The following is a 55772-nucleotide window of genomic DNA, read 5'->3' as shown; positions in this document are numbered from 1 at the left end:
AGCCGCTCACCGACGTGGAGCCGGCGGTGCTGTGGCCGGCGTGGGCGTCGCCCGTCCCGGTGGCGCCGGCCGAGGCGTTGACTTCACCGTTCGGCAGGTTGGTGGCTCCGGCGTTGGAGCCCGTGGGCCGGGTCATGTCCACCGACGGCAGGCCGGTTGAGGACGCCGTGTTCGGCGCCTGGGTCGACTGGTTGGGGGTCACGCCGGCGTTCGGGGTGGCGGTGTTGCCCAGCTGGGCCTGGGCGGCGCCGGCGGCCAGCGCCGAGGCCGCGCAGGCGGCGAGGATGTACCTGATCTTCATCGTTTCGCTCCTGATCTGACGGTTCTGTCTGACGTCACGCTTGAAAGCCGCGTTCGGCGACGAATGTTCCGGTCCAGCCGGCTCGGACGTTCCAGCCGAAGCGGGCGCCGCACGGAGGCGACGCCCGCCGCCGCCTGGGTCAGGCGGCTGGAACGACAGCGGGATCCTAGTTGCCGCGCGCGGCCGTGCGCTTTCCGGCGCGAGACATCGGCTGGCCGTACTTGGCGCGGTTCTCGGCCGTGTCCGGCACCGGGCCGTTGGTGACCAGGGTGGTGGTCACGCTCGCACCCGTGGCGTAGCTGCCGGCCGCCGGGGTCGTGCTCGTCGAAGCGGTGGCCGAGGTGTCGGCCGGCATCGGCGCGCTGGTGGTGGCCGACGAGCTGGTGGTCACCGACGTGGTGGTCGTCGACGGCTGCACGCGCTCGCTGGCCGGCGAGCCGTCGGTCGGCGCGTGCGCCCCGTTCCAGTCCCCGGTGCGCGAGCCCGGCTGCGGGGCGTCGGTCCCCGGCTGGGCGCCTGTCTGGGCGTACGCCGCCCCGCCGATCAGCGCGCAGGCCGCCGCGGCGGTGAGCAGGTGGTTGAGCTTCATGTCTTCACTCCTCGTGTGACGGTGTGTGAAAGCCCCTCCCCGCGGTGAAGGTTCCTATTGTTTCGGCGTCGCGCTGGCGGTGGCGCTGGCCGACGCCGCGCCGCCGGTCTGGGCGGCCGCGCTTTCCGCGCCGCCGGCTCCGGGCATGAGGACCTTGTCGACCACGTGCAGGATGCCGTTGGTGGCGCGCACGTCGGCCTGGACGATCGTCGCCCCGTCAGCCTTGAGGACGCCGGCCTCGCTGCCGTCCAGCAGCACGTTGTCCTGGGCGACGGAGGGCACCGGGCCCTTGGCGCCGGCGATCTTCGCCGAGTCCACCGGCGCGTTGATGATGTGGTGGGTGATCAGCTTCTGCAGGGCGGCCTTGTCGCCCATCAGCTTGTCCAGCTGGCCCGGCGGCAGGGCCGCGAAAGCGGCGTCGGTAGGCGCGAAGACCGTCAGGTTGCGGTTCGACTTCAGGACGGCCGTCAGGTTGGTGGCGTCCACGGCCTTGAGGAAGGTGGTGAACTGGCCCGAGGCCTTGGCGGTCTCCACGAGGTCGCCGGCGGGCGCCACCCGCGCCCCGGCCGAGGCCTGGGTCGTGGGCGCCGCGCCCTGCGCCGCGGCGACCGGCGCGGCGCCCTGCTGCACCGCCTTCGCCGTGCCCTGAGGCTGGGCGGCGGCCGGCTTGTCCGTCGAGGCCTTGCCGGTGACGGCCTTGGCCTGGGCCTCCGTCTTGGCGGTGGCGGCTGTCTGGGCGCCGGCCGGCGCTGACAAGGCGGCGGTGAGGGCGAGGGCGGCGGTGGCGGTCAGCAGGCGATGCATGTCGTCAGGTCCTCAAGGTCTTGCGGTCAGCCCCACGGGAACGCGCCCGCCGAAGCGGGTGGTCGATGCGCCTTACGCACGGCGCAGCTGACGGTTGCCCGGCTCACGCGCTCGTGATCAGCCCCGCCACCGCCCTCCCGCCGACCGCGCCCGGCGCCGATTTCGCCCGTTTCTTGGGCGCCGCCGGTCGCCGCCGCCCAGGTTTTACGCGGCCGCCGCCTTCCTGCGCCGCAGCGAGGCCGCGGCGGCGCGGCGGCGCGCTCCGCATGACTAGCGTCGCCCAACCGCCGTGCTTGGGGATGGGGACGTCCGCGGCGGTCACGGAACAACGGGATGTCAGGACGGGCCCAGCCCAGGGGCCCGCCCGGGAGCGAGCGGATGAAACTGATCATGGCGATCGTCAAACCCTTCAAGCTGGACGACGTGCGCGAAGCGCTGGTCGCCGCCGGCGTCGAGGGGCTGACGGTCTCGGAAGTCAAAGGCTACGGCCGGCAGAAGGGGCAGACCGAGATCTACCGGGGCGCGGAGTACCAGGTGAACTTCCTGCCCAAGGTGAAGCTGGAGGCCGTGGTCGACGACGCAGTCGCGCCCAAGGCCGTGGAGGCCATCAGGGCCGCCGCCGCCACCGGCAAGATCGGCGACGGGAAGATCTTCGTGCTCGACGTCCTCGACGCCGTCCGGATCCGGACCGGCGAGACCGGCGCCGCGGCGATCTGAGCGCACAAGAAGACAGAGGGGATCGATGACCATGAAGCTCGCAACCCAGGCGCTCGCGGGGCTCGCCCTCGCCGGCGCCTTGATCGGGGGACCGCTGGCCGCACCGGCGTTTGCGCAGGAGGCGCCCGCCCAAGCTGCGGCCGACGTCGCCGCCCCGGCGCCGGGCGGTGTCGCCGCCGCAGCGCCGGCCGAGGCCGCACCGGCCGCCACCGCACCCGCCGAGGCGCCTGCGCCGACGCCGGACAAGGGCGACACCACCTGGATGCTCATCTCCACCGTGCTGGTGCTGCTGATGATCGTCCCTGGCCTGGCGCTGTTCTACGGCGGCCTGGTGCGCCAGAAGAACATGCTGTCCATGCTCATGCAGGTTTCGACCGTCACGGTCGTGGGCATGATGGCCTGGGTGCTGTGGGGCTACAGCCTCGCCTTCACGGACGGTGGCGGACTCGACAAGATCGTGGGCGGCTTCGGGCGGCTGTTCCTCAGGGACGTGACGCCGGCCTCCAACGTGGCCACCTTCTCGACGGGCGTAGTGATCCCGGAACTGGCGTTCATCGCCTTCCAGATGACCTTCGCCTGCATCACCGCCGCCCTGGTCCTGGGCGGCGTCGCCGAGCGGATGAAGTTCGCCGCGGTTCTGATGTTCGCGATCCTGTGGCCGATCCTCTCCTACTACCCCCTGGCCCACATGGTCTGGTGGTGGGCGGGGCCTGACGCCGTCGCGGCGGCGCCGAGCGATCCCATCCAGTCGGGCCTGATCTGGGGCTTCGGGGCTATCGACTTCGCCGGCGGAACGGTGGTGCACATCAACGCCGGGGTCGCCGCCCTGGTCGGCGCCCTCATCCTCGGCGCCCGGAAGGGCTACCGCTCCGAGCCCATGCCGCCGCACTCCCTGACCCTGACCCTGGTGGGCGCAGGCCTGCTGTGGGTGGGCTGGTTCGGCTTCAACGCCGGCTCCAACCTCGAGGCGAACGGCTACGCCGCCCTGGCCATGGTCAACACCTTCATCGCGACCGCCGCGGCGGGCTTCTCCTGGACCCTCACCGAGTGGATCACCCGGAAGAAGGCCTCCATGCTCGGCATGGCCTCGGGCCTGGTCGCCGGCCTCGTGGCCGTCACCCCGGCCGCCGGCTTCGCCGGTCCGGTGGGCGCCCTGGTGCTCGGGCTGATCGTCTCGCCGATCTGCGTTGTCTTCTGCTCGGCCGTGAAGAACGCGCTGAAGTACGACGACAGCCTGGACGCCTTCGGCATCCACGGGATCGGCGGCATCGTCGGCGCCATCGCCACGGGCATCCTGGTGGCTCCGGCCCTCGGCGGGGCCGGCATCGTCGACTACACCACCTGCGCCGCGGACGGCGACATCTCCACCTGCGACGCGGCGACCTACGCCATGGCCACCCAGGTGATCGCCCAGCTGAAGGGCGTGCTGGTGTCCATCGTCTGGTCGGCGGTGGCCAGCGCGATCGTCTTCTTCCTCATCAAGTTCACCGTCGGCCTGCGGGTCAACGAGGACACCGAGGAAGAAGGCCTCGACATCGTCGAGCACGGGGAACGCGCCTACCACAGCTGAACGGGGGGAGCCTTCGGCTGAGTGGGAACGGGGGTCCTTCGGGGCCCCCGTTTTCGTTTCGGGGCCTCAGTCCCAGGGACCGCCCAGCCGCACCCGCCTCACCCACCAGTCGGGGGCGATGGCCTCGATGCGCTCGGCCAGGCCCTCGGCCTCGATGTCGCCGGCGCAGAGCGCGAAACAGGTGCCCCCCGAGCCAGAGACCCGGGCGAGCAGCGTCTCGGGCTCGCCGGCCAGGGTTTCCAGCACCGCGCCGACCGTGGGCTCGACGTCGATGGCGGCCGCCTCCAGGTCGTTGCGCTGGATCGACAACCACGCCGCCAGCTCGACGGCGCTCTCGAACGCCTCCGGGGCCGGCGGCGGGGTCACCTCCCCGAAGCGGGCCAGCTCGTCGAACCGGCGATAGACGGCAGGCGTCGAGACGGGCGCGCGGGGGTTCACCAGCACCGCGTCCACCACGGGCAAGCCTGGCGCGGGCGACAGTCGATCCCCGCGCCCCTCCGCCAGGACCGGCCGCGCCCAGAGGCAGGCCGCGCCGTCGGCGCCGAGGCCGGCCGCCACCGCCTGGAGCGCCGCATCGTCCATCGGCAGCTTCAGCTCCTCGCGCAGCAGGCGCAGCGCCGCGCCCGCATCGCTCGACCCGCCGCCGAGTCCCGCCGCGATGGGCAACTGCTTGTCCAGCGCCAGCCCGAAGGGGGCCACCGGGCGACGGGCGGCCGCCAGCAGGGCGTTCGCCGCCCGAGCGACCAGGTTGTCGGCTCCGGCGTCCAGGCCCGCTCCGAAGGGCCCGGTGACCTTCAGCTCCGGCGCATCGGCCGCATGCAGGGTGAGCCGATCACCGAAGTCGGCGAAGGCCATCAGGCTGCACAGAGGATGGTAGCCGTCGTCCCCCAGCGCGCCGACGTGCAGGAAGAGGTTGACCTTGGCCGGGGCGAGCGCCGTCCGCGCCATGCCCTACTGACCCGCCACCTGCCGCTTCGGCCCCAGCCCCGAGGCGAGCTTGGCCTCCGCGTCCGCCTTGATCTTCGGGTCGGGATCGAGGGTCAGCACCCGGCGCCACTGGAACACCGCCTCGTCCTTGCGCCCGATCATCCAGTAGGCGTCCCCGAGGTGGTTGTTGATCTCGGGATCGCCGGCCTCGAGCTCGACGGCCTGCTCCAGCTTCTCGACGGCCTTCTTGTAGTCGCCGAGCCGGTAGTGCGCCCAGCCGAGCGAATCCACCATGGCGCCCGATCGTGGATTGGCCGCGACGGCCTTCTCCACCATGGCCAGGGCTTCCGGCAGTCGCTCGCCGCGGTCGATCCAGGTGTAACCCAGGTAGTTCAGCAGCTCCGGCTCGTCGGGACGGGCCTTCAGCGCCTCCAGCATGTCGACCTCGGCCTCCTTCCAGCGGCCGAGCCGCTCGAGGGACACGCCGCGGGCGTAGTAGAGTCGCCAGTCGGGCGTCTTCTGCTCCTTGATAAGGCCGCCCAGCACGTCCACGGCCTCGGCGTACTGCTCGTTGGCGCGCAGCAGGTCGGCCAACGTCAGCCGCGCGTCGGCGTCGCCGGACGCCGCCGCCGTCCGGGCCAGCCTCAGCGCCGTCTGGGTGTCCTTGGCGCTCTGGTATGTCCAGGCGAGCTTGGCCTGCGCCGCGGCGTACTCCGGGGATGAGGGCTTCGGCTTGCCATAGGCTGCGCGCGCGGCCTCGCTGTCGCCCGAGGCCTGCATGATGTCCCCCACCATGACCCAGGCCTCGTCCCGCTGCGGGTCCAGCCGCAGCACCAGCCGCAGGTAGGCCAGGGCCAGCTGGGTCTGCTTGGCCTGCAGCATGGTGGCCGCCGGGGCGAGCATGGCTTGCGCCGCGCCTTCGCGGATCGAGACCACCCCGGGCGGGGTCTTGCCGGTCGCGGCCCGGGCGCGCGCGGCCTTGACCGCGATGCTGGAGGGCTCCTGCGCCAGCAGGGTGTCGTAGAGCGCGACCGCGTCGGCCTTGCGGCCGCGCCGCTCGAGGAAGCCGCCGTAGGCCAGGATGGCCATCTCGCTGCCGGCCGCGGCGGTCACCGCCTTGAAGTCGGTCTCGGCCTCGTCATAGCGCTTGGCTCGCTCGAACAGGCTGGCCCTGCCGAGCTGGCCGAAATAGTCCACCACACGGTCGCCGCGCACCTGCGGCCGGATGAGCGAGGCCTCCACGTCGCCGGCCTGGGCCGCGGCCCAGGGCGCCAGCAGGGCCGCCACGCCACGGTGCGGGAAGCCGATCCCCTCCCCGCCCAGCAGTTCCCGGGCCACTTTCGACCGCCCGTCGGCGATCGCCTCCACGGCCTGGGTGAGCTTCGCCAGCCGAAGCGTCGCTTCGGAGACCTCCGGGCCGCTGGGCGCCAGGTTCACGGCCTTTTCGATGTCGCCCGCCAGCACCGCGGCGGTGAACGCCCGCTCGGCCACCTCTGAGCCGGAGCCGTCGCGCGCCTTGGCCTGCTCGAAGAAGCGCGCCGCCTCGCTGCTGCGGCCGTCGTTCAGCGCCGCCTGCCCCGCCAGGAACATGCCGTAGGGGGAAAGTCCGAACGCCTCCGCGCCTTGGGAGGACTTGCCACCCCCGGCGCTCGCGCAGGCGCTGAGCAGGACGAGCGGGGCGGCGGCGGCGAGGAGGAAGCGGCGCATGGCGGGAACTTCGGCGTTAATCGGCCCCGCCGCAAGGCGCAGCAGCGGCGGGATCGCGGCCGGCCAACGAAAACGGGCCGCCGAAGCGGCCCGTCCCGGTCACATGTTCGGGTAGTTGGGCCCGTCGCCGCCCTGGGGCGTGGTCCAGTCGATGTTCTGCGACGGATCCTTGATGTCGCAGGTCTTGCAGTGGACGCAGTTCTGGAAGTTGATCTGGAACTTCGGGTTGTTCCCCTGCTCGTCGTAGAGCACCTCGTAGACGCCCGCCGGGCAGTAGAGGCGCGCGGGCTCCCCGTACTTCGGCAGGTTCGTCCCGATCGGCACGCTCGGATCGCGCAGGCGCAGGTGCGCCGGCTGGCTCTCGTCGTGGTTCGTGGCCGACAGGAAGACGCTCGACAGCTTGTCGAAGCTCAGCACGCCGTCCGGCTTCGGATAGACGATCGGCTTGTGGTCCTTGGCGAGGCCGGTGGATTCGGCGTCGCTCTTACCGTGCTTCATGGTGCCGAACGGCGACCAACCGCCCAGCGCCGCGGCGATGTGGACGTCCAGGACGCCCAGGACCCCGCCGGGAATGGTGCCGAACTTCGACCACAGCGGCTTGAAGTTGCGGACCGTCTTCAGCTCCTTGTGGAGCCAGGAGCTCTTGAACGCGGTCTCATACTCGACGAGCTCGTCGCCTGCGCGGCCGCTGGACAGGGCGGCGGCGGCGGCCTCGGCGGCCAGCATGCCGCTCTTCATGGCGTTGTGGCTGCCCTTGATCCGCGGCACGTTCAGGAGGCCGGCGCTGTCGCCCAGCAGCACCCCGCCGGGGAAGTAGGTCTTCGGCACCGACTGGAGCCCGCCTTCGCTGATCGCGCGGGCGCCGTAGGCGATGCGCTTGCCGCCTTCGAGGAACGGCGCAACATCGGGGTGGTGCTTGAAGCGCTGGAACTCGTCGAACGGCGACAGCCACGGGTTCTTGTAGTTCAGGTGCACCACGAAGCCGATGGCCACGTAGTTGTCGCCGAAGTGGTACATGAAGCTGCCGCCCCCGGTGGCGTTGTCCAGCGGCCAGCCCAGGGTGTGCACGGCGAGGCCCTTCTTGAAGGCCGCGTCCGGCACCTGCCACAGCTCCTTGATGCCGATGCCGTACTTTTCCGGCTCGGAGTTCTTGCTCAGGCCGTACTTGTGCTTCAGCACCTTGGCGAGCGACCCGCGCACGCCCTCGCCGATAAACACGTACTTGCCCCGCAGCTCCATGCCCGGCTCGTAGTTCGGGCCCGGCGTGCCGTCCTTGTTCAGGCCGAACTCGCCCACCACGACGCCGGCCAGGCGCTCGCCGTCGAACACCGGGGCCGAGGCCGCCATGCCGGGATAGATCTCCACGCCCAGGCCTTCCGCCTGGCCGGCCAGCCAGCGGCAGATGTTCCCCAGGCTGGCGATGTAGTTGCCGTGGTTGTTCATCATCCGCGGCATGCCCCACATGGGGGCCGAGATGGACCCCTGCGGGCCGAGCATCATGAACCGGTCCTCGGTGACCGGCGTGTCGAGCGGCGCGCCGAGCTCCTTCCAGTTCGGGAACAGCTCGTTCATGGCGATCGGGTCGATCACCGCGCCGGAGAGGATGTGCGCGCCGACCTCGGCGCCCTTCTCGATCACCGCGACCGTGATCTCCGGGTTGATCTGCTTCAGCCGGATCGCCGCGGAAAGGCCGGACGGGCCCGCGCCGACGATCACGACGTCGTACTCCATGGCCTCGCGTTCGACGGCTTCGCTCATCTTCGGTCCCGCTCCCTCGCGCGAGGTGATCCCCGCACAGCGTTGATACGTCGGGGGTCTTATCGGGATGTCACTGGCAGCCGGTCAAGCCGGAAGCGCCTGTGGAAGTGATCAACCGGTCACCTGTGGCGGCCGGATCGCAGGCTTAGCCCACGAACAGCCAGTCGCCGCCCAGCGTCGCGGAGTCCACGCCGACGAGGACCACCCGTCCCCCGCCGCCCAGCACGACGACGGTGTCGGCGCCCTGTTGCTCCACCCGCCAGGTGGTCCCGGGATCGAGTTGGACGCGATCGCCCTCCCAGCGGGCGAAGTCCACGATGCGGTCGACGCCGGCGTCCCCGAAGCTGTGGAAGATGTCGGCCCCCGAGCCGCCCGTCAGCGTGTCATCGCCGCGGTCGCCCGACAGCCAATCGTTTCCGGACCAGCCGTAGAGGACGTCATTCCCCTGGCCGCCGCGGACCAGGTCGGCGCCCACGCCGCCGTCGCAGACGTCGTCGCCCAGGTTGCCGTAGACGATGTCGTCCCCGGCGTCGCCATACAGCCAGTCGTTGTCCTTGCCGCCCACGACCCAGTCGTTGCCGACGCCGCCGGAGGCCGTGTCGTCACCCTCGTTGCCGTGCACGTCGTCGAAGGCGTCGCCGCCGGCGATCACGTCGCGCCCGGCTCCGCCGCGCAGGTAGTCCAGGCCCGCGCCGCCCGAGATGCTCTCGTCGCCGCCGCCGCCCATCAGGGTGTCGTTCGCGCCGCTGCCGGCCAGCGTCGCGCCGCCTCCGCGCCACATGGACAGCAGCCGGAAATACTCGGCGCCGATCATCCGGTAGCCTTCGGGTGCGTAGTGCAAGGTGTCGCCCTGCATCGGCAGGCCCACCGTGTCGAAGCTGAGCGCGTTGCCGTCGATGTCGTCCACGTACTGCTCGCCGCGGCGGACGTCGGCGGCGAAGGGCGGCGTGGAGCCGATCTGGAAGAAGCCGATCTTGCCGTTGGCGTCGCCCATCCACTCGGCGCGGATGGCGGAGAACAGCTGCTGCAGGTTCTGGCCGTAGTTGCTGGCCCAGCCCGCCTGGTTGGCGTCCTCCTCGCCTTGGCCCCAGAACACCGCGTCGGGCTTCTGCCCGCCTGCCGCGTTCGTGGCGTCGCGCACCACGTCGCGGGCGCGGTCGAACAGCTCGTTGTCGCTGGCCGGGGACCAATCGTAGGCCCACTGCGCCGGGTCGACACGCAGGCCGGTGCCGCCCTCGGCCACCTTGACGATGCGTAGCGGCTCGTTCGGGAAGGCCTGCCGGAACGCGAGCGCGAACTGGGTCTCCGGCCCCCAGGTATTGGGAAAGCCCGGGTAGCCCGTGTTCACGCCCGGCTGCATCGTGACCCAGGTCTTCTGCCCGGCGTCCCAGATCTGGATCTTCGGGTCCGGGGTCCAGGCCGGCGGCGAGGCCGGGTAGCTCTGGTATCCACCCGTGTTCGATTGGCCGGCAAAGACGACAAAGGCCATGCGCGCGCTCTCCCCCCGGCGGCACGCCGGCTAAGCTCTCGGCGTCATAGACTCCCAAGCTGGGCTGATTGTTCCGGCAACCCGGCGGTTTCCCCCAACCACACCTCACCGCGTGGTTGACCTGGCCGCCCAGCGTCGCCACGTGCGATCCCACCACGCCTTCTGGAGACCTGATGCCGCACGACGACAGCCTGATCCTCACGCTCGTGGCGGGCTTCGTGCTCGCCTTCGCCCTGGGCATGCTGGCCCTGAGGTTTCGGCTGTCGCCCCTGGTGGGCTACCTGCTGGCCGGGGTGGTCGTCGGTCCCTTCACCCCGGGCTGGACGGCCGACTCGAGCCTCGCCAGCCAGCTCGCCGAGGTGGGCGTGATCCTGCTGATGTTCGGCGTCGGCCTCCACTTCTCGCTTCCCGACCTGATGAGGGTGCGCAAGGTCGCCCTGCCCGGCGCAGTCGTGCAGATCGCCGCCGCCACGGCGCTGGGCTGGGGCGTCGGGCGACTGATGGGCTTGGGCGACGCCGAGGCGGCGCTCATGGGCTTCTGCCTCTCGGTGGCCTCGACCGTGGTGCTCCTGCGCGCCCTGGAGGAGCGCAAGGCGGTGAAGTCGCAGACCGGCGCCGTGGCCGTGGGCTGGCTGGTGGTGGAGGACGTGGTCATGGTGGTGGCGCTCGTCCTGGTGCCGCTGCTGGCGGCCGCCGGGACGTCGCCCGACGTCGGCCAGATCGGCCTGCGGATCGCCGGGGCTCTGCTCGGCGTGGCGGTGTTCGTCGGCCTGATGCTGGTGGTCGGCGCCCGCGTGCTGCCCTGGCTGCTCACCAGGATCGCCCACACCCGCTCGCGCGAGCTGTTCACCCTGGGCGTGCTGGCGATCGCGCTGGGCATCGCCTACCTGGCCTATGCGGTGTTCGGCGCCTCCTTTGCGCTGGGCGCGTTCATCGCCGGCGTGGTGCTGAACGGCACGCCGCTGGGCCACAACGCCGCCGAGCGCTCGCTGCCGCTGCGCGACGCCTTCGCCGTGCTGTTCTTCGTCTCGGTGGGCATGCTGTTCGACCCGCGCGTGCTGGTGGAGCAGCCCGGGCCGGTGCTCGCCGTGCTGGCCATCATCATCGTCGGCAAGTCGGCGGCCGCCCTCGCCATCACCACGGCCTTCCGGCTCGAGCGGCGCGCCAGCCTGACCATCGCCGCCAGCCTCGCCCAGATCGGCGAATTCTCGTTCATCCTGGCCGGCGTCGGGCTGAAGCTGAAGATCCTGTCGGGGCAGACCCACGACCTGATCCTGGCCGCGGCCCTGCTGTCCATCGTGCTGAACCCCTTCGTCTTCCGCCTGGCCGACCGGCTGGCGGGCCCCCCGCGACCGGCAGCCCCTAGCCAAACGCCGCGCCCGGCCGCATGAACGGAGCCATGCCGCCCGTGGCCGACCCGTCGCCCCGCCTGCTCGCCGAAAGCCTGCTCGCCTTCTGGGCCGAGGCCGGCGTCGACGCCATGCTGCTGGACGAGCCCCTCGACCGCATCGAGGCGGGCAAGTTCGTGCCGCCGCCGCCCCCGGGCCGCGCGGGCCAGCCCAGCGCCAGCGTCTCGCCGATCCGGCCCGCCGCCGCCGGCCAGCCCGACGTCTCCGCCGCCATCGCCGAGGCGCAGGCGCTCGCCGCCCAGGCCAAGACCCTCGAGGAGCTGGCCGAACGGATCGCCGGCTTCGAGGGCTGCGCCCTGCGCCACGAGGGCGCCGCCACCCGCGCGGTCTTCGCCCGCGGCCGCCCCGACGCCCCGCTGATGGTGATCGGCGAAGGCCCCGGCGCAGACGAGGACCGGCAGGGCGAGCCCTTCGTCGGCCGCGCCGGCCAGCTCCTCGACCGCATGCTGGCCGCCGCCGGCCTGACGGAGCGGGCGTTCATCACCAACACCGTGTTCTGGCGCCCGCCGGGCAACCGCACGCCCACCCCGGCCGAGCAGGCGGTCTGCGCCCCCTTCCTCGAGCGCGCCATCGCCCTCGTCGAGCCGAAGATGCTGCTGCTGGTGGGCGGGGCCTCGGCCAAGGCCATGCTGAAGCGCGAGGAGGGCATCCTGTCCCTGCGCGGTCGCTGGTTCGAGTGGCGCTCGGCAGACGGCGCCCTCGAGCTCCCCGCCCTGCCGACCCTCCATCCGGCCTTCCTGCTGCGCCAACCGGCCGCCAAGAAGCGCGCCTGGGCCGATCTTCTCACCCTCGCCGAACGCCTGGACCGCCCCCACCGGCCGGAGTGAGTCGGCGGGCTTCCGCCTCTGCGCGCACGGTCGGGGAACCACGGAAGACACGGACCACACGGAAGGCGATGTCGCTGACCGCGTCCCCAGACCAGCCCACATCACCCGCAATCGCCCGCCTCCGGCGGGCCTTCTCGTCCGGGCTCAGCGCCTAAACGCTTCGCGCCGGTTAGCGCGGCCTCCGTCCGTGTCCTCCGTGTATTTCGTGGTCCGATCCTCCACCCGTTCGTGTGGTTCGTGTGGTTCGTGGACAATCCAAAACCGCGAAGCTTTACCGTAGCTTGCGGCTGCGGCCGACCGCCGCGCCCGCTCACGCGTCCGTGACCGGCGCCACGCCTTGATCCGGCGCAAGCGCGTCCGTAACACTGCGACTCTGTTCGAGAATAAGGGTAGCCGCGTAACCTCCTGTTAGAGAGGCCCGCGGCAGTAAGGAACGCATGACGCTCTTCCAGCGCCTGTGCGTCGGGGCCTCCGCCCTCGCGTGCGCCGTATCCCTGGCCGGCACCGCCGCGGCCGCACGCTTCCAGCCGCTGAGCCAGGAGGACGCGCGCGCCTATGCGCTCGCCTTCGAGGCGGCCGACCGCGGCGACTTCATCGACGCCCAGATGAAGGCCCTGGAGGTCAAGGACCAGTCCCTGCTGGGCTACCTGTCGTTCAGCCAGCTGATGCACCCCTCGGCCCACAAGGCCAACTACGACGAGCTCACCGGCTGGCTCGCCCGCTTCCGCGACCTGCCGCTGGCGGAGCGGATCTTTTCCCTCGCCTCGAAGCGCAAGCCCGCCGACGCCATCGATCCGCCGGCCCCCGAGCTCAGCGCCGAGGACATCGCCCGCCTGCCGCCCGCCGACCGCGGCTTCATGGCCCGCTACGCCTTCTACACCGGCGACGTGAAGCGCGCCGCCGAGCTCGCGCCCGCCGCCGGCGAACGCTGGGTGGCCGGCCTCGCCGCCTGGCGGCTGAAGTCCTATTCCGACGCGCTCGGCTGGTTCGGCGACCTTGCGCAGGACGCCACCCAGGATCCCTGGACCCGGTCCGCCGGCGCCTTCTGGGCGTCACGCTCGGCCGCCATGACCGGCGACGCCGGCGAGGCCGCCCGCTTCCTCAAGATGGCCGCCCAGAACGGCGAGACCTTCTACGGCATCATCGCCAGCCGCCAGCTGCAGCTGCAGCCGGCGCTCGCGGCCCAGGCCGAGACGGGCCAGCTGATCCGCGCCTCGTGGCGCGCGCCCGCCCCGCGTCCCGCCCTCCAGCCGGCCGCGGCCGCCCCGTCCGCCTCGGCCGCACCCGACCCCGAGCTCGCCCGCTTCGCCGCTGAGCGCCCGCGCGCCCACCGCGCCGCCGCCCTGATCCAGATCGGCAAGTGGGACGAGGCGCGCCAGGAGCTGCGCGCCGGCCTGGGCTTCGCCTCCAACGACCGGGAGCGCGACGGCTGGCTGAAGCTGATCGAAGCGCTCGACGCCTCCGCCCCGCCCCGGCCCAAGAGCCAGCGCCGCCCGCCCAACTTCTGGGAATATCCGACGCCCACCCTGGAGCCGAAGGACGGCTTCACCGTGGACAAGGCCCTGGTCTACGCCATCACCTATCAGGAGAGCCGCTTCAACCCGCAGGCGGTCAGCCACGCCGGCGCCATCGGCCTGATGCAGCTGCTGCCCGAGAGCGCGGCCCGGGCCAGCGGCGACGACAAGCTGAAGAGCCAGCCCAAGCGCCTCTTCGACCCGGCGACCAACCTCAAGGCCGGCCAGGACTACCTCTCCTGGCTCATGGACCGGAACACCAACTACGACATCCTGCGTACCGTGGCGGCCTACAACGGCGGCCCGGGCGCGGTGAACAAGGCCCTGGAGCGCGTGGGGCGCGACGACGACCCGCTGCTGCTCATCGAGTGCCTCCCGGCCGAAGAGACCCGCGACTACGTGGAAAAGGTCATGACCGCCTACTGGAGCTACAAGAAGCTTTGGGGCCAGGAGACCAAGACGCTCGACGCCCTGGCCGGCGGCGCCCGGCTGATCGACGCCCGCCTCGACCTACCGCAGACGCCGTCGGCCGACGCCCCCGCCACCGAGCTTTCGGCGCAAGGCCTGCACATCGGGCTCCGCTAACGCCGCCGCCGCGGACTTGCCGATCAGCACGCCATAAGGCCGGCCGGCGAGCAGCCCGCCGGCCTTTTCGCCCTCCAGCACCGCCGCGCGCCCGCCCGCCGCCAGGAAGTCGCCCAGCCGCTCCACCCAGCCGTTGGCGAAGCGGATTTGCGCCGGCAGCACCAGCAGCAGGTCCGAGCGCGCGCGCGCGATCGCCTGGCGCAGGTCGCCGGCCAGCACCGCGCCTGTGTCCTCGCAAAGGGCGTCTACCTGGTCGGCCACCAGCTCGGTCCAGGTCGGTCCCGCCACCAGGACCTCCTTGACCAGTCCCTCCACCGCCGCCGGCGTCAGCACGGCCAGCAGGCCGGCCAGCCGATCCTCGTCGGTCGAGGCGTCGATGATCACCGAGAGCATGGCCGCAGGTCGCGCGGTTCTCGCGTGAGCGTCAACATCGTTCTTGTTATGTTCCACGTGAAACACTAGGGTAGGCGGGTGACTGCCCTGCCCCTTCAGACCCGCGGCCGCGGCGCGCGGTCCAACAGCTCCGGCCGCTACGAGAGCCAGGCCCGCGAGGCCTTCGACGACGGCTGGACGCCCGACGAGCCGGACCCCAAGGCCTTCCGCACCGAGGTGCAGGCCGAGAAGGCGCGCACCGTCATCACCCACAACGACAGCCCCGACGTGGGCTTCTCCGCCTCGCTCAATCCCTACCGCGGCTGCGAGCACGGCTGCATCTACTGCTACGCCCGACCGGCGCATGCCTACATGGGCCTCTCGCCCGGCCTCGACTTCGAGCAGAAGCTGTTCTTCAAGCCGGAGGCGGCTCGCGTGTTGGAAGCCGAGCTCTCCAAGCCGAAGTACGTGCCGGAGACCGTGCACATCGGCGGCAACACCGATCCGTACCAGCCCCAGGAGCGGGTGCTGAAGGTGACCCGGTCGCTGATCGAGGTGCTGTCCCGCTTCAACCACCCCTTCTCGGTGATCTCCAAGTCCGCCCTGGTGCTGCGCGACCTCGACCTGATCGCGCCCATGGCCCAGCGCAACCTGGCCCGGGTGGCGATCTCGATCACCAGCCTGGACCGCAAGCTCGCCCGGTCCATGGAGCCGCGCGCCGCCACGCCGGAGAAGCGGCTGGACGCCGTGCGCCGCCTCACCGACGCGGGCGTGCCGGTGATCGTCATGTTCGCCCCCGTGATCCCCGGGCTCAACGACCACGAGATGGAGGCGGTGCTCGAGCGCGCGGCCGAGGCCGGCGCGGTCGGCGCGGGCTATGTAGCGCTTCGCCTGCCGCTGGAGATCAAGGACCTGTTCCGCGAGTGGCTGCAGACCGACCACCCGGACCGCGCCGCCCGGGTCATGTCCCTGGTGCGCCAGATGCGCGGCGGCCGCGACTATGACCCCCAGTGGGGCAGCCGCATGACCGGCCAGGGGCCGCTCGCCGACCTGATGGGCAAGCGCTTCGCCGCGGCCAAGAAGCGCTACGGCCTCCACCAACGCTGGGAGCCCCTCGACCTCACGCAGTTCCGCGTCCCGCCCAAGCCCGGCGACCAGATCGACCTGTTCGGCGTCTGACCTTTCCTTCCCACGCCCTCACCTCCCCCATCGCGGCAGCGATGGCGGGAGGGGGACCGCCGGCCGAGGCCGCAGGCCGTAGAGCCGGGGGTGGAGGGGGCAAGCGGCCGGCAGTGCGGAGGCTAGCCCCCTCCACCATCCGCTCTCCGCTGCGCTCGGCGAATGGTCCCCCTCCCGCCGTTGCTGCCGCAACGGGGGAGGTAGATTGTCACGCCGCCTTCGCCAGCTGGTCGCGCACGTCCGCCACGATCTCGAACGAGCGCACCCGCGCGGCGTGGTCGTAGATCTGCGCGGTGACGATCACCTCGTCGGGCTGGTAGCGCCGCACGAAGGCGCCCAGCCCCAGCCGCACGGCGTCGGGCCCGCCGACCACGGCCTTGGCGAGCGCCTCCATCCGGCTGGGATCCACGCCGAACTTCGCGAACCGCTCGGGCATGTCGTCCGCCGGCGGCGGCAGGGGCGACGGCGTGCCGAACCGGAGGTTCAGGAAGGCCTGCTGCAGGGAGGTGAACAGCCGCCGCGCCTCGGCGTCGGTTTCGGCGGCGACCACGTTCAGGCCGAGCATGACGTGCGGCTTGTCCAGGTGCTCGGAGGGCTCGAACCGCTGCCGGTAGATGCCGATCGCCTCCTCCATCTGCTGGGGGGCGAAGTGGGAGGCGAAGGCGTAGGGCAGCCCCAGGGCGGCGGCCAGCTGCGCCCCGAAGAGGCTGGAGCCCAGGATCCAAACCGGCACGTCGAGGCCGGCGCCCGGCACCGCACGCACCAGCTGGTTCGGCTGCGCCTCGCGGAAGTAGGCCATCAGCTCGATGACGTCCTGCGGGAACCGGTCCACGTCGCCGGCCAGGGTCCGGCGCAGCGCCCGGGCGGTCATCTGGTCGGTGCCGGGGGCGCGGCCGACGCCCAGGTCGATCCGCCCGGGGTAGAGCGAGGCCAGGGTGCCGAACTGCTCGGCGATCACCAGCGGGGCGTGGTTCGGCAGCATGATCCCGCCGGCGCCCACGCGGATAGTCGAGGTGCCGCCGGCCACGTGCCCGATGACCACGGCGGTGGCCGCGCTCGCCACGCCGGGCATGTTGTGGTGCTCGGCCAGCCAGAACCGCTCGTACCCGAGCCGCTCCGCGTGCCGGGCTAGATCGAGCGTGTTCCTGAACGACTGGGCCGCATCGGACCCTTCCAGGATCGGCGACAGGTCGAGAACGGACAGCGGAACCATCCGGCCAATATGGGGCCTCTCCGCCCCGCCACCAGCCCCGCGGCCCTGCGAGCAGGATCGTCCACGAACCACACGACCTACACGAACAGGAAGGACCACGGAGCACTCGGAAGACACGCAAGGAATCTTACAAGCCGACCGCGCTCTCTGGGCTTGAGCCAGGAGCCGCCCGCGTCCGGCGGGCCATCTCGACCACGCGCAGCGCTACCGAGCTAGGCGTCGTTCAGCGCAGGCGCCTTCCGTGTGGTCCGTGTCTTCCGTGGTCCCCAAAGCGCCCGCGATCCGTTCGTGTGGTTCGTGTGGTTCGTGGACAACCCCGCGGGCTCTCCACGCCGCGGCGGCGGGTGGTCAGCGCGAAAAGACCCCCACCAGCTCCACGTGCGGCGACCAGAGGAACTGGTCCACCGGCAGCACCCGCTCCAGCCGGAACCCGGCGTCGACCAGCATACGAGCGTCGCGGGCGAACGTGGCCGGGTTGCACGACACCCCGATCACACGGGCCACGTTCGAGCGGGCCAGCTCCGCCGCCTGCTCGGCGGCGCCGGCGCGCGGCGGGTCGAACACCGCCACGTCGGTCTTCTTCAGCTCCTCGGCCAGCACCGGCCGGCGGACCAGGTCGCGGGCCTCGGCGGTCACCCCATGCAGGCCGGGTGCGCTGGCCAGGGCCGACGTCAGCGCCTTCACGGCGTCCGGGGCGAAGTCGGCGGCATGCACCTGGGCGACCTGGGCCAGCGCGAAGGTGAAGGTGCCCACGCCGCAGTAGAGGTCGGCGATCCGGGCGGCCCCCGCCGCCGCCTCGGCCACAAAGGCCGTCATGGCGGCCTCGGCGCCCGGCGTCGCCTGCAGGAAGGCGCCCGGCGGCAGGCCCACCGTCGCCGGCCCCAGCCGGACCTGAGGCATGCGCGCCAGGTAGGCGATCTCGCCACCGATGGTCACGCGGGCGAAGTCGGCCTCGGCCGCCCGCTCGGCCACCTGCATGCGAGCGTCGGCGGACAGCCCGCCGCTCTTGGCCTCCACCCCGGTGATGTCCACGTCAATGCCCGTGGCCGTAAGCGTGGTGTGCAGGGTGGGCGCGGATTTCGGGTGCTCGAAGAGCGGCGCGGCCAGGCGCTTTAGCGCCGGGATCGCCGCCTGCAGGCCGGGATCGGAGATCGGGCAGACGGCGATGTCCACCAGGTCCCAGGACTTGCGGGCCTTGTAGCCCGCCCGGGCGGCCTCGCGACTTCCACGCCGGGCGTGCAGGGCGAATCGCCGCCGGCTCTCCGGCGGGGCGGCATAGGCCGGCAGGAACTCGGTCTCCACCCGTTCGCGGGCGAGCGTGCCGCGCAGCCGGTCGACCTTCCACGCCAGATAGGGCGCATGGTCCCAGTGCTGCAGGGCGCAGCCGCCGCAGACGCCGAAGTGGGGGCATGGCGGCTCCACCCGCTCCGGGCTGGCCTGCAGCACCTCCAGCAGGTCGCGGCGGTCGCCCCCGCCGGTGGCGCGCACCCGCTCGCCCGGCAGGCTGAAGGGAACGTAGACATGGCGGCCGGCCACGCCATCGCCCTCCCCGCCCATCGCCTCGATGAGCAGTTCGACAGGCGGGCCGGACGGAGCCGGCCGGTTGGGTCTGGGGCGTCGCATGCGGCCTCATAGCAGGCCGGCGCGCCCAGGAGATGAACGAAGATGAACGGACCGCTCAACGGCTGTTCAGGTTGCGGAGCCGATAAAGGCGGTCGAGGCGCGCGGATGACGCGCGGGCTGACTGGAATTCGAGAGGGGTTTTGATGTCCATGCGTTCGATCTTCGCCAAGGGCGTGCTGGTCGCGGCTGCGGGCGCGGCGGCGCTCAGCGCCGGCGCGGCGTCCGCCCAGCCGTACGGCCAGTACGGCTACAACGGCGGCGGCTACAGCTACGACCCGTGCAAGCGCGAGCAGACCGGCCGCGGCGTGGCCGGCGCCCTGCTCGGCGGCGCGATCGGCGCGGCGGTGGGGGCCAATGCGGCCGCCCGCAACAATCGCCAGGACGGCGCCCTGCTGGGCGGCGGCGTGGGCGCCATCGCCGGCGCCATGATCGGCAACCGCAGCGCGGCCTGCAACGGCGGCTCCGTCCCCTACGGCTCGGGCAGCGCCTACTACAACGGCGGTTACGGCTCCAGCTACGGCTCCGGCTATGGCTACGGCTCCACCTACGGCGCGGGCTACGGCTACGACGCGCCGCGCTACGGCCGCTACCGCGAACGCGACTACTACGGCGACGACCGGGGCTACGCCGGCGGCTACGACGACCGCAGCTGGGCCTACGGCCGCCGCGGCGAGCGCTACCGCCTGGCGGGCCGATCCGTGGGCGCTGACGGCTGCACCCTGGCCGAGAGCCCCATCTACATGCCCGACGGCCGCACCGAGACCCGCATGGTCCGCGTGTGCCGCGACTCCAGCGGCCGCTACCAGGTCGTCGACTAAGAGCTTCTTCGGAAGAGCATCTGGCCACTGGCCGCCCGGGACCCCGGGCGGCCTTTTCTTTGGCAGCGGCCCCGGGCGCCTACGCCCTCCCGCGCCCTCTGCCGCGCCCCCGTGCGCACACCACCACCCAACCCTCCATCGAGGAGGAGGGCTTTCTAGCCCCCCCTTCCTCCTCGATGGAGGAAGGGCGGGGATGGTGGTGAGTGCAATGCGGTGAAGGTAAGCGCCGTGGGGCGCCGGCCCCGCGGGAAGACTGACCCTACCCCTTGCGCGCCCAGAGCAGGAACTCGCGGTTGCCGTCGCCGCCTTCGATGGGGCTGTCCGTCGTCGCCTGCAGCGTCCAGCCGGACGCGGTGAGGAACGCCTTCACCCCTTCCAGCGCGTCCAGCCGCGCCGCTTTGTCCTTGACCAGCCCGCCCTTGCCGACCCGTTCAGGCCCGACCTCGAACTGCGGCTTCACCAGCGCCACCAGTTCCCCGCCCCCGCGCACCAGCGCAAGCGCGGCCGGCAGCGCCTTGGCCAGGCCGATGAAGGAGACGTCGGTGACCACCAGATCGACGGGCTCGGGGATCAGCGCCGGGGACAGGTCGCGCGCATCGGTGGCCTCGAGGTTCACCACCCGCGGGTCGCCGGCCAAGCGGGCGTGCAGCTGGCCGCGGCCGACGTCCACGGCATAGACCTTCGAAGCGCCCCGGCTCAGCGCCACCTCGGTGAAGCCTCCGGTGGAGGCGCCCACATCGGCCGCCACCGCGCCCTCGACCGTCACCGGCCAGGTCTCCAGCGCATAGGCCAACTTCACCCCGCCCCGTCCGACCCACGGGTGCGCAGGGGCGGCGACGAGCGCGGCGGCCTCCTCCAGCATCTCGGAAGCCCTGCCCACCGTCCGTCCGTCGGCCGTCACGCCCCCGGCCTCGATGGCGGCGCGGGCTCGGGCGCGGCTCTCGAAGAGGCCGCGCTCGACCAGCAGGACGTCGGCGCGCTTCCTCAGGCCGCTGTCCTCAGGCGCTGGCCTTGTCGTCCTCGAACAGCTTCTTCAGCTCGTTCTTGAGGATCTTGCCGTTCGGGTTGCGCGGCAGGGTCTCGTGCCAGAACCGCACCTGCACCGGGACCTTGAAGGCCGCCAGCCGCTCGGCCACGTGGGCCCGCAGCTCCGCCTCGGTGGCCTCGGCGCCCGGCTTCAGGGTCACCACCGCCGCCGGCTCCTCGCCGAGGATCCGGTGGGGGATACCGACGATGGCGGCGTCCATGATCGCTGGGTGGTCGTAGAGGACGTTCTCGATCTCGACGCAGTAGATGTTCTCGCCGCCGCGGATCAGCATGTCCTTGGCGCGGTCGATGATGAAGCAGAAGCCGTCCTCGTCGATGCGCGCCAGGTCGCCGGTGCGCACCCAGCCGTCGACGAAGGTCTGGGCGGTGGCCTCCGGCTTGTTCCAGTAGCCCTTGCAGTTCATCGGCCCGAACGACCAAAGCTCGCCCACCTCGCCGGGCGGCAGCACGGTCTTGCCGTCGGCCGGATCGCGGATCTCGATCTTTGCCACGGCCGCGGCCGGGCCGCAGCTGTCGGGGCGGTTCACATAGTCCTCGGCGCCGTTGGAGGTCACCGTGGCGCAGGTCTCGGTCATCCCCCAGCCCTGGCCCGGCTGGCTGTTGGGGAAGGCCTCGCGGATGCGCCGCACCAGCTCGGGCGCCGAGGGCGCGCCGCCGTAGCCGACCGCCTCCAGCGACGACAGGTCGTAGTTGGCGCGGGCCGGATGCTCGATCAGCTGCCAGGCGATCGTCGGCACGCCGCCGGCCTGCATGATCTTCTCGCGCTCGATCAGCTCGAAGGCGCGGATCACGTCCCACTTGTACATCATCACCAGCTTGGCGCCGGCGAACAGGGCCGGGTTCAGCACGGCGAAGCAGCCGGTCACGTGGAAGAACGGGATGCTGATCAGGCTGGAGCGCTGCGGCGCGGTGGGGTCGGGCTGCGGGGGCGCCTCGCCACGGCGCAGGAAGCCGCGGGCTCCCGCGGCGGCGGCCGTCAGGATGTTGGAGTTCACCGCCCGTTGGGTGGCCAGCGCCCCCTTCGGCTTACCGGTGGTCCCGGACGTGTAGAAGATGGTGGCGTCGTCGTCAGGGGCGATCTCGGCCGCGGGCAGCGCCTCGTCGGGCAGCTTCGCCCAGTCGTTGGCCCCGCCGATCACGTCCTCCAGCTTGGCGACGTAGGGGTGGGCGATCTCCTCGACTTCACGGCTCACATAGGCGCGGACCAGGTCGGGGCAGTTCCCCAGGTGCTCCTTCAGGCGCTCGTAGCGCTCGGCGTCCATGACCACGACCTTGGCGCCCGAGTCGGTGAGGCCGTACTCCAGCTCCGGACCGGTCCACCAGGCGTTCAGCGGGGTGACGATCGCGCCCAGCGAGGCCGCCGCATAGAACGAGACGACCCACTCCGGCAGGTTGCGCATGATGACCGCCACGCGGTCGCCCTTCTGCACGCCCTGCGCCTGCAGCTCGCGGGCGAAGGCCGAGACGGCGCGGTAGAAGGCCTCGAAGGTGACCCGCTCGTCCTCGTAGACCAGGAACACCTTCTCGCCGTGGGCGCGGGCCGCCTCGACCACGAAGCGCAGCGACGGCGGCAGGTTCTTCCAGGTCTTGTAGGTGATCCCGCGTATCACCTTGTCCTCGGTCTCCAGCGGCGAGCCCGGCTGGGTGAGCAGCGCGTGCGCCTGGGGGATGGACATGGCGGGCCAACCGGGCGGCAGCGCAGGCTCAGACATCTTCCACTCCTATGGATGCGCAGGGTCTCGGAGGCCCCGCGTCGTCCTAGGTGAACAAGCATAACCCAGCGTCAGAGGCAAACGGCCGTTTGAGACCGGCGCTCGCCTTGACGGCCAAGCCGCCGCCCTATAGCTGCGACTTATTCGCAGAAGCATTCTCAGAGCCTAGATGCCGTCCCTCCCCCGTCGCCTGCCTGCCCTCCTGCTCGCAGGGGTCAGCCTCCTCGCCACCGCGGCCGCCGCCGCCGAGTCCGACGCCGAGGCCCCGCGCGACCTGGACGAGCTGGTGGTCACCGCCGACCGCGGCTTCGCCGCCCAGGCCGTGCAGGCCGGCTCCTTCCGCAACGCGCGGGTGATCGACACCCCGCTGACCGTCAGCGTGATTTCCCGCGAGGTCATCGAGGCCCAGGCCGCCCGCGGCCTCTACGACGCGCTTCGCAACACCGGCGGCGTCACCCGCTCGCAGCTCTCCGGCAGCACCTACGACAACATCGCCATCCGCGGCATCCTGGTGGAGAACCGGGGCAACTACCGCCTGAACGGCGCCCTGCCGGTGATCAACCTCGTCGAGCAGCCGCTGGAGAACAAGGCCCGGGTCGAAGTCCTGAAGGGCGCGTCGGCCCTCTACTACGGCTTCGTCCCGCCCTCCGGCGTGATCAACATGACCACCGAGCGCCCGCTGGACGAGGCGTTCAACGAGCTGACCCTCAGGGCCGACAGCCACGGCGGCTACACGGGCGATCTGGACGTCAGCCGCCGCTTCGCCGACGGCCGTATCGGCGCGCGCGCCAACCTGGCCTACGGCGAGGTGGAGACGGGCGTGGACCGGGTGCAGGGCGAGCGCGCGCTGGCGACCCTCGCCCTCGACGTGAAGCCGAGCGACCGCCTGAGCGTCCGACTGGACTACGAGTACATCGAGAAGGACATCACCGAGCCGCCCGCGATCGCGCTGCTGCCCGCCGTCGGCGGCGTCGTGCGCCTGCCTGAGGTCCCGGACTCGAGCCTCAACCTCGGCGACAAGTGGCTGCGCTACGACGCCTTCGCCCAGAACGTCATGGTCCGCGCCGACTATCGGATCTCCTCGCGCTGGGCGGCCAAGCTCGAGGTCGGCGAAGCCGTCACCGAGCGCGACCGCTTCTTCACGCAGTTCCAGAACTACAACCTCGCCACGGGCGATGGTCAGTTGCAGGTCTCGATCACGCGGGACCAGCGTTTCACGAACCGCAACGCCCGGGCCGAGATCGCCGGCCTCGTGGACACCGGCCCGATCACCCACGAGATCACCGTCGGCTGGACCGCCAACGAGCGCCGCTCGCGCGGCTTCAGCGGGCCGAACCAGCTGACGCCGCAGAACCTGTTCAACCCGCGGCGACTGCCGGTCCTGACCTTCCCGACGCGAACGGTGCTCGCCCGGTCCAACATCACCGACGAAGGCCTCTACGTCTTCGACCGCATGGAATGGGGCCCGCTGCAGGTGCTGGGCGGCCTGCGCCGCTCGGACTACCAGAGCGTGACGACTCCGCCGACGGGCGCGATCACCGTCTACGAGGTGAAGGAGACCACCCCCCTCGGCGCGCTCATCTACAAGCCGGTGGACTGGGTGAGCCTCTACGCGACCTACTTGGAAGGGATGGAGGAAGGCGGGGTCGCGCCCCCGGCGGCGGTGAACGCCTTCGAGGTGCTGCCGCCGGCCAAGTCGGACCAGTGGGAAGTCGGCGCCAAGGCCGAGTTCGGGCGCAGCCTCGTGGCCTCGATCGCCTACTTCCAGATCACTCGGCCAAACGCCTTCACCAACCCCGAGCGGCGCTACGTGCTGGACGGCGAGGTGGATTACCGCGGCGTGGAAGCCATGGCCTCGGGCGAGCTGACCGAGAACCTCTCGCTGATCGCCTCCGCGCTCTGGCTCGACGCCGAACAGACGCGCGGCAGCGCCGCAGTGGTCGGCCGGCGACCCGAAAACACCGCGGAGTGGACCGCCAGCCTGTTCGCCGAGTGGCGGACGCCCTGGGTGGAGGGACTGCATCTTAGCGCCGGCCTCTTCTACACCGGTGACCGCGCGGCGAACCCGCAGAACCAGGCCTTCATCGACGGGTATGTCCTGGCCGAGGTCGGAGCCCGGCTGAAACGCGAAATCGCCGGCCGCGAGACGACCTTCCAGGTGAACGTCGAGAACCTTGCGGACAAGCAGTACTGGAACACGGCCGGCAACGGCTTCGTCGGCGTCGGCGCGCCGCGCACCGTCAAGGTCCGGGTGACCCGGGCCTTCTGATGCTCGCCCTTCTGCGCAAGCTCCACGCCTGGACGGGGCTTGCGCTCTGCCTGCTGCTGATCCCGCTGGCGATCTCAGGGTCGGCCCTGGTCTTCAAGCCGGAGTGGCTGCGCGCCACTGTGCCCACCGCGAACCGCGCCGTGGTCACCACGCCCGCGGAGGCGGCCCGCGCCATGGCCGCCGCCCAGGCGCGCTTTCCGGACATGCGATCAGTGATCTTTGCAGGCCCGGCGATCGGCGTACACGAGGTGCTGCGCAAGGAGGGCGGCGGCTACGTCACGGCGGGCGCGGCTGAGGTGATCCAGGCCTGGCCGAAGAACGGCCGCGTGGTCGACTGGCTGTTCGACCTGCATCACCATCTGCTTTCCGGCGACACCGGGACCAAGGTGGCCGGCTGGGCGGGCGTGCTCACCTTCGTGATGCTTGTGACGGGCTTCATCGTCTGGCTCCCCGCCTGGCGAAGCTTCGCGGGACGCATAGCACCCAGCCGGACCGGCCGCGCCGGCTGGCTCTCGGCGCACCGCGACCTCGGCCTCATCAGCGCGCCCATCGTGGCGGTGATCGTCGTCACCGGCGCCGGCGTCGCGCTCAACGAGCTGTCGGCCCGCGTCATGGGCTTCACTCGAGCCAAGCCGCCCGTCAGCGCCGGACTCGGCCAGGTGGACTGGCGCCTGGCCTTCGAGGCCGCCCAGGCCCGCTTCCCCGGCGCGGAGATCCGCGTGGCCGCGCTCCCCCCGGCCCCCGGCAAGCCCGCGGTGATCCGGGTGCGCCAGCTCCGGGAGTGGCACGCGAACGGCCGGACCAGCATCTGGATCGACCCTGCGACGAGCCGCATTCTCGCCGTGGATGACGCGCTCGCCCAAGCGCCGGCCGCGCAGCTCTACAACGCGTTCTGGCCGATCCACGCCTCGAAAGTGGGCGGCCTCGCTTGGCAGGCGCTCACCTTCCTGGCGGGCCTGGCGCTCACTGCCCTGTCGCTCTACGGCGCGGAGAGCTACCGCCGGAAGCTGTTCCGCTAGGCCACCGCCGTGAGGCGCGCGAGCGCGCTTTCGAGCTTGGCTTTCGCGGTCTCCGCTTCGGACAGTCGTTCGCGGTTCTCCTCGACCACCTCCTCGGGCGCACGGGCGACGAAGTCGGGGTTGCCGAGCTTCTTGGCGGTCTTCTCGATGTCGGCCGAGAGGTTGGCCACTTCCTTCGAGAGCCGGGCCCGCTCGGCGGCGAGGTCGATGAACTCGGCCACCGGCAGGGCCAGCGTCGCCCCATCCACCACGTAGGGGATCGACCCTTCCGGCGCGGCGTCGACGAACCGGACCTCCTCCACACGCAGCAGGCGGGCGATCAGCGAGGCCCCGTCGGCCAGCACCTCGCGCTGGGAGTCGGAGGCTTCGACCACCAGCAGCGGCGGCCGGGCCGACGGCGGCACGTTCAGTTCCGCGCGCACCGAGCGGCCTTCCGAGATGCTCTCGATCAGCAGTTCGATCTCGGCGTCGACCGTCGGGTCGATCAGGCTCTCCGGCAGGTCAGGCCACCGCGACGTCATCAGGAAGCCGTCGTGCGCCCGCTTGGCGCCGAGCTCGGCGGTCTTCTCCCACAGCTCCTCCGTGAGGAACGGCATGACCGGGTGCAGCAGGATCAGGATCTGGTCGAGCACCCACGCCGCCGTCGCCTGAGTCTCGGCCTTGGCCGCCTCGTCTTCGCCCGTAAGGATCGGCTTGGCGAGCTCCACGTACCAGTCGCAGAACTGCCGCCAGATGAACTTGTAGAGCCCATCCGCAGCCTGGTCGAAGCCGCAGTCGGCCAGGGCGGCGGTCACCGCCCTCGCCGTGCGCGTGGTCTCCCCGACAATCCAGCGGTTCAGCGGCTGCTTCACCGCAGCCGGGTCGAACCCGGCGGCGCGGGCGCAGCCGTTCATCTGGGCGAAGCGCGCAGCGTTCCAGAGCTTGGTGCCGAAATTGCGGTAGCCCTCGATGCGCGGCTTCGAGAGCTTGATGTCGCGTGCGGCGCCGGACATGGCGGTGAGCGTGAAGCGCAGGGCGTCAGCCCCGAACTCGTCCACCAGCTCCAGCGGGTCCATGACGTTGCCCTTGGACTTGGACATCTTGGCGCCCGAGGCGTCACGGACCAGGGCGTTGATGAACACCCGCTTGAACGGGACCTCGCCCATGAAGTGCAGGCCCTGCATCATCATCCGGGCGACCCAGAAGAAGATGATGTCGAAGCCGGTGATCAAGGTGTGCGTCGGGTAGAACCGCCGCAGGTCCTCGGTCGTCTCGGGCCAGCCCAGCGTTGAGAAGGGCCAGAGCGCGGACGAGAACCAGGTGTCGAGGACGTCCTCGTCCTGCCGCAGCGGCTCGTCGCGGCCGTAGAGTTCGCGGGCCTGCGCCCTCGCCTCCGCCTCGGTTTCGGCGACGAAGATCTTACCGTCCGGGCCGAACCAGGCCGGAATGCGGTGCCCCCACCACAGCTGGCGCGAGATGCACCAAGGCTGGATGTTCCGCATCCACTCGAAGTAGGTCTTCTCCCAGTGCTTGGGGACGAAGACCGTGCGGTCGGTTTCCACGGCCTTGATGGCGTCGCGCGCCAGGACCTCGGCGTTCACGTACCACTGGTCCGTAAGGTAGGGCTCGACCACCACACCCGAGCGGTCGCCATGCGGGACGACGTGGCGGGTCTTCTCAATGCCGCGCAGAAGGCCCAAGGCCTCGAACTGCTCGACGACCTTCTTCCGCGCCGCAAAGCGGTCCAGGCCGCGGTACTCGACGGGCGCGTTGTCGTTGATCCGCGCGAAGTCGTCGAAGACGTTGATCATCGGCAGGTTGTTGCGCTTGCCGACCATGAAGTCGTTGAAGTCGTGGGCCGGGGTGATCTTCACCGCGCCCGAGCCCTTTTCGGGATCGGCGTACTCGTCGGCGACGATCGGCACGGGCCGGTTCACGATGGGCAGGCGGACGCACTTGCCGATCAGGTGCTTGTAACGCTCGTCCGTGGGGTGCACGGCGACGGCCGTGTCCCCGAGCATGGTCTCCGGACGCGTGGTGGCCACGACGATCTCGCCCGAGCCGTCCTCCAGCGGATAGGCAAAGTGCCAGAAGTGGCCGTCCACCTCCCGCTGCTCGACCTCAAGGTCGGAGATCGCCGTCTGGAAGTGCGGGTCCCAGTTCACCAGTCGCTTGTCGCGGTAGATCAGCTTTTCCCTGTAGAGCTGGACGAACACCTTGCGGACAGCGGCGCTCAGCCCTTCGTCGAGGGTGAAGCGCTCGCGGCTCCAGTCGCAGGAGGCGCCCAGCCGGCGCAGCTGGTTGACGATCGTACCGCCTGACTTGCCCTTCCACTCCCAGACCTTGGCTACGAACTCGTCGCGGCCGAGATCGCGGCGGCTCTGGTTTCCCTGCTCGGCCAGTTGGCGCTCGACCACCATCTGGGTGGCGATGCCCGCGTGGTCGGTGCCCGGCAGCCACAGTGCGGCCTTGCCGCGCATGCGCTCGAAGCGGATCAGCACGTCCTGCAGGGTGTTGTTCAGCGCATGGCCGATGTGCAGCGAGCCCGTCACGTTCGGCGGCGGGATGACAATGGAGAACGGCTCGGCGGCGGGATCATCCACGGGCGCGAAGGACCCGGACGCCTCCCAGGCGGCGTAGAGGCGCGGTTCAACAGTCTTGGGATCGAAGGTCTTTTCGAGCATGGGGAACGGTTTCTGACTGGCGCGGTCCAATAGCAATTCCGCTCATCCCCGGCAAAAGCGGGGACCCAGGCTTTTTCCGATTCAGCGAATAGGCTGACGCCGGCCTGCGAGCAGCAGGCTCAGTAGCACAAAAACACCTGGGTCCCCGCTTTCGCGGGGATGAGCGGTGAAACGGTGTCTAGCGTACTCGGCCGCGCGCGATGCGCTCGACCTCTGCCTCGACGGCCTGCTGCACGATGCCCGGCAGGTTGTCGTCCAGCCACTGCTGCAGCAGCGGCCGCAGAAGCTCGCGTACGACGTCCTCGAGCGTCCGGCCCTCGGCCGGCATGGCGATGGTCTGGGACAGCCGGTCGAAAGCGGAGGCCGCGGCGCTCGCCACCCGGTCGCTGACCAGCGGAGCCGCCGGGGCTGCGGCGGCGAGCGGCGCGGCGCGCTCGGGAGCCGTGGGCGTGTAGACGTCGAGATCGCCGTGGGTCTCGACCTTGTCGGTGAGCTCCAGGGCGTCGTCGTCATCTTCGGCCAAGGGCGCAGGCGGCGTCCGCGCCGTGGCGGGCGGAGGCGCGATGTCCTCCACCGGTGCAGCCTCCGCTACGGGTTCCGGCTCCGGCTCAGGCTCAGGCTGTACCGGGGTCGGCGGCTGCTCGGCGTGCGGGGGCGTGGCCTTGGCGTCGGCGGGCGGCGCGTCGTCCTCGGAGATGATCCGGCGGATGGAGGCCAGGATCTCCTCCATCGTCGGTTCTTGCGAAGACTGTTCGGACATGGGCTCGGACCGCCGCTCTAGAGAATCCCTGAGGACCTACCGTAAGCGGGAGCGGCCGATCCTGCAATTTGCACGGGCCGGCGATTTTCGCCTGGGAGGCGAGATGTCAGCGGGACGCAGGCGCCGCGACAGGCTGGGCCGGCGGCGGCTGCAGGCCCGGCGGGATCGCCGGCTCCACGGGCTTGGCCTTGGGCTGCGGCGTCGGCGGCAGGGCGAGCGTGCGGTCGATGATGGCGATCGGCTCTTCCCAGGGCACCCAGCCCCAGGTGATCCGGAGCTTCCGGAAGTGCTTGGTCGCGTCGTACTGCGGCACCGTGGGCACCAGGTTGCGGCCTTCGAGCCGCCCCATGGCCGAAATCACGCTGGCGGCGGCCACATATTCGTCGCGGCGCGCGCTCACCTGGCTGAGTTCGGCGTTGCGCAGCTCCTGCTCGGCGTTCAGCACGTCGATGGTCGTGCGCAGGCCCACCTGCTGCTCCTGGCGCACGCCTTCGGCGGCGATGCGTGCGGCGCGCACCTGCTCGCCCGTGGAGGTGATGTTGGCCCGGCTGGCGATCAGCTGGTTCCAGCCCTGGGTGACCTGCTGCAGCACCGTGCGCCGCTGGGTCTCGATGGTGATCCGGTCGGCGTTGTTGCGCTCCACCGCCTGGCGGATCCGCGAGGACGTCAGGCCGCCGCTGAACAGCGGCACGCTGACCGTAACGCCGGTGGTGACGTCCCGCTCGTAGAGGCCGCGCTCGAAGGGATCGGTCGGCGCGGGGCCGAAGGTCAGGGTGCTCTGCACGGCCACTTGCGGCAGGCGCTCGGCCCGGGCGCCGGCCAGGCGCGCACGGCTGGCCTGTTCGGCGAACTGCTGGGCGCGCAGCAGCGGGTTGAACTGCTCCGCCACCGAGAACGCCTCGTCCACCGTGGGCGGCAGCAGGAAGGCCAGGGACGGTTCGGGCTCCAGCGTGCCTGGATTGCGGCCCACGGCCGCCGCGTAGTTCGCGCGGCTGTTGCCGAGCTGAGCCTCTGCGTTCTGCATCGCCGCCTGGGCGTTGGCCAGGCGGGCCTGCGATTGGGCGACGTCGGTGCGGGTGATCTCACCCACCTCGAAGCGGGCGTTGGATTCCTCCAGCTGCCGCTGCAGCACAGAGACGTTTTCCTGGCGGATGCGCAGGGCTTCCTGGTCGCGGCGCACGTCCGCGTAGGCCTGGATCACCTGGCCGATCACCTGGCTCTCCACCCGGCGCAGGTTCTCGCGGCCTTGCAGGATGTCGGCCTGGGCGGCGGACACCGTGGCGGCGACACGGCCGCCGGTCCAGATTGGCTGGGAAAAGGTCAGCCGCGCCTGGCCGGAGTTTCCGTCTTGGATGGTCGGGAACGCCGGGTTGGCCAGAGCCGCCCGCGGGGTCCGGTTGTCGTTCCACGCCGCTTGCGCGCTGAGGTTCAGAGTCGGGCGCCAGCCGCTGCGGGCCTGCACGAAGCTTTCGTCTAAGGCGCGCTGCGCCGCGCGCTGCGACTGCAGGACCGGGTTGGTCTCGTAGGCCATGGCGATCGCGTCGGCGAGGGTCTCGGCCGCGGCGGGCGCAGCGGTCGCGCCCGCGGCCCCCAGGCTGAAGATCGCGGCGAGCAGTCGACCGCGAAGGCTCTTCGACATCCGATATCCCCGATATTTAGGCGAGAGAGACTGTAGCCTTTATGACCATGCCTAAGGGCAAGACCAACAGGGCGTCACCTTAAGCTTTTTTCACCCCGAGGTTTCGATGGTGTTTCTTGCGGACCTAGAAGGCGAAACCGTGTTGCGCCTCGAACCCTCCGAGAAGGGGCGTGGGCGCATCGAATAGATCGCGACGACCAAATCCATCGTCCGTCCTCAGGTAAAGGCAGGCCTTGCCCACCGGGCCGTCCCGCTCCACCACCGCAAGGCGCCCGCCGAGCGCCAGGGCGCGCTGCCATTCGGCGGGGGCCTGCGCGACGGCGCCTTCGCAGATGATGCAGTCGTACTCGCCGGACACGGCGCGCAGGTCCTCGCCGTCCAGGCGCTCGACGCTGAGGCCGAGCCGCTCCATCACCGCCGCCGCATAGGGCGCCGCGATGGCCAGGGCCCGCTCGCCCGGCATCGGCCGGAGGGCTTGCAGGAGCTTGCCCACGTCACGCGGCCGCATGAGGTGGCGGCCCGGCGCGTACTCCACGTCGAAGTCGGCGTAGGCCAGGTAGGTCTTGCCGGCCGGCACGAAGTCCTCGCGCGGCAGCACCCGCATAACGTCGTGGAGGCGAACGTCGGTGACGTCCTGCGTGCGCACCTGGCTCTCCACCATGTTCAGGCGGGCGGCGGCGAGATCGGCCATGAGTCTCTCTGGGATAGGCGGCAAAACGACGGGGGCTTATAGGTCCCACCCGGCGGCGAAGGCAATGCGGCCTGCCGACAGACGTTGCCCAGCGCGGGCGCTTCTGTTAGCCAGCGCTTCCTCCGGGGCGCCCAGCGCCTCGCGGGCGGCCTGATGGCGGAGTGGTGACGCACCGGACTGCAAATCCGTGAACCCGGGTTCGATTCCCGGTCAGGCCTCCAAGACTTCTTCGACATACCGAACGTGAATGGCGTCAGGGGCGCGGCGCATGTCCGCGCCCCCTGCCCGTCAGTCCATCAGCTGCTGGTGCAGGTAGGTGAACTCCAGAGCCTGGCGCATGGCGCGCTCGTTCAGGTTGGCCGCCGCCGCGTGCCCCCCGTCGATGTTCTCGTAGTAGAGGAAATCGTAGCCGTATTCCTTCAGCCGCGCCGCCGCCTTGCGGGCGTGGGCCGGATGCACCCGGTCGTCCTTGGTGGAGGTCTCGAGGAACACCCGCGGGTACTTCTGGCCAGGCTTCAGGTTCTGATAGGGCGAATAGCTCTCGATCACCGCCCGCTCGGCCGGCACGGCCGGGTCGCCGTACTCGCCCACCCACGAGGCCCCGGCGCCGATGTGGGTGTAGCCGATCATGTCGAACAGCGGCACCTGGATGACCACCGCGTTGTAGAGTTCCGGCCGCTTGGTCAGGGCCACGCCCATCAACAGGCCGCCGTTTGAGCCGCCCATGATGCCGAGCCGCCGGGGGCTGGTGATCTTGCGCTGGATCAGGTCCTCAGAGACCGCGAAGAAGTCGTCGTAGACCCGCATCCGGTTCAGCTTCAGCCCGGCGTTGTGCCACCGCGGCCCGAACTCGCCGCCGCCTCGGATGTTGGCCACCAAATAGACGCCGCCCTTCTCCAGCCAGAGCTTGCCGACCGTGGCCGCATAGGACGGCGTCTGGCTGACGAGGAAGCCGCCGTAGGCGTAGAGCAGGGTGGGCGCGGTTCCGTCGAACTTCAGGTCCTTCGGGCGCACCACGAAGTACGGCACCTTGGTCCCGTCCTTGGAGGTGGCCCAGTGCTGCTCCACCACGTGCCTCGACGCGTCGAAGCGCGCCGGCGCCGTGCGCAGCATCGAGGTCTGGGCCGAGCCCGCGTCGGCCAGGAATTGCTGCGAAGGCGTCAGGAAGCTGGTCGCGTAGACGATCATCCGGTCGTCGTGGTCGGTGGTCGACCCGATGCTGATGGTGGAGTCCTTGGGCAGGTCCAGCTTCGTGGAGGTCCAGCCGTCGCCTTTGCGGGCGAAGCTCAGCACCTGCCCTTTCACATTGTCGTACAGCGCCACCACCAGCCGGTTGCGGGTGGTCGCCACCTGCTCGATGGCCTGGCTCTGGGTCGGGCGCAGCACGAGCTTGCCGGCCAGGCTGGCGGGGTTCGCCTTCACCGCCGCGAGGTCGAAGTCCAGCAGGTCGCCTTCGCGGAAGCCCTTCGACGTCCAGTCCTGCTCCAGGCTCACCAGCAGCCGGCCGGCGACATACCCCTGGACGCTGGCCTTGCTTGGCAGGTCCAGCTTCTTCGGGCCAGCCTCGGTCACAAGGTGGTGCTCGGCGTTGAAGGTGTCGAGCGGCCGATGCGCGATGATGGCCTGCACCCGGCCGTCGGGATCGCGCAGCACGATCGGCGAGACGCCGTAGCCGCCGTCCTTGGCGTCGCCGCGGAACACCTCCTGGGCGGCGGACAGCGGCTGGCCGCGCTTCAGCAGCTTCAAAACATAGGGGTAGCCGGAGGTGGTGACCTGGCCCTTCTCCCACTCGGTGGCCACCACCAGGGTGTCCCGGTCCACCCAGGCGTACCGGTGCTTGCCTTCGGGCAGGCGGAAGCCGCCGTCGACGAACCTGCCGGTCTCGGCGTCGAACTCGCGCACGATGTCGGCGTCCTTGCCGCCGTCAGACAGCGCCACCAGGCACAGCCGCTCGTCCGGCTCCAGGCAGTCGGCGCCGTGCCACACCCAGTTGGCCTTCTCGGCCTTGGCCAGCGTGTCGACGTCGAGGATCGTGCGCCACTCGGGCTTGCCCGCCCGATAGCTCTCCAGGCTGGTCGTGCGCCAGACGCCGCGCACGTGCTCTCGGTCCTGCCAGTAGTCGCGCAGCGCGCCGTCGCCGGCGAAGCCCACGCCCGGAATCCGATCCGTCGCCGTGGCGATCTTCAAGGCGTCCTCGTAGAGGCGCTTGTAGCGGGCGTCGTTCTGCAGCTTCGGCAGCGAACGGGCGTTCTCGGCCTTGGCCCATTCCAGCGCCCGGGCGCCCTCGATCTCCTCCATCCAGGCGTAGGGATCGTCGTTCGGGGCGGCCCCCATCAGGAATACTCCGGCCAACACGGTCGCAAGGATGCGCGCCTTCATCTGGTAAACCCCCGTTGCAGCGCCGATAGAGCGCGATGCGGCCGCGCGGCTCAAGGGGGTTGTGGCGAGGCGGGGCGCGCGAGCCTTCGCCCAATCGCCCGCTCGGGGTGCCTGCAACGCCGAAAAGGCGCCGGCTACTCCGACGCGCACGGGGCTCCAAGGCGCGCCGCGAGCGCGGGCGGACATGCGCCTCGGGCGGTGGAGCAGCTCGGCTAGCGCCCTGCGGCGGCGGCCGCGCTTGCGCGCAGCACGCGATCGCCTTGCCTGAGCACAATCGAGGCGTCGGGCTGCTCGGCCTGTGCGGCCTCGTAGGTGGCTTCGGCCAGGCTCAGGGTCTCGAGGCGGGCCAGTACGGTCGCCTCTCCCTGCGCCGGTCCGACGACCTCGATCACATACGGAAGCTTGGCGGCGTCGAGATCGTGGGGCGGCGGGCTAGCCTTCTGCGGATGATCAGGGACTCTGTTCATTGCGCACGGGCTCAATGGGCGCGGCTCACCCATTTCGCGAGCACGTTCCCCTTGTGTGTGATGACGATGTCGCGCCCGGGATTCTCCCTGGCCGCCGCATAATAGGCGGCGAACCCGATGGTTGCGTCGGCGGCGATCGCGATCACCCGTTCGACCGCTCCGGTCTCCGGGTCGAGAACCTCCACCTTGTAGGGCAGGTCATCGCCTTCGATCGTGAAGGGTAGCCGTCCGAAGACGCCGCCGGGCGCTTCGCCATCGCCGTCGTTGCCTCCGTGGGCGGTGCGAACGGGTTGGTGGAACACCAGCGCCTCCTTCAGGGTCCGCGGACTTTCGCGGAGCCGCGGCGCGAGTCAATGCCCCGTCGGCGTCAGCCTCCGCTGCACCGTTCGCGCCAGATCTCCAGCGCCAGCCGCGGCCGCACCAGGAACAAGCCGACCCAGACCACGCGGGCCAGGGCGCGCACCAGCCGGCGGCGGGGGCGGATCTCCAGTTCGTAGAGCGCGGCGTAGTCAGCGGTGACGGTCATGGGCTTGCTCCTCTTCACGAGGAGCAGAGCTAGGGCGTGGGTGCGTCAGTTCCGGTCGTATGGGCGCGGCGCGCCAGCTCGATCTGCTCGACGATCAGCGCCTTGAGGCGGGGCGGCTGCAGGATCTGCACCTGGTCGCCCCAGGTGAAGAGGTGCCAAGCGAGCTCGCGCATGCCGCTCGCCCGGAAGCGCACGATCACCGCGCCTTCGTCGTCGCGCTCCATGGTTTGCCGCGCGTGAAAGCGCCAGCGCAGCGCCCCCTCGGCCGAGGCGGGAAGGATGCGCAGCACCACGTCTTCGGTGTCATCCTGATAGATGCCGAAGCTCTCGTCCGCATAGTCCTGGAGACTGAAGCCCTCTTCCCGCCGGGCCGGGCGGCCGGTCACCTCCACGTCACGCAGACGGTCGAGCCGCCAGTTGCGCGGGCCGCCCTCCCCCTCAGCGGCCACCAGGTAGTTGGCGCGCCCGAACAGCACCCCGTAGGGCGTCACCTCCCGCACCCGGCCAGGCGTCGATCCGCCCTCGTAACGGAAGCGCAGGGTGGAGAGCCCCTTTAGGGCGTCCCGGATCGTGGCCAGCACCGCCTCGTCCTCGAAGGGACGCGGCCCCGCCTGTACAGCTATCGTCTCAGCCTGCAGCAGGGCCTCGAGGTCCGGCGCAAGCCGCCGCCGCGCCGCGGCCCGGGTGGCGGACAGGACCTTCTGCTCCAGCGTCCGCAGCGCGTTGGCCCGGGCGGTGGCGCCCTGGGCGCTCCAGGTCTCGGCGGCGGCGTTCAGGGCCGCCAGCTCCTCGGCCGTCGGGGCCTGGAAAAGACCGTCCAGGCCAGCGGGGATGCGGAAGCGGCGCGTCGGCGGGTCGTCGACCTCCTCCAGCTGCGGAAAGATCTCGCGCACCGCGTCCCGCATCCGCTCCGCCGTGCGCCGGCCCACCCCCATGCGCTCGCCGATCTCGTCCAGCGTCAGCCCCTCGGCCGTGCTGGCGAGCAGGCGCGCCAGCTCCAGCAATCGGCCGGCCTTTTCGTGCCTCATGATCGGTACGTCCGCTTCTGTCGCAGCGGCGCATCAGAACTGAACCTGTCGCAACCCGCAACGGAGTTCACAACGATGGCCCGCTACCGCCGCTTCAAGCCCCGCGCCGCCCGCCCCGTGGTCGATCCCCGTCCCCTGCCGCCGCCCGCCGCCGTCGTCGACGCCGTGCTGCGCTTCCACGACGAGGAGCAGGACCAGGGCTCGGGCCGCACCCTGCTGCGCCTCTCCGCACGCCGCCTGCGCCAGCGCGACGTGAAGGCGGCCCTCGGCGCCCACGCCGCCCGTGCGGCCCGGGTTTCGATCCTGTGGAACGAGCGTGAGAGTGAGATCATCCGGGTGCTCGAGGCCGCCTGAGGCGTTGAGGCCTCATGACCGAACGCCTCCGGAACGGCGGCTGCGCCTGCGGCGCGGTGCGCTTCACCACCCGCGGCGAGCCCGCTCGCGCCGGCCTCTGCCACTGCCTGACCTGCCGCAAGGCCCACGCCGCGGCCTTCAACCCCTTCGTGGTGTTCCGGGCCGAGCAGGTCGAGGTGCAGGGCGAAACCGCCTCCTGGGAGAGCTCGCCCGGCTACCAGCGGCGATTCTGTCCCGCCTGTGGTGCCCGAGTCGTCAACAACAACGGCGACGAGATCGAGATCAGCGTGGCGAGCTTCGACGAGGTTGGCGCCTTCGCCCCGCAGTACGAGAGCTGGATCATCCGACGCGAGCCCTGGCTGCCGCCGCTGAAGGTCCCGCAGTACGAGACGAACCGAGGGGACTAGCTCACCTCCGGCCGGTACTTGGGCTGATCGATGGCCACCTGATCGCGAGCCATGGCGCTGAGCGCGTCGAGCAGGCCCGGCGTCTCCACCGTCAGCTCGCCCGCCCGGATGCGCTCGCAGAGCTCGGCGTTGAGCGCCGCGAACGCGCCGTCGTGGCCGAGCACGGCCGACATCGCCGCCACGGCCCGCCGCTCCGCCTCGGGCCCGCGGGTCAGCTCGCGCTCAACGACCGAGAGCACGTTCACCGCCACCCGCGCCAGGAAGGCATTGCGCGGGTCGAGGCCCGGGCGGATCTGCTCGATCCAGAGCGCGACCGCCTGCACCAGTTCTTCGGTCTTGGGATGGGTGATCACAGGCCCTGCTCCAGGAGGACGACGAGGTCGGCTTCAGTCTCGGAAACCCGCCGCCCGATCATCGGCCGCTCCACCGACTTCTCCAGGCCGTCGCGCCAGCTCAGGTACATGGTGAGGCACATCACGCCCCAGCGCAGCGAGCCGAGCATCTGCCAGAAGCGCACCCGCTCCAGCGGGATCGGCCGTCCGCCGGCCGCCGCGTAGCCGGCCAGCAGGTCGGCGTACTCGCCGAACCCGCCCACCGGCTTCTCCGGCCGTCCGAACCGCCAGGAGTTGGTGCAGATCCAGCCCATGTCCTCGGCCGGATCGCCGATGTGGGCCAGCTCCCAGTCGAGCACGGCGGCGACGCCACGCTCCGGGTCGAACATGATGTTGCCGTTCCGGAAGTCGCCGTGCAGCAGCACCGGCGCCACGGGCTCGGGCGTGTGCTTGCGCAGGTGCTGGAAGGCCAGCTCCAGGATCGGCCGCTGCGCGCCGGTGGCGCGGTAGACCTCCTCGTAGCGGTCGAGCTCGAGCTTCGCGTCGACCGTCTTGAGGCCCAGCTCAGGCGGCGGCGGGGTGGCGTGGATCTGGGCCAGCACCGCGCCGCATTGCCGGGCCAGCCCCGGCCGGACGGCGTCGAAGCGCGGATCCTCGACGATCTTCTTGCCGAGCGTCTCGCCGGCGACCCGGCCCATGACGTAGGCCTCCCCCAGCCCGTCCGCTGCGTCGCAGACATGCCGCACCGGCGGGACGGGCGCGCCGTTGGCGCCAGCGGCGCGGATCAGGGCGGCCTCGGTCGCCAGGGATACGGACCGGGCGGTCTCCGGATCGAAGGGCGCCGTGCGCCGGCGCAGGATCAGACCCTCGCGCGCCTCGCCCGACACCACGTCGAAGGTCCAGGTCTCCATGCTGGCGCCGCCGGAAAGGCGCTGGGCGGCCTCCACCCGCGCGCCCTCCCCCGCCAGCCGCGCGGCGAGCCTCGGAAGGGCTTCGGCAACGGGCGAATCCATGACCCGACGGAACCTCCTGGATGGTCTAGGCTCGTGATCTGGCGGGCCTCCCGCGGGCTTGTAAATCCTCCCGCAGCGTCAACTCCGCCCAAGAGAAATCTGGTCTCGAGGAAACGTCATGGACTTCTCCCTTCCCCAGGATCTCCAGGACTACCTGGACGAGCTCGACCGCTTCATCGAGGCCGAGATCATGCCGCTGCAGCGGCAGGACGATAACGACCGCTTCTTCGATCACCGCCGCGAGCACGCCCGCACGGACTGGGACAACCAGGGCCTGCCCCGGCCCGAGTGGGAGGCCCTGCTGGCCAAGGCCCGCAAGCTCGCGGACGACGCCGGCCACTACCGCTACGCCTGGCCGAAGGAGATGGGCGGCAAGGGCGGCAGCCAGCTGGCCATGGCGGTGATCCGCGAACACCTGGCGGCCAAGGGACTGGGCCTGTTCAACGACCTCCAGACCGAGCACTCGATCGTCGGCAACAACCCGTTCGTGCTGATGTTCAAGGAGTTCGCCACCAACGCCCAGTACGAGCGCGACGGCGACAAGCTGCTGAACGGCGGCATGCGCACGGGCTTCGGCCTGACCGAGCCCAACCACGGCTCCGACGCGACCTTCATGGAGACCCGCGCCGTCCGCGAGGAGCGCGACGGCCAGCCGGGCTGGCGGATCGACGGCGAAAAAATGTGGACGACCGGCATGCACGTGGCGACGCACGTGATGGTCTTCGCCCGCACGTCGGGCAAGGACGGGGACGCCACCGGCATCACCTGCTTCATCGTCCCCGCGGACACCCCCGGCGTGAGGATCGAAGAGTACATGTGGACGTTCAACATGCCGACGGACCACCCTCGGGTGAGCTTCACCAACGTGTGGATCCCGGAGGACAGCTACTGGGGCCAGATCGACCGCGGTCTCGGCCTTGGCCAGAGCTTCGTGCACCAGAACCGCATCCGACAGGCCGCCTCTAGCCTGGGGGCCGCCCAGTTCTGCATCGACGAGAGCGTGAAGTACGCCCGCAAGCGCAAGCCGTTCGGCAAGCCGCTCGCCGAGAACCAGGCCATCCAGTGGCCCCTCGTCGAGCTGCAGACCCAGTGCGAGATGCTGCGGCTGCTGATCCGCAAGACCGCGTGGCAGATGGATCAGATGGACCACAAGGAGATCGAGAAGACGATCTCGGACAAGGTCTCCATGTGCAACTACTGGGGCAACCGCCTGGTCTGCGAGGCGGCCGACCGGGCCATGCAGATCCATGGCGGCATGGGCTATTCCCGCCACACGCCGTTCGAGCACATCTATCGCCACCACCGGCGCTACCGGATCACCGAGGGCTCCGAAGAGATCCAGATGCGCAAGGTGGCCGCCTACCTGTTCGGCTACCTCGGGCCCAAGCGCGAGCAGTTCAAGGAGCTGAACGAGGCCGAGAAGGCAGCCAAGCGGGACCAGTACGTCCAGCCCGTCCCGGCGATCTCGTCGGCCTCCTAGGCGGCCGCGGCGGCGGCGTAGAGGCGGTCGAACACCGGCGGCAGACTGTCGGGCAGGCCCAGCAGAGGGCCTGACGACAGCAGCAGCACCACCTCGTCGCCGTTCAGCCCCGACAGCGCCGCCGTGGCCGCCTCGGCGGTGCGCACCCCCTCCACGGGAATGCCGGCGGCCGCCGTCCGGGCGAGGATCTCCTCGAAGCTCGACTGGTTGTGGCTCGCCGCCCCATGGCTGGGCGGCGGGACGATCAGCGCGCGGGCGACGCCCTCGAACACCGTGTCGTACCAGGGCAGCGCGTCGCGGTTGCGCCAGGAGAAGGTGTGCGGCTCAAACACCACCACCAGCGGCCGGGTCGGATAGTGCAGCAGCAGGGCCTCGATGGCCGAGCGCGCCTTCTCGTAGGACGAGCCGAAACCCTCGATGACCGGCACGGCCGAGGCTGCCGTCAGCCGGTCCAGCCGTCGGCGGATGCCGGCGAAGCTGGCCACCGCCCGCGCGAGCTGAACCTCGGTGACCAGGCCGCGCTCCAGCAGGTAGGCGGCGACGCCGACGATGTTCTCGATGTTGTGCTCGCCGAGCAGGCTGGTGGCCAGCGCCACGCGCCGGCCGTCGGGCGCCACCAGGCTGAAGCGGGTGGTCTCGCCATAGACCACGTCCTCGCTGTACCAGCCGGCGCACGGGACCGTGTCGTACCAGACGATGCCGCTGGCGGCCTCGCCGGCGATGGCGCGGATCGCCGGGTGGTCGCGGGCGACCAGCAACCCCTCGGCGGGCAGCAGGCGCAGCAGCTCGCGGAACGGCGCCTCATAGTCGGCGAAGGTCGGGAACACGTTGACGTGGTCGTGGATCAGCGAGGTCAGCAGCACGTCGCGCGGATGGTAGAGCACGAACTTCGAGCGCCGGTCGTTGGGCCCCACGATGTACTCGTCGCCCTCGAGGATCACCTCCGGCGCGGTTCCCCAGTGGCCGGTGGCCGGCAGCGAGGGCGAAATCGCCCCAATCATCCAGCCCGCGTCGTGGCCGGACTCCCGCAGGACATGAGCCATGAGCGCGGTGCAGGTGGACTTGCCGAACGAGCCCGCCACCACCGTGTTGAGCCGCTCACGGGTGGCCTCTCCCACCAGCTCAGGAAAGGTGGTGACCGTCGCGCCGCGGGCGCGCGCCGCCGTCACCTCGACGTTGTCGTCGCCGCCCAGCTTTGCGCTGGCGCCCAGCACCAGGACGTCGAGGTCGTCCGGCAGGTTGGCGGCGTCGAAGCTGCGGTGGAACGGGAAGCCCAGCCCCTCCACGTAGGTGGACATGGGCGGAAAGACGTCGGCGTCCGAGCCCGAGACCTCGTGGCCGGCGTCCCGCATCATCAGGGCGACCGCGCTCATGCCCGCGCCGGCGACGCCGGTGAAGTGGATGCGCATGGCGGCCTCCGAGGTGTGGTGAGTCCCGCATCGAGTAGCCGATCCGAGGGCCGGCTCCAATCCGGAGCGACAATGCAGCGCGGCGGGCGAATCATGAATCGCTCGCCGAGGGCCGAGGCCGGAGAAATTAATCAGTGTTTGGAACCGTTTACCGCCGTTAATGCACGCTTAACCAGCAGGGCGGACCCTGTGAGCGTCTTCCTTGAAGACACCCCACCATCACCGACTTTTTCCAGCCCGGCGTTCGCGCCGGGCTCTTTTTTTGCCTGGAGCTCCACAAGCGCTTTGGCCCGCTTGCGCGCCGCGGAATCGCAGCGTATATGCCGCGCCTCTCGACGGCCCTGATCCTCGGTAGCTCAGTTGGTAGAGCAGGCGGCTGTTAACCGCCGGGTCGCAGGTTCGAGTCCTGCCCGGGGAGCCATCGAGAGCCTCCACACATCGCGAACAGGCGTGACGCCCTCTCGGGACGCCCCTCCGTAGTCGCCCGGAGTTCGCCCCGGGCGGAGGTTCGCCTATATCCAGGTCATGCCTTCGCTCGGCGACACGCCCGAACTGCGCGCCCAGGCCCGCGCCCGCATCGCCCCGGGCGCGGCGGTCGGCGTGACGGAGGAGATGATCCACCGCCTCGTGCACGCCTTCTACGGCAAGGTCCGGGCGGACGCCGTGCTGGGGCCGATCTTCGACGGGCAGATCACCGACTGGGACCCCCACCTGGCGCGCATGTGCGACTTCTGGTCGTCGGTCATGCTGATGACCGGCCGGTTCAAGGGCCAGCCCATGGTGGTCCACGTGCGCATCCCCGGCCTGGAGGGCGCGCATTTCGAGCGCTGGCTTGGCCTGTTCCGCGACGCCGCGCGGGAGGTCTGTCGGCCGGCGGCCGCCGCGGTGTTCATGGCCAAGGCCGAGATGATCGCCCAGAGCCTGCAACTGGGCATCGCCCACAGCCGCGGCGAGCTGCCGCCGCTGCACGCCGCCGGCTGATCAGGCCGGCGCGCCTTCGGCCGCCAGAGGCGTCCCCTCGCCTTCCCGACGGATCATCAGCGCCAGGGCCGCAGCGATGATCGCGAAGGCGCCGGCGATGACGAAGGCCTCCAGGTAGCGCCCGGAGATGTCGCGCAGCAGGCCGGCGCCGAAGGCGGCGGTGGCGGCGCCCGCCTGGTGGCCCACCAACACCCAGCCGAACACGATGGGGGCGTCGCGGTCGCCAAAGGTCTCGTTGGCCAGCCTGAGCGTCGGCGGCACGGTGGCGATCCAGTCCAGGCCGTAGAACACCGCGAAGATGGTCAGGCTGATCATGCCGAAGTCGGTGAACGGCAGGGCGATCAGCGACAGCCCCCGCAGCCCGTAGTAGGCGAACAGCAGCTTGCGTGGGTCGTAGCGGTCGGTGAGCCATCCCGAGGCGGTCGTCCCCACCAGGTCGAAGACGCCCATCAGGGCGAGCAGGCCGGCGGCCTGGACGATGGGCAGGCCCATGTCGCCGCAGAAGCTGATCAGGTGCGTGCCCACGAGGCCGTTGGTGGTCAGGCCGCACACGAAGAAGGTGCCGAACAGCAGCCAGAAGGTCGGCGTTCGCGCGCCGCGGCCCAGGGCGGCGAAGGCCAGGCGGATGCTGTCCACGGCCCGCGCCGGCGGCGGCGCGGGCGGCGCCTCCGTGGCGCCGTAGGGCAGCAGCCCGACATCCGACGGCCGCTCCGGCAGCAGCAGCAGGACCACCGGGATCAGCGCCGCCGTCACTGCCGCCACCAGCATCGGGACCCAGCGCCAGCCGCCGGCCTCCACCAGGTGGGCCATCAGCGGCAGGAAGATCAGCGCTCCCGTGGCGGTCGCCGCGCTGAGCACGCCCATGACCAGGCCGCGGTTGCTGGCGAACCAGCGGTTGACCACAGCGGCGCCCAGCACCATCGCCACCGCGCCGGAGCCGACGCCGGAGAGCACGCCCCAGGTGGCCACGTAGTGCCACGGCTCGGTCATCAGGAGGCTCAGCGCCGTCGCCGCGCTCATCACCGCCAGGCCCGCCACCAGGGTGCGGCGGATGCCCAGGGTCTGCATCAGGGCGGCGGCGAAGGGACCCACCAGGCCGTAGAGGAAGATGCCTACCGCGGCCGCCAGCGACACCTCGCTGCGCGCCCAGCCGAAGGCCTGCTGCAAGGGCGTCATCAGCACGCCAGGCGCGGCGCGCAGGCCGGCCGCGGCGATGAGGGCGGCGAAGGTCGCGCCCACCACCACCCAGGCATAGTTCTGGCCGAACGGCCGCCGTGCGCTCATCGCCCCTCTCCCTGGACCGGGAGCCTCACAGATGGGGCGCGCCCGCGCCAGCCGAAGAGCTCGGCCGTGGCAGTTTTTCTCCGCCCGCCTTCAGCCTAGCCGAAGCTGACGGGGTCGGGCCCGATGCGGCCCACCGGGCTGTCCAGCGCCGCGAAGGCGCGCAGATCCTCTTCGTCCAGCTGGAAGTCGAACACGTCGAAGTTGGCGCGAATGCGGGTCTCGTTCACCGACTTCGGGATGACGATCAGGCCGTTGTCGAGGTGCCAGCGGATGATCACCTGGGCCGCGGTCCTGCCGTGCTTCTCCGCCGCCTGCCGCACCACCGGATCTTCCAGCAGCCTCCCCTGGCCGAGCGGGCTCCAGGCCTCTGTGGCGATCCCCAGGCTGGCGTGCACGGAACGGAGGTCCGTCTGCTGGAAGCGGGGGTGCAGCTCCACCTGGTTCAGGGCCGGCGCCTCACCGGTCTCGCCGACAATGCGGCGCAGGTGCTCGGGCATGAAGTTCGAGACGCCCACCGAGCGCGCCCGCCCCTCCTCGCGGAGCCGAAGCAGGGCGCGCCAGGTGTCGAGGTAACGCCCCTGCCCGGGAGCCGGCCAATGGATCAGATACAGGTCGACGTAGTCGAGCCCGAGCCGCTTCAGGCTGGATTCGAAGCCGCGCAGGGCGGAGTCGTAGCCCTGTTCGTCGTTCCAGAGCTTGGTGGTGACGAAGATCTCGTCGCGCGCCAGGCCGCTGGCGCGCACCCCCTCGCCCACCGCCGCCTCGTTCCGGTAGATGGCGGCCGTGTCGATGGAGCGGTAGCCGGCGGCGAGAGCCGTGCGCACCACCTCCGCCGTGATATCGGCGGGCGATTGCCAGACGCCGAGCCCCAGCTGCGGCATGACGTTCCCGTCGTTCAGCGTGATGGTCGGCGCCGGCATGATGGTCCCCTGGTCCTGGCTGCGAGCCTGCGCAAACACCGCTGACCGGGCGCGGGTTTCAAGCCCTACCAGACCCCCACGTTGGGCATGGACGCCCAGGGCTCCGCGGGAGGCTGCGCGCCCCCCTTCTGCAGCAGCTCGATGGAGATGTTGTCGGGCGAGCGGACGAAGGCCATGCGGCCGTCCCGGGGCGGGCGGTTGATGACCACGCCGCCGTCCTTCAGGCGCTGGCAGGCCGCATATATGTCGTCCACCTCGTAGGCCAGGTGCCCGAAGTTGCGGCCGCCCTCATAGACCTCGGGATCCCAGTTCCAGGTCAGCTCCACCATCGGCGCCTTGTTGGCCGCCGCCAGCTCTTCGTCGCCCGGCGCGCACAGGAACACCAGCGTGTAGCGGCCCGCCTCGTAATCGCGACGCGAGACCTGCTTCAGACCGAGCTTGTCGCAGTAGAAGGCGATCGATGCGTCGAGGTCCGTGACGCGGACCATGGTGTGCAGGTATCTCACCGGAAGCCCTTTCCCTTACTCTGTAAATCGTGCGACATAGGGTCACGCGGCCGAGCTCGTGGCGGCGTGCTGCACTGATGTCGTCACCAGGATCTATCGCCTCTCCCGCCACCTGTCCGCGATTTCATTTGCGCTCGCGTAACAGTGGCATCAAAAGCGCCGGACACTAATGAGTGTGTGAGCCGCGCGCGGACGACAGGGGGAGCGGACGCGCGAGCTGAAGGCTCGGGGAAACAGTTATGCGAATGAAATCGCAGTACGTCTTCGTCATCGCCATGGTCGCGGTGGTGGGGCTCATTTTCGTCATCCGCGCCATTTTCGGCGGCGAGCCAAGCAAGGCGGAGGCGAAGACCACGCCTGTCGGGCCGCCCAGCGTGCAGGTGCGGCAGACCGCCGAAACGATTCGCCCGATCGAGATCGTGATGCGCGGGCGCACCGAATCGGCCCGAACCGTGGTGGTGCGTTCCGAGACCGCGGGCGTTGTCGCCGCCACACCAGCGGCCGAGGGGGCCTATGTGCGCCGCGGCCAGGTGCTCTGCCGGCTGGCTGTGGACGCCCGCCAAGCGGCGTTGGACCAGGCGCGCGCAAACTACCGTTCGCGCCAGCTCCAGCGGCAGGCCGCCGCCCAACTGGCCGAGAAGGGCTACCGCTCGCAGACCCAGGTCCTAGAGAGCCAGGCTGCGCTCGACTCGGCCCAGGCGCAGGTGCGCGCGGCGGAAATCGCGCTGAACCAGGTGAACATCACCGCGCCCTTCAACGGCGTCTTCGACCGCCGAGAGGCCGAGGTCGGGACCTACCTGGGGCCAGGCCAAGCCTGCGGGACCATGATCGAACTGAACCCGCTGGTGGTCTATGGCGACGTGCCCGAGACGGAGGCCGCCCGCCTGCGCGTGGGCGCGCCGGCCAGCGCCAAGCTGCTGTCCGGCCAGCTGCTGAACGGCCGCGTCCGGTACGTGGCTCATGACGCCGACCCGCAGACCCGCACCTACCGGGTGGAAGTCGCCGTCGACAATCCGCGGATGGACGTCCGCTCCGGCCTTTCGGCCGAGGTGCGGGTGAACGTCGGCCAGGGTCCGGCCCACCTGGTGCCGATCACCGCCCTGGTGCTGGACGCCGCTGGCCGGCAGGGCGTGCGCCACGTCCTGCCGGATGGCCGTGTCGCCTTCACCGCGGTGAACGTGCAGGAGGAGACGCCGCAGGGCGTCTGGGTGACCGGCCTTCCGGGCGTCACCCGAGTGATCACCGTCGGCCAGTCTTCGGTGGCCGAGGGTCAGAAGGTTCGCGTGGCCGTCGCGCGCTAAGCGCGGCCGCCGCCGGGAGACGGGACGATGATCGCAGCCCTCATCGACGGGGCCATCAAGCGGCGGAAGGTGGTGCTCGGCATCACCCTGATCGCCAGCCTGTTTGGCCTGTTCGCCTACTTCTCGGTCCCGCGGGAGTCCGAGCCGAACATCGACTTCCCGTTCATCTCGGTGGTCGTCCCCTACCCCGGCGTTTCGCCGGAGGACTCCGAGCGCCTGCTTGTCCGCCCCCTGGAGGTGGAGCTGCAGACCATCGAGGGCATCAAGCGGATGAACTCGGTGGCCCGCCAGAACATGGGCGCGGTGAACCTCGAGTTCGAAGCCGACTTCGACAAGGACAAAGCGCTGGCCGACGTGCGCGCCAAGGTCGACCTGGCCCGAGGTCGCTTCCCGCCGGACGCCGAGGAGCCGATCATCCAGGAGGCGAGTTTCGCCGACGAGCCGGTGATCGGCATCGAAATCTCCGGCCAGGTTCCGGAACGCGAGCTGCACCGCGTCGGCCGCGCCTTGAAGGAGCGCCTGGAAGGCACGCCCGGCGTCCTGGAAGTCAACATGAGCGGCGGCCGCGAGGAGGTTCTCGAGGTCACCATCGATCCGCTGCGGATGGAGGCCTACAACGTCACCACGGGCGAACTCGCACAGGTGATCGGCCGCAACAACCAGCTCGTCCCCGCCGGCAACCTGCGCTCGGGCGAGGGCCAGTTCGCGGTCAAGGTCCCAGGCGTGGTCGAGGAGCCGGCGGACATCCTGGCCCTGCCGATCAAGAAGAACGGCGACCGCCTGATCACCATCGGCGACATCGGCGACGTGCGCCGGACCTTCAAGGAGCCGAGCTACATCGCCCGCTTCAATGGCGAGCCGGTCTATTCGCTGGAGGTCTCCAAGCGTAGCGGCGCGAACCTGCTCGATACGGTCGCCCAGGTCCGCAAGATCGTCGAGGAAGAGAAGGTCCGCTGGCCGGCCAACGTGAAGGTCGACTACACCTTCGACGAGAGCGAGTTCATCGGCCGCACGCTCGTGGTCCTCGAGAGCGGCCTGATCATGGCCAGCTTGCTGGTCATGGCGATCATCGTGCTGAGCCTCGGCGTCCGCCAGGGCCTGATGGTCGGCCTGGCCATTCCGATCTGCTTCCTGCTGACCTTCCTCTTCCTGCAGGCCACCGGCGTCACCCTCAACATGATGGTCATGTTCGGCCTCGTCTTGGCCGTCGGCATCTTGGTGGACGGCGGCATCGTGGTGGTCGAGTACGCGGACCGAAAGCTCGCCGAGGGCATGCCCAAGGAGGAGGCCTTTGCCGCCGCCGGCAAGCGGATGTTCTGGCCGGTGGTCAACGGCACGCTGACGACGCTTTGCGCCTTCCTGCCTTTCCTGTTCTGGAACTCGATCGCCGGCAAGTTCATGAGCTTCCTGCCGATCACCCTCTTCTTCGTGCTGGGGGCCTCGCTGTTCGTGGCCCTGCTGTTCACGCCCGCGGTGGGCTCGATCTTCGGCCGCAAGGCCGCCATCGACGCCGAGCAGCTGGCGGAGATTCACAAGTCCGAGCACGGCGACCCGCGCGAGATGCGTGGGTTCATGGGCTGGTACGCACGCACCGTCGCTGCGATGGGCCGCCACCCGACCCGCACCATGGGAGCCGGCGTCCTGATTGTCGCGGCGATCATCTTCGCCTTCGCCAGCACCAAGCACCGCACCGAGTTCTTCCTGGAGGAGGATCCGGAGTTCGTGCAGGTCTTCGTCAAGGCGCGCGGCAACCTCTCGCCCGAGGCGCAGTACCAGCTGGTGAGCCAGGTGGAGCAGCGGCTGCAGGGCATCAAGGGCGTGCAGTCCCTGTTCGTCCGCGCCGGCACCTTTAGTCCCGGCGGCGGGCCAAGCGCGGCGCCGAACGACACCATCGGCCGCCTGTTCATCGACTTCGTGCCGTTCGAGGAACGCAGCGAGCTGGGCCTGCGCGGCCGCGACATCGAGGCCGAGATCCGCAAGCGCGTGGCCGATGTGCCCGGCATGCAGGTGGAGGTCCGCCCGCCGCAGTCCGGACCGCCGGTCGGCAAGGACGTGCAGGTCGAGCTGCGCGGCCACGACCCCGTCGCGCTCAGCGCGGCCGCGGACCTGGTGAAGGCCAAGCTGGCCCAGGACCCGCAGCTCTACGAACTTGAGGACAACCGCACCTCGCCCGGCATCGAATGGAACCTGGTGGTCGACCGCGAGGCGGCGGGCCGCTACGGCGTGGACGTCCTCACCGTCGGCCAGGCGATCCAGTTCGTCACCGGCGGCGTGCTGATGGGCCGCTTCCGTCCCGACGACGCCGACGACGAGCTCGACATCCGGGTCCGCTTCACGCCCGAGAACCGCACCACGGAAGGCCTGCAGCGGCTTAAGATCCCCACCGCCCAGGGCCCGGTGCCGGCCAGCTACTTCGTCAAGCGGGTGCCGGCCCAGCAGGTGACCACCATCCTGCGGCGGGACGGCCAGCGACTGGTGGTCGTGCAGGCCAATGCGGTCGAGGGCGTGGCGGCCAACCAGAAGATCGCCGAGCTTCGGCCCTGGCTGGAGAAGGCGCCGCTGGACCCGTCCGTGCAGTGGAAGTTCACCGGCGCTGACGAGGAAGGCCAGGAGGCGCAGAAGTTCTTCGCCACCGCCATGGCGGCGACCCTCTTCATGATGTTCGTGATCCTGCTGTGGCAGTTCAACAGCTTCTACGGCGTGCTGGTCACCCTGTCGGCCGTGGTGCTCTCCACGGTCGGCGTGCTGCTGGGCGTGCTGGTGAACTTCGCCAACACCTTCCCCTACATCTCGGTCATCTTCATGGGCACCGGCGTGGTGGCCCTGTTCGGCGTCGTGGTCGGCCACAACATCGTGCTGGTGGACACCTTCTATCAGCTCATCCGGGCGGGCTTCCCGCGCGACGAGGCGGCCATCCGCGCCGCGGCCCAGCGGTTCCGGCCCGTCATGCTGACCACCGTGGTGACCGTCGTGGGCCTGCTGCCGCTGATGTTCCAGGTGCACCCCAACTTCCACACGGGGCACATCGAATACAAGGCGCCCGGCTCCGAGTGGTGGGTGCAGCTCTCCGCCGCGGTGGTCTGGGGCCTGTCCTTCGCCACCGTCCTGACGCTGGCGCTGACGCCGGTGATGCTGGCCGCCCCGTCAGTCTACGCGGGACGCCTCCAGCGCCTGCGCGGCTGGATCGACCACAAGCGTGGCCGTCCGCCGCGCCGGCCGCCGGCGGCCGTGCTCGGCGGCGACCTGCCCCGAGCCGCCGAATAGGGCTCAGCGCTCGCGGGTCTGGCGCCGCCACAGGGCGGCGTACTCGCCTTGTCGGGCCAGAAGCTCGGCGTGGGTTCCCCGCTCGACGATCCGGCCACGGCGCAGCACCAGGATCTGGTCGGCGTCGGCGACAGTGGACAGCCGGTGGGCGATCACCAGGGTGGTGCGCCCCGCGCGCGCCTTGCGCAGGGTCTCCTGAATGGCCGCCTCGGTGGGACCGTCCAGGGCGCTGGTGGCCTCGTCGAGGATCAGCAGGCGCGGGTCCGCCAGGAGGGCGCGTGCGATGCCTACCCGCTGGCGCTCGCCGCCGGACAGCTTCAGCCCCCGCTCCCCCACCAGGGTGGACATGCCCTCGGGCAGGCCGTCGATAAACGCGCCGAGCTCGGCGGCCTCGGCCGCTGCGCGGACCGCCTCGGGCGTGGCGTCCGGCCGTGCGAAGGCGATATTGGCGAAGAGGGTGTCGTTGAACAGGGCGACGTCCTGGGGCACCAGAGCGATCGCCCGCCGCAGCTGCGTCTGCCGCGCCTCGCGCATGTCCACCCCGTCGAGCGTCACCCGGCCTTCCTGCGGATCCAGCAGCCGCATGGCGAGCCGTACGGCGGTGGTCTTGCCCGCGCCCGACGGCCCCACGAGCGCCACCGTCTGGCCGGGCTCGGCGGCGAAGCTGACGTCCGTCAGCCCTTGCGAGCGCGCGTCATGCCGGAAGCCCACCCCCTCGAAGGCCAGCCGGGCCCCCTGCCCGCTGGCCGGCGGCAGGTCGCTCGCAGCCGGCGCGTCGACGATGTCCGGCGCGCGCTGCTTCAGCGCCACCATCTGTTCCATGTCGATCAGCCCCTGGCGGATCTCTCGGTACTGGAAGCCCAGCATCCCCAGCGGGGCGTAGAGGTTCGAGAGCAGCAGGATGGCCATGGTGATGTCGCCGATCTGCAGCCGCCCGCCGGCCACCTCGTAGCCCGCCATCACCGTCAGCGCCGCCAGGCCCAGGTTCAGGACCAGCGACTGGGCGGCGTTCAGCAGGTTCAGCGAGCCGTTGGCCCGTGAGCTCGCGTCCACATAGGCGCCCATGGCGGCCTCGTAGCCGCCCACCACGCGCGCCTCGGCGCCGAAGGTCTTCACCGTCTCGTAGTTGATCAGGGCGTCGGCCGAGAGCCCCGCCACCCGGTTCTCGGCCTCGTTCAGCTCGCGCCTGTGCGACAGCCGCCAGTCGGTGATCCGGAAGGTGACGACCGCATAGATCATCAGGGTCGCGAAGGCGGTCAGCGCGAAGCGCCAGTCCAGCCGGAGCGTCATCACCGCCATGGCGAGCACCAGCTCCACCAGGGTCGGCCCCAGGCTGAAGATGACGCTGCGGATCAGGAAGTCGGTCGCCCGCGCGCCGCGGTCGATGATCCGCGACAGCGTGCCGGTCTGCTTGCTCTGGTGGAAATCGAGCGACAGCGCCAGAGCGTGGCCGAACGTCTCCACCGCCGCCCGCGCCATGGTCGATTGCGAGACCCGCGTGAAGATGGCGTCCCGGGCGAACGGGGCGCAGGCCGCCAGGAGCCGCAGGGCCGCAAAGCCGATCGCCAGGCTCACGAACGTCCAGCCGACGACCACCGCCGCACCGCCGGCCGCAGGCGTCAGGGTGTTGATCCCATCGCCCAGCAGGACCGGCGCCAGGACCGCCGCCACCTTGCCCAGGAGGACGAGCGCCAGGGCGGCGGCGATCCTGAGGCGAAGCTGCGGCGCGCCTGAGCGGAGAACCAGGCTGACCAGGTCGCCCATCGAGGCCCAGAAGTCGAACCTCGCGCGCGCCGGCGCCACCGCTCCGGGCCCGGAGACGCGTCCCCGGGCGGCATGCGCGCGGATATAGGCCAATCCTTCGCCCTTCAGTCGATCAGCACGGTCGACTGCACCCCGCCGCCCGGCGTCAGCCAGTCGGCGCGCAGCCCCGCGCCTGACAACTGGCTACGCAGCGGTCCGCCGGCAAGGGGCGGCGCCGGCTGGGTCTCGACGACCGCCGCATCCTGGAAGCCATCGCCGAACACCTCCAGGCGGTGCCGGCCCGAGTCGGCCGGCGGCAGGGCGATGCTGAAGCGTCCCGCCGCGTCCGCCCGCCCTTCGGCCACCTGGCGGCCGTCCTGGCGCACCAGCACCACCGCGCCTGGGGGCGCAGGCCCCGACAGCACCGCCCCGCCGCCGCGGTCGAAGTCGAGCGTCCCCATCCCCGGCCTCTGCCGGTCCAGGCGGATCGAGCCCCCGCCCGAGCGCAAGGCCGCCGCCTGGCCGCCGGGCGCAACCAGCACATAACCCTGCGCCTGCACCTGCCTGCCGCCGGCGGTCATCGACAGGCCGAAGATCCGCGCCGCGGCGGCCGGTGGCAGGCGCACCTGCCACCGGCCATCGCGACCGGCTTCGGTGATCGTCGCCTCGCCGGAGGGGGTGGCCAGCCGGACCTGCGCGCCGGGCGCAGCCGTGCCCGAAAGCACGCCGTTGGCATAGGCGGCCGCGGCAGGCGGCGCGAGATAGCTGGCGGCCTCGGACTTCTCCTGCGCGGCCTGGCCGGCGCGTCCGCCGTCCCGGCCGCAGCCAGCCACGAGCAACAGCCCCAGCGCTGCGGCGATACGTCGGAAGGTCGGGCTCACGGTCGGCTTGCAACTCCTTGGGCGTGGCCATAGCTAATCGGGTTTGCGCCCGCGCTGAAGCGTCCTGGCGACCTCTTCTCTGGAGTACCCTCGCATGGCGCGTGACCGCCTGGATTCCGTCTGCGTCTTCTGCGGCTCGTCCGACGCCGCCGATCCGCAGTTCCTGGCCGCGGCGGCGGCGCTCGGCCGCGCCCTCGCCCAGGCGGACCTGAAGCTGGTGTACGGCGGCGGCGGCGTGGGGCTGATGGGCGCCACCGCGCGGGCCGCACACGAGGGCGGCGGCCGCGTCCTCGGCATCATCCCCGACTTCCTGCAGGGCAAGGAGCGCGCCTACGAGAGCGTCGAGCACGTGGTCGTGGCGTCCATGCACGAGCGCAAGATCATGATGTTCGAGCGCTCCGACGCCTTCGTGGTCCTCCCAGGCGGCATCGGGACCCTGGAGGAAATTGTCGAGCTGCTGTCGTGGCGCCGCCTCGACCTGCACGCCAAGCCCGTGGTGTTCTACAACCCGCGCGGCTTCTGGGAGCCGCTGTTCAGGCTCTTCCAGCACACCGTGGACGAGAAGCTCACCCCGCCCGAATTCATGGGCTCGTGGATCGCTGTCGAGCACGTGGAGGAGATCATCCCCGCCCTGATGCGCGAAGGGGCTTCCGCGGACGCGCAGGACGAGCGCCGGGTGGCGGGCCTCAGCTGAGGCCCGCGTAGCGCTGGACCGCCGGATCGGCCGCCACCGCGGCCAGCAGCCACTCGCGGAACGCCGCGATCTTGCGGGTCTTCCGACGGTCCTTCGGATAGACCAGCCAGTAGGTCGAGCCCATCTGCACGGTGACGTCGAACGGCTGCACCAGGCGGCCGCTGGCGATCTCGCCCGCGAAGAGGATCGGAGACGCCAGGGCGACGCCATGGCCGGCCAGGGCCGCGGCCACCTCCAGCGTCTGGGTGTCCCCGGCCAGCCGCGGCGCGGCGCCCGCGGCGTCCTGCGGCGGCTCCACCCCCGCCGCCTGGAACCAGAGCGCCCACTCCCAGGCCGCACCGATCCGCGGCACGTCCCGAACGTCGCCGGGTGATGCGAGACCGCCTAGGCGCGCCACCAGCTCGGGGGCGGCCAGCACCGTCTGCACGGCGGGGAACAGCGGCAGGGCCTCGAGGCCGGGCCACTCGCCCTGCCCGCCGCGGATCGCCACGTCGACCTCCTCCCGCAGCAGGTCGACGATGCGGTTGTCGGTCTCCACCCGCACGGCGATCTGCGGATGCGCCACCTGGAAGGCGCCGAGCCGGGGCGCCAGCCACTGCATGGCGACGGTCTGGAGGGTGGAGATCGCCAGCACCCCTTCCCCCTTGCCGGTGATGTCCGAGAGCGCGCTCCGCAGGCTGCCCATGGCCTCCGTCGCGGCCCGGGCGAGCCGCTCCCCGGCCGCGGTCAAGGCGACCTCCCGCGGCAGGCGACGGAACAGCGCCTGGTCCAGCCGCTGCTCCAGCGCCTTCACCTGCCAGCTCACCGCCGCCTGGGTCATGCCCAGCTCCTCCGCGGCCCGCGTGAAGCTGCCCAGGCGTGCGGCCGCCTCGAAGACGCGGACGGCGCTGAGCGGGATGGAGGCGAGCGGGTCAGACATAAGGCTGACTTATGGATGCAGCAGGAGAACACGTTTGTCCACAGGCCGGCTGCGGCGCACCTTCCCGTCACGTTCAGCTCCAGACGGGAGACACACCATGGACCTTCAGTTCAAGACCCACCGCGACGTGCCTTATGGCTGGATCCTGGCCGTGGGGGACATTTTCCGGGCCTTGCGCAGCAGGCATGCCGCGGCCGGCGCAGGCCGCCCCCGGCCCGCAGCGACATTCGTGCCACAGGGTTCTATATATCGGCAGCAATAAGCAACCCGGACCACCCCCCGCCCGTACTTGCACGACGTCGACGTGAGCGACGACCGAACAGGACGGGCATGATGAAGACGATTCTCTGGACCACCGTGTCCCTGGCGACCTTGGCCCTGGCGGGCGCGGCGAGCGCACAGGAGTGGAGCGGCCCCTGGATTGGCGCCCACGCCGGCTACATCGACCGGTCCGACACGGACGACGAAGGCGTCACCTTCGACACGAACCTGGACGGCACCTTCGGCGACACGGTGCGCACCGCCGCCGGCGCCGACGCGTTCTCCCCAGGCTTCTGCGGCGGCTTTCCTGTGGGCAACGCCGCCGCCGCGGGCTGCCGGGCGGACGACGAAAGCGGTGGCGAGTTCGGGCTCCGGCTTGGCTATGACTGGCAGGTCGGGCCATTCGTCGTCGGCGCGCTGGCCGAAGTGAGCCGCACCCAGATCGAAGACAGCGTCACCGCCTTCTCGACGACGCCGGCCGCCTACACCTTCACGCGTGAACTTCACGCGCTGGGCGCGGTGCGGGCCCGCGGCGGCTACGCCTTTGGCGGCAACCTGCTCTATGCGACGGGCGGCTACGCCCGCGGCGACTTCAAGCGGCGCTTCTACACCACCAACACCGCCAACACCTTCCCGGTCAGCGGCGGCGACGATCCGGAAGGCTGGCAGGCGGGCCTCGGCTTCGACCGCAAGCTCACCCCGGATGTCACCTTGGGCGTGGAGTGGCTTTATACGAAGCTCGACGACGAAGGCTACGTCGCCCGCGCCGCCGGCCCGGTTCCGGCGACCAACCCGTTCGTCATCGTGAACGGCCAGGGAACCGACCTGCGGCGCACGGAAGACGACTTCGAGTTCCACAGCTTCAGGATCACCACGAGCTACCGCTTCTAGGGGACGTTCGCCTCCAGCTCCTCGAGCCAGACGCGCGCCGTCCCGTCCGACGGCGCGCGCCAGTCCCCGCGCGGCGAGAGGTTGCCGCCCGAGATCACCTTCGGCCCGTTCGGCATGGCCGAGCGCTTGAACTGGCTGATCTCGAAGAAGCGGAACAGGAACAGGCCCAACCAGTGCTTGATGGCCGCCAGGTCGTACTGGTGGCGCGCTTCCTCGGGGAAGTTCGGCGGCCACTGCCCGCCGTTCACGTCGCGCCAGGCGTGCCACGACAGGAACGCGACCTTCGAGGGCCGCAGGCCATAACGGGTGATGTAGTAGAGGTTGAAGTCCTGCAGCTCGTAGGGACCGATCTTCGCCTGCGTCGACTGCATCGCGCCGGACGCATCCGCCGGCACCAGCTCGGGCGAGATCTCGGTGCCCAGGATCGACAGCAGGGTCTCCGACGCCTCGGGGTTCAGCTGGCCGGTCTTCACCACCCAGCGGATCAGGTGCTGGATCGAGGTCTTCGCCACCGAGCCGTTGACGTTGTAGTGGCTCATCTGGTCGCCGACGCCGTAGGTGCACCAGCCCAGCGCCAGCTCCGACAGGTCGCCGGTGCCCAGCACGAAGCCCTGCCGCTGGTTGGCCAGGCGGAACAGGTAGTCCGTGCGCAGGCCCGCCTGCACGTTCTCGAACGTGACGTCATAGACCGGCTCGCCCCCCGCGAACGGGTGGCCCATGTCCTTCATCAGCTGGATCGCCGCCGGCCTGATGTCGATCTCCTCGCCGGTGACGCCCAGGGCCTGCATCAGCTTCCAGGCGTTGGACTTGGTGCCTTCGCTGGTGGCGAACCCTGGCATGGTGAAGCCCAGGATGTCGGAGCGCGGCTTGCCCAGGAGGTCGAAGGCCTTGCAGGCCACCAGCAGGGCGTGGGTCGAATCCAGCCCGCCCGAGACGCCGATGGTGATGTGCTTCGACTTGGTGGCGCGCAGCCGCTTCACCAGCCCCTGCACCTGGATGTTGAAGGCCTCGTAGCAGTCCTTGTCCAGCCGCTCCGGGTCGTCGGGCACGAAGGGGAACCGGTCGATGTGGCGCAGCAGGCCCACGTCCTCGAGCGACGGCTTGTGTTCGAACCGAACCCGCCGGAAACGGCGCTCGGGATGGCCGGCGGCCACGGCGTTGTCGTTGAACGTGGGCGAGCGCATCCGCTCCAGCTTCAGGCGCTCCACGTCCACGTCGGCCACCGCCATCTGCGGCCCCTCCGGGAAGCGCTCGGTGCAGGCCAGCCGCTTGCCAAGCTCGTGGATCGTGGCCTGGCCGTCCCAGGCCAGGTCCGTGGTGCTCTCGCCCGGCCCCGCCGCCGAATAGAGGTAGGCCGCCTGGCAGCGCGACGACTGCGAGGCGCACAGCATCTCCCGCTCGTCGGCCTTGCCGACCACGATGTTCGAGGCCGACAGGTTGCAGAGGATCAAGGCCCCGGCCATGGCCGCCTGGGTGGACGGCGGCGCGGGCGCCCAGAAGTCCTCGCAGATCTCCACGCCGAACACGAAG

General features: G+C 70.7%; 48 protein-coding genes and 2 tRNA genes (2 of these 50 running past the window's edge). 19 read left to right on the top strand and 31 right to left on the bottom strand.

Going from position 1 to position 55772, the window contains the following annotated elements; all coding sequences use genetic code 11:
- From VIL67_RS14610 to VIL67_RS14600, 3 genes are all read right to left on the bottom strand, one after another.
- Positions 1-301: the 5' portion of a hypothetical protein gene (locus tag VIL67_RS14610; RefSeq protein ID WP_332049640.1), read on the bottom strand. The gene continues 179 nt to the left of window position 1, outside the view; 301 of the gene's 480 nt are visible here — the first part of the coding sequence; it begins with the start codon at positions 299-301; the stop codon falls past the left edge of the window.
- Between the two features lie 166 nt (positions 302-467).
- Positions 468-890 carry a hypothetical protein gene (locus tag VIL67_RS14605; protein ID WP_332049639.1) on the bottom strand — a complete coding sequence of 141 codons (423 nt, stop codon included), beginning with the start codon at positions 888-890 and terminating at the stop codon, positions 468-470.
- 54 nt (positions 891-944) lie between these two features.
- Positions 945-1694, bottom strand: a complete 750-nt coding sequence (locus tag VIL67_RS14600; protein WP_332049638.1) for a fasciclin domain-containing protein — start codon at positions 1692-1694, stop codon at positions 945-947.
- 378 nt (positions 1695-2072) lie between these two features.
- Between VIL67_RS14600 and VIL67_RS14595 the strand changes: the two genes are divergently transcribed.
- Positions 2073-2411, top strand: a complete 339-nt coding sequence (locus VIL67_RS14595) for a P-II family nitrogen regulator (protein WP_332049637.1) — start codon at positions 2073-2075, stop codon at positions 2409-2411.
- Between the two features lie 31 nt (positions 2412-2442).
- Positions 2443-3981 (top strand): ammonium transporter, encoded by a 1539-nt coding sequence (locus tag VIL67_RS14590; protein ID WP_332049636.1) that lies wholly within the window; start codon positions 2443-2445, stop codon positions 3979-3981.
- A 66-nt stretch (positions 3982-4047) separates the two neighbouring features.
- On the opposite strand, the gene VIL67_RS14585 is transcribed toward VIL67_RS14590, so the two are convergent.
- The 4 genes from VIL67_RS14585 to VIL67_RS14570 form a co-directional block, all read right to left on the bottom strand.
- Positions 4048-4929, bottom strand: coding sequence for a 4-(cytidine 5'-diphospho)-2-C-methyl-D-erythritol kinase (locus VIL67_RS14585; protein WP_332049635.1), 882 nt, complete (start codon positions 4927-4929; stop codon positions 4048-4050).
- A gap of 3 nt (positions 4930-4932) precedes the next feature.
- On the bottom strand, positions 4933-6615 hold the full coding sequence (locus VIL67_RS14580; protein ID WP_332049634.1) for a tetratricopeptide repeat protein: 1683 nt from the start codon (positions 6613-6615) through the stop codon (positions 4933-4935).
- Positions 6616-6714: 99 nt separating this feature from the next.
- Positions 6715-8373, bottom strand: coding sequence for an electron transfer flavoprotein-ubiquinone oxidoreductase (locus VIL67_RS14575; protein ID WP_332049633.1), 1659 nt, complete (start codon positions 8371-8373; stop codon positions 6715-6717).
- A gap of 145 nt (positions 8374-8518) precedes the next feature.
- Positions 8519-9862: a sialate O-acetylesterase gene (locus tag VIL67_RS14570; protein ID WP_332049632.1), complete on the bottom strand. Its 1344-nt coding sequence runs from the start codon at positions 9860-9862 to the stop codon at positions 8519-8521.
- A 173-nt stretch (positions 9863-10035) separates the two neighbouring features.
- Here VIL67_RS14570 and VIL67_RS14565 point away from each other — a divergent pair, with 173 nt between their 5' ends.
- The 3 genes from VIL67_RS14565 to VIL67_RS14555 all read left to right on the top strand — a co-directional run bounded on the left by VIL67_RS14565 (position 10036) and on the right by VIL67_RS14555 (position 14197).
- A complete protein-coding gene (locus tag VIL67_RS14565) occupies positions 10036-11253 on the top strand; it encodes a cation:proton antiporter domain-containing protein (protein ID WP_332049631.1) in 1218 nt (405 codons plus the stop codon).
- A gap of 8 nt (positions 11254-11261) precedes the next feature.
- Entirely contained in the window at positions 11262-12098 is an 837-nt protein-coding gene (locus VIL67_RS14560; RefSeq protein WP_332049630.1) for a uracil-DNA glycosylase, read from the top strand.
- A gap of 437 nt (positions 12099-12535) precedes the next feature.
- A complete protein-coding gene (locus VIL67_RS14555; RefSeq protein WP_332049629.1) occupies positions 12536-14197 on the top strand; it encodes a lytic transglycosylase domain-containing protein in 1662 nt (553 codons plus the stop codon).
- Here VIL67_RS14555 and VIL67_RS14550 read toward each other — a convergent pair.
- Positions 14123-14590, bottom strand: coding sequence for a cell wall biosynthesis glycosyltransferase (locus tag VIL67_RS14550; protein WP_332049628.1), 468 nt, complete (start codon positions 14588-14590; stop codon positions 14123-14125). The two genes, VIL67_RS14555 and VIL67_RS14550, sit on opposite strands and share 75 nt — an antisense overlap.
- A gap of 78 nt (positions 14591-14668) precedes the next feature.
- On the opposite strand from VIL67_RS14550, the gene VIL67_RS14545 reads away from it, so the two are divergent.
- Positions 14669-15748, top strand: a complete 1080-nt coding sequence (locus VIL67_RS14545; RefSeq protein ID WP_332049627.1) for a PA0069 family radical SAM protein — start codon at positions 14669-14671, stop codon at positions 15746-15748.
- 208 nt (positions 15749-15956) lie between these two features.
- On the opposite strand, the gene VIL67_RS14540 is transcribed toward VIL67_RS14545, so the two are convergent.
- Together VIL67_RS14540 and VIL67_RS14535 are read right to left on the bottom strand one after the other, a co-directional pair.
- Positions 15957-16961: an LLM class flavin-dependent oxidoreductase gene (locus VIL67_RS14540; protein WP_332049626.1), complete on the bottom strand. Its 1005-nt coding sequence runs from the start codon at positions 16959-16961 to the stop codon at positions 15957-15959.
- Between the two features lie 348 nt (positions 16962-17309).
- On the bottom strand, positions 17310-18584 hold the full coding sequence (locus tag VIL67_RS14535; RefSeq protein WP_332049625.1) for a class I SAM-dependent RNA methyltransferase: 1275 nt from the start codon (positions 18582-18584) through the stop codon (positions 17310-17312).
- Positions 18585-18727: 143 nt separating this feature from the next.
- Here VIL67_RS14535 and VIL67_RS14530 point away from each other — a divergent pair, with 143 nt between their 5' ends.
- Positions 18728-19402 carry a glycine zipper domain-containing protein gene (locus tag VIL67_RS14530; protein ID WP_332049624.1) on the top strand — a complete coding sequence of 225 codons (675 nt, stop codon included), beginning with the start codon at positions 18728-18730 and terminating at the stop codon, positions 19400-19402.
- A gap of 259 nt (positions 19403-19661) precedes the next feature.
- Here VIL67_RS14530 and VIL67_RS14525 read toward each other — a convergent pair whose 3' ends face one another.
- Both VIL67_RS14525 and VIL67_RS14520 read right to left on the bottom strand, forming a co-directional pair.
- Positions 19662-20390, bottom strand: coding sequence for a TlyA family RNA methyltransferase (locus VIL67_RS14525; protein WP_332049704.1), 729 nt, complete (start codon positions 20388-20390; stop codon positions 19662-19664).
- Between the two features lie 10 nt (positions 20391-20400).
- Positions 20401-22161: a class I adenylate-forming enzyme family protein gene (locus VIL67_RS14520; RefSeq protein ID WP_332049623.1), complete on the bottom strand. Its 1761-nt coding sequence runs from the start codon at positions 22159-22161 to the stop codon at positions 20401-20403.
- 169 nt (positions 22162-22330) lie between these two features.
- On the opposite strand from VIL67_RS14520, the gene VIL67_RS14515 reads away from it, so the two are divergent.
- Entirely contained in the window at positions 22331-24430 is a 2100-nt protein-coding gene (locus tag VIL67_RS14515; RefSeq protein ID WP_332049622.1) for a TonB-dependent siderophore receptor, read from the top strand.
- Positions 24430-25449: a PepSY-associated TM helix domain-containing protein gene (locus tag VIL67_RS14510; RefSeq protein ID WP_332049621.1), complete on the top strand. Its 1020-nt coding sequence runs from the start codon at positions 24430-24432 to the stop codon at positions 25447-25449. The genes VIL67_RS14515 and VIL67_RS14510 overlap by 1 nt, the downstream gene beginning before the upstream one ends.
- Here VIL67_RS14510 and VIL67_RS14505 read toward each other — a convergent pair.
- The 4 genes from VIL67_RS14505 to VIL67_RS14490 all read right to left on the bottom strand — a co-directional run bounded on the left by VIL67_RS14505 (position 25446) and on the right by VIL67_RS14490 (position 31202).
- Complete coding sequence (locus VIL67_RS14505) at positions 25446-28112, bottom strand: valine--tRNA ligase (RefSeq protein ID WP_332049620.1); 2667 nt, start codon at positions 28110-28112, stop codon at positions 25446-25448. The two genes, VIL67_RS14510 and VIL67_RS14505, sit on opposite strands and share 4 nt — an antisense overlap.
- A 178-nt stretch (positions 28113-28290) precedes the next feature.
- A complete protein-coding gene (locus VIL67_RS14500; protein WP_332049619.1) occupies positions 28291-28872 on the bottom strand; it encodes a DUF2497 domain-containing protein in 582 nt (193 codons plus the stop codon).
- Between the two features lie 106 nt (positions 28873-28978).
- Positions 28979-30511 carry a TolC family outer membrane protein gene (locus VIL67_RS14495; protein WP_332049618.1) on the bottom strand — a complete coding sequence of 511 codons (1533 nt, stop codon included), beginning with the start codon at positions 30509-30511 and terminating at the stop codon, positions 28979-28981.
- 124 nt (positions 30512-30635) lie between these two features.
- A complete protein-coding gene (locus VIL67_RS14490) occupies positions 30636-31202 on the bottom strand; it encodes a protein-L-isoaspartate O-methyltransferase family protein (protein WP_332049617.1) in 567 nt (188 codons plus the stop codon).
- Positions 31203-31349: 147 nt separating this feature from the next.
- On the opposite strand from VIL67_RS14490, the gene VIL67_RS14485 reads away from it, so the two are divergent.
- Positions 31350-31423 (top strand) — tRNA-Cys (locus VIL67_RS14485).
- Positions 31424-31490: 67 nt separating this feature from the next.
- Here VIL67_RS14485 and VIL67_RS14480 read toward each other — a convergent pair.
- The 5 genes from VIL67_RS14480 to VIL67_RS14460 all read right to left on the bottom strand — a co-directional run bounded on the left by VIL67_RS14480 (position 31491) and on the right by VIL67_RS14460 (position 35602).
- Entirely contained in the window at positions 31491-33581 is a 2091-nt protein-coding gene (locus tag VIL67_RS14480) for a prolyl oligopeptidase family serine peptidase (protein WP_332049616.1), read from the bottom strand.
- A gap of 212 nt (positions 33582-33793) precedes the next feature.
- Positions 33794-34048 carry a hypothetical protein gene (locus VIL67_RS14475; protein WP_332049615.1) on the bottom strand — a complete coding sequence of 85 codons (255 nt, stop codon included), beginning with the start codon at positions 34046-34048 and terminating at the stop codon, positions 33794-33796.
- A gap of 11 nt (positions 34049-34059) precedes the next feature.
- Complete coding sequence (locus tag VIL67_RS14470) at positions 34060-34350, bottom strand: hypothetical protein (RefSeq protein ID WP_332049614.1); 291 nt, start codon at positions 34348-34350, stop codon at positions 34060-34062.
- 65 nt (positions 34351-34415) lie between these two features.
- Positions 34416-34574, bottom strand: a complete 159-nt coding sequence (locus VIL67_RS14465) for a hypothetical protein (protein ID WP_332049613.1) — start codon at positions 34572-34574, stop codon at positions 34416-34418.
- A 29-nt stretch (positions 34575-34603) separates the two neighbouring features.
- A complete protein-coding gene (locus tag VIL67_RS14460; RefSeq protein WP_332049612.1) occupies positions 34604-35602 on the bottom strand; it encodes a helix-turn-helix transcriptional regulator in 999 nt (332 codons plus the stop codon).
- 75 nt (positions 35603-35677) lie between these two features.
- On the opposite strand from VIL67_RS14460, the gene VIL67_RS14455 reads away from it, so the two are divergent.
- Entirely contained in the window at positions 35678-35956 is a 279-nt protein-coding gene (locus tag VIL67_RS14455; protein ID WP_332049611.1) for a hypothetical protein, read from the top strand.
- 14 nt (positions 35957-35970) lie between these two features.
- Positions 35971-36363: a GFA family protein gene (locus VIL67_RS14450; RefSeq protein ID WP_332049610.1), complete on the top strand. Its 393-nt coding sequence runs from the start codon at positions 35971-35973 to the stop codon at positions 36361-36363.
- Here the strand turns inward: VIL67_RS14450 and VIL67_RS14445 are convergent.
- Positions 36360-36716, bottom strand: a complete 357-nt coding sequence (locus VIL67_RS14445) for a DUF6285 domain-containing protein (protein WP_332049609.1) — start codon at positions 36714-36716, stop codon at positions 36360-36362. The two genes, VIL67_RS14450 and VIL67_RS14445, sit on opposite strands and share 4 nt — an antisense overlap.
- Complete coding sequence (locus tag VIL67_RS14440) at positions 36713-37708, bottom strand: phosphotransferase family protein (RefSeq protein ID WP_332049608.1); 996 nt, start codon at positions 37706-37708, stop codon at positions 36713-36715. The genes VIL67_RS14445 and VIL67_RS14440 overlap by 4 nt, the downstream gene beginning before the upstream one ends.
- 118 nt (positions 37709-37826) lie before the next feature.
- Between VIL67_RS14440 and VIL67_RS14435 the strand changes: the two genes are divergently transcribed.
- The gene (locus VIL67_RS14435; RefSeq protein ID WP_332049607.1) at positions 37827-39188 is read left to right on the top strand and encodes an acyl-CoA dehydrogenase family protein; all 1362 of its coding nucleotides are present in this window, start codon (positions 37827-37829) and stop codon (positions 39186-39188) included.
- Here the strand turns inward: VIL67_RS14435 and VIL67_RS14430 are convergent.
- Positions 39185-40597, bottom strand: a complete 1413-nt coding sequence (locus VIL67_RS14430) for a Mur ligase family protein (protein ID WP_332049606.1) — start codon at positions 40595-40597, stop codon at positions 39185-39187. The two genes, VIL67_RS14435 and VIL67_RS14430, sit on opposite strands and share 4 nt — an antisense overlap.
- Before the next feature lie 345 nt (positions 40598-40942).
- On the opposite strand from VIL67_RS14430, the gene VIL67_RS14425 reads away from it, so the two are divergent.
- Together VIL67_RS14425 and VIL67_RS14420 are read left to right on the top strand one after the other, a co-directional pair.
- Positions 40943-41018: transfer RNA gene (locus tag VIL67_RS14425), tRNA-Asn, on the top strand.
- A gap of 104 nt (positions 41019-41122) precedes the next feature.
- Positions 41123-41578, top strand: a complete 456-nt coding sequence (locus VIL67_RS14420; RefSeq protein ID WP_332049605.1) for a group III truncated hemoglobin — start codon at positions 41123-41125, stop codon at positions 41576-41578.
- On the opposite strand, the gene VIL67_RS14415 is transcribed toward VIL67_RS14420, so the two are convergent.
- From VIL67_RS14415 to VIL67_RS14405, 3 genes are all read right to left on the bottom strand, one after another.
- Positions 41579-42862, bottom strand: a complete 1284-nt coding sequence (locus tag VIL67_RS14415) for an MFS transporter (RefSeq protein ID WP_332049604.1) — start codon at positions 42860-42862, stop codon at positions 41579-41581.
- 95 nt (positions 42863-42957) lie between these two features.
- Positions 42958-43782 (bottom strand): aldo/keto reductase, encoded by an 825-nt coding sequence (locus VIL67_RS14410; protein WP_332049603.1) that lies wholly within the window; start codon positions 43780-43782, stop codon positions 42958-42960.
- Positions 43783-43847: 65 nt separating this feature from the next.
- Complete coding sequence (locus tag VIL67_RS14405) at positions 43848-44288, bottom strand: VOC family protein (protein ID WP_332049602.1); 441 nt, start codon at positions 44286-44288, stop codon at positions 43848-43850.
- A gap of 239 nt (positions 44289-44527) precedes the next feature.
- Here VIL67_RS14405 and VIL67_RS14400 point away from each other — a divergent pair, with 239 nt between their 5' ends.
- Both VIL67_RS14400 and VIL67_RS14395 read left to right on the top strand, forming a co-directional pair.
- Complete coding sequence (locus tag VIL67_RS14400) at positions 44528-45589, top strand: efflux RND transporter periplasmic adaptor subunit (RefSeq protein WP_332049601.1); 1062 nt, start codon at positions 44528-44530, stop codon at positions 45587-45589.
- Between the two features lie 27 nt (positions 45590-45616).
- Positions 45617-48853, top strand: coding sequence for an efflux RND transporter permease subunit (locus VIL67_RS14395; protein ID WP_332049600.1), 3237 nt, complete (start codon positions 45617-45619; stop codon positions 48851-48853).
- Between the two features lie 3 nt (positions 48854-48856).
- On the opposite strand, the gene VIL67_RS14390 is transcribed toward VIL67_RS14395, so the two are convergent.
- Positions 48857-50617, bottom strand: a complete 1761-nt coding sequence (locus VIL67_RS14390; RefSeq protein WP_332049703.1) for an ABCB family ABC transporter ATP-binding protein/permease — start codon at positions 50615-50617, stop codon at positions 48857-48859.
- Between the two features lie 104 nt (positions 50618-50721).
- The gene (locus tag VIL67_RS14385; protein ID WP_332049599.1) at positions 50722-51477 is read right to left on the bottom strand and encodes an Ig-like domain-containing protein; all 756 of its coding nucleotides are present in this window, start codon (positions 51475-51477) and stop codon (positions 50722-50724) included.
- A 94-nt stretch (positions 51478-51571) separates the two neighbouring features.
- Here VIL67_RS14385 and VIL67_RS14380 point away from each other — a divergent pair, with 94 nt between their 5' ends.
- Positions 51572-52171 carry an LOG family protein gene (locus tag VIL67_RS14380; RefSeq protein ID WP_332049598.1) on the top strand — a complete coding sequence of 200 codons (600 nt, stop codon included), beginning with the start codon at positions 51572-51574 and terminating at the stop codon, positions 52169-52171.
- Here VIL67_RS14380 and VIL67_RS14375 read toward each other — a convergent pair.
- The gene (locus VIL67_RS14375) at positions 52164-53090 is read right to left on the bottom strand and encodes a LysR substrate-binding domain-containing protein (RefSeq protein WP_332049597.1); all 927 of its coding nucleotides are present in this window, start codon (positions 53088-53090) and stop codon (positions 52164-52166) included. The genes VIL67_RS14380 and VIL67_RS14375 overlap by 8 nt on opposite strands.
- A gap of 333 nt (positions 53091-53423) precedes the next feature.
- Between VIL67_RS14375 and VIL67_RS14370 the strand changes: the two genes are divergently transcribed.
- Positions 53424-54242, top strand: coding sequence for an outer membrane protein (locus VIL67_RS14370; protein ID WP_332049596.1), 819 nt, complete (start codon positions 53424-53426; stop codon positions 54240-54242).
- Here VIL67_RS14370 and VIL67_RS14365 read toward each other — a convergent pair.
- Positions 54239-55772: the 3' portion of an NAD(+) synthase gene (locus VIL67_RS14365; RefSeq protein ID WP_332049595.1), read on the bottom strand. 512 nt of this gene lie beyond the right edge of the window; 1534 of the gene's 2046 nt are visible here — the last part of the coding sequence; its start codon lies off the right edge, out of view; the stop codon is at positions 54239-54241. The two genes, VIL67_RS14370 and VIL67_RS14365, sit on opposite strands and share 4 nt — an antisense overlap.

Origin of the sequence: Phenylobacterium sp. (assembly GCF_036563385.1) — a bacterium.
In the GTDB taxonomy this organism is placed as follows: domain Bacteria; phylum Pseudomonadota; class Alphaproteobacteria; order Caulobacterales; family Caulobacteraceae; genus Phenylobacterium.
Note: the sequence above shows the minus strand (reverse complement) of the source record. Positions and strands in the feature narration are given on the sequence as shown.

Coding starts and splice junctions, on each gene's coding strand:
- VIL67_RS14390 (WP_332049703.1), bottom strand. CDS start 50,617: ATGGGCGACCTGGTCAGCCTGGTTCTCCGCTCAGGCGCGCCGCAGCTT.
- VIL67_RS14440 (WP_332049608.1), bottom strand. CDS start 37,708: ATGGATTCGCCCGTTGCCGAAGCCCTTCCGAGGCTCGCCGCGCGGCTG.
- VIL67_RS14595 (WP_332049637.1), top strand. CDS start 2,073: ATGAAACTGATCATGGCGATCGTCAAACCCTTCAAGCTGGACGACGTG.
- VIL67_RS14450 (WP_332049610.1), top strand. CDS start 35,971: ATGACCGAACGCCTCCGGAACGGCGGCTGCGCCTGCGGCGCGGTGCGC.
- VIL67_RS14580 (WP_332049634.1), bottom strand. CDS start 6,615: ATGCGCCGCTTCCTCCTCGCCGCCGCCGCCCCGCTCGTCCTGCTCAGC.
- VIL67_RS14415 (WP_332049604.1), bottom strand. CDS start 42,862: ATGAGCGCACGGCGGCCGTTCGGCCAGAACTATGCCTGGGTGGTGGTG.
- VIL67_RS14430 (WP_332049606.1), bottom strand. CDS start 40,597: ATGCGCATCCACTTCACCGGCGTCGCCGGCGCGGGCATGAGCGCGGTC.
- VIL67_RS14540 (WP_332049626.1), bottom strand. CDS start 16,961: ATGGTTCCGCTGTCCGTTCTCGACCTGTCGCCGATCCTGGAAGGGTCC.
- VIL67_RS14535 (WP_332049625.1), bottom strand. CDS start 18,584: ATGCGACGCCCCAGACCCAACCGGCCGGCTCCGTCCGGCCCGCCTGTC.
- VIL67_RS14375 (WP_332049597.1), bottom strand. CDS start 53,090: ATGTCTGACCCGCTCGCCTCCATCCCGCTCAGCGCCGTCCGCGTCTTC.
- VIL67_RS14565 (WP_332049631.1), top strand. CDS start 10,036: ATGCCGCACGACGACAGCCTGATCCTCACGCTCGTGGCGGGCTTCGTG.
- VIL67_RS14600 (WP_332049638.1), bottom strand. CDS start 1,694: ATGCATCGCCTGCTGACCGCCACCGCCGCCCTCGCCCTCACCGCCGCC.
- VIL67_RS14380 (WP_332049598.1), top strand. CDS start 51,572: ATGGCGCGTGACCGCCTGGATTCCGTCTGCGTCTTCTGCGGCTCGTCC.
- VIL67_RS14585 (WP_332049635.1), bottom strand. CDS start 4,929: ATGGCGCGGACGGCGCTCGCCCCGGCCAAGGTCAACCTCTTCCTGCAC.
- VIL67_RS14590 (WP_332049636.1), top strand. CDS start 2,443: ATGAAGCTCGCAACCCAGGCGCTCGCGGGGCTCGCCCTCGCCGGCGCC.
- VIL67_RS14490 (WP_332049617.1), bottom strand. CDS start 31,202: ATGGCCGATCTCGCCGCCGCCCGCCTGAACATGGTGGAGAGCCAGGTG.
- VIL67_RS14520 (WP_332049623.1), bottom strand. CDS start 22,161: ATGTCTGAGCCTGCGCTGCCGCCCGGTTGGCCCGCCATGTCCATCCCC.
- VIL67_RS14510 (WP_332049621.1), top strand. CDS start 24,430: ATGCTCGCCCTTCTGCGCAAGCTCCACGCCTGGACGGGGCTTGCGCTC.
- VIL67_RS14570 (WP_332049632.1), bottom strand. CDS start 9,862: ATGGCCTTTGTCGTCTTTGCCGGCCAATCGAACACGGGTGGATACCAG.
- VIL67_RS14550 (WP_332049628.1), bottom strand. CDS start 14,590: ATGCTCTCGGTGATCATCGACGCCTCGACCGACGAGGATCGGCTGGCC.
- VIL67_RS14460 (WP_332049612.1), bottom strand. CDS start 35,602: ATGAGGCACGAAAAGGCCGGCCGATTGCTGGAGCTGGCGCGCCTGCTC.
- VIL67_RS14515 (WP_332049622.1), top strand. CDS start 22,331: ATGCCGTCCCTCCCCCGTCGCCTGCCTGCCCTCCTGCTCGCAGGGGTC.
- VIL67_RS14475 (WP_332049615.1), bottom strand. CDS start 34,048: ATGAACAGAGTCCCTGATCATCCGCAGAAGGCTAGCCCGCCGCCCCAC.
- VIL67_RS14555 (WP_332049629.1), top strand. CDS start 12,536: ATGACGCTCTTCCAGCGCCTGTGCGTCGGGGCCTCCGCCCTCGCGTGC.
- VIL67_RS14395 (WP_332049600.1), top strand. CDS start 45,617: ATGATCGCAGCCCTCATCGACGGGGCCATCAAGCGGCGGAAGGTGGTG.
- VIL67_RS14400 (WP_332049601.1), top strand. CDS start 44,528: ATGCGAATGAAATCGCAGTACGTCTTCGTCATCGCCATGGTCGCGGTG.
- VIL67_RS14575 (WP_332049633.1), bottom strand. CDS start 8,373: ATGAGCGAAGCCGTCGAACGCGAGGCCATGGAGTACGACGTCGTGATC.
- VIL67_RS14505 (WP_332049620.1), bottom strand. CDS start 28,112: ATGCTCGAAAAGACCTTCGATCCCAAGACTGTTGAACCGCGCCTCTAC.
- VIL67_RS14435 (WP_332049607.1), top strand. CDS start 37,827: ATGGACTTCTCCCTTCCCCAGGATCTCCAGGACTACCTGGACGAGCTC.
- VIL67_RS14465 (WP_332049613.1), bottom strand. CDS start 34,574: ATGACCGTCACCGCTGACTACGCCGCGCTCTACGAACTGGAGATCCGC.
- VIL67_RS14500 (WP_332049619.1), bottom strand. CDS start 28,872: ATGTCCGAACAGTCTTCGCAAGAACCGACGATGGAGGAGATCCTGGCC.
- VIL67_RS14480 (WP_332049616.1), bottom strand. CDS start 33,581: ATGAAGGCGCGCATCCTTGCGACCGTGTTGGCCGGAGTATTCCTGATG.
- VIL67_RS14495 (WP_332049618.1), bottom strand. CDS start 30,511: ATGTCGAAGAGCCTTCGCGGTCGACTGCTCGCCGCGATCTTCAGCCTG.
- VIL67_RS14420 (WP_332049605.1), top strand. CDS start 41,123: ATGCCTTCGCTCGGCGACACGCCCGAACTGCGCGCCCAGGCCCGCGCC.
- VIL67_RS14455 (WP_332049611.1), top strand. CDS start 35,678: ATGGCCCGCTACCGCCGCTTCAAGCCCCGCGCCGCCCGCCCCGTGGTC.
- VIL67_RS14370 (WP_332049596.1), top strand. CDS start 53,424: ATGAAGACGATTCTCTGGACCACCGTGTCCCTGGCGACCTTGGCCCTG.
- VIL67_RS14605 (WP_332049639.1), bottom strand. CDS start 890: ATGAAGCTCAACCACCTGCTCACCGCCGCGGCGGCCTGCGCGCTGATC.
- VIL67_RS14410 (WP_332049603.1), bottom strand. CDS start 43,782: ATGCCGGCGCCGACCATCACGCTGAACGACGGGAACGTCATGCCGCAG.
- VIL67_RS14560 (WP_332049630.1), top strand. CDS start 11,262: ATGCCGCCCGTGGCCGACCCGTCGCCCCGCCTGCTCGCCGAAAGCCTG.
- VIL67_RS14530 (WP_332049624.1), top strand. CDS start 18,728: ATGTCCATGCGTTCGATCTTCGCCAAGGGCGTGCTGGTCGCGGCTGCG.